Here is a 56,601-nt window from a genome sequence, read left to right as displayed (position 1 = left end):
CACGGCACGCTGCTAAATGCCTGCCATAACAAAATTGGCAGTGAAAACTTGCTGCCAACCGCGTAAAATTCAAAAAAACTTATCTTACTTAGCGGCAAACAACCCATTACCCCAATTTTAAACCCAACGATTCAACTATGCTACTCTTGCAGGCAGATACTTTAGCCAACGGCGGCTACGACGTTCAGGATGAGATTTCACTAATTAGCCTTTTAATGAAAGGCGGACTCATTATGATTCCGCTGGCACTGCTTGGCGCCGCCGCTATCTTTATTTTTATTGAACGCTATCTGAATATCACACGGGCTTCTCAAAACCCCGAAGAACTGTTTGAAAAAGTCAAAAAAGCAGTGCTGGAAGGCAATGTGCAAAAAGCCCGCGCCATTTGTGCAAAGGAAGACAACCCCATTTCGCGAATGTTAGACCGCGGTATCGGCAAACTTGGTTTTGATATGAAGAGCATAGAAGCTACCGTAGAAAACGCTGCCAAATTGGAAATTTACCGATTGGAAAAAAATTTAGGCATTTTGGCGACTATCTCAGGAGCTGCCCCCATGATTGGCTTCTTCGGCACAGTAACCGGTATGATTTCGGCTTTTATCGCCATTGCGCAACAGGAAGGCTCCGTAAGCCCAAAACTGCTTTCCTCCGGCATCTACGAGGCTATGATTACAACCGCAGTGGGCTTGTTTGTAGGCATTATTGCCTATGTAGGCTATAACTACTTGGTAACGCAAATTCAGAAGGTAATCTACAACATGGAGCTTACCACCATCGAGTTCATGGAATTGCTGGAACGCCCTCATGCCTAATCAGGGTTGATACAATTAATTGACAGCTTGTTACATTTATCCTGAAAACTTATGGCACTTGGTTCAAAAAATAAAATCAGTCCCGACTTCAACATGTCGTCTATGACGGACATGGTTTTTCTGCTGCTCATCTTCTTTTTGCTGACCTCCAACTTTGTTACACCCTCAGGGCTTAACATCAACCTGCCTACCAGCAAAGCGGGCGGCAAGGTGATTCCTAAAATCAGTGTCAGTGTAAAAAAAGGCAGAGGAGGAGAAATGATGTATTTTGTCAATGAGATAGGCGTTAATTACAACCGTTTGGAACGCGAACTGCGCGCACAACTGCGCGACCGCGAAGACGGGGTGGTTGTTTTGCAAATAGATAAAGACGTTCCCGTACAGTACTTAGTGGATGTAGCGGGTATAGCTGCCAAACTAAAAGCAAAGGTCTCCATTGCTACCAAACCCGATTAGCCATGAACAGCCTACAACGCGAAGCCAAAGACCGCCGGATAGCAGGCATTCTCACCCTGATAATCTATGCTATCCTGTTGGCTATTTTCATTTTTACAGTCGTATGGACACGTCCTGACCCGCCTCCGTTTGTTCCAACCTTGGAGATTGAGGGAGGGGTTAATTTTGGCAAAGACAACGCAGGCAGCGGTAAAGTTCAAAGCCAGTCAAAAGCTAACAACAACAAAAACTTAGAAGATGCACGCCCTTCGGTTACTCGCCCTGCTGCAACCAACGAGACTAAACCCGTTACGCAGTCGGTTGAGCGCACGCCCGAAAGAGTGGAGCAACCTACGGCACGGCCTGTAACTACCGAAGACCGCAACAGTCCAGATGTACGCGAGGAAAAAAAAACCTCTACGCAGCCCGTAACTACCCGCCCTTCGGAGCAACCGCAAAAATCGGAGCAACCGAGCAACACAGACAGCGGCAAGGGTACAGGCGATAAAAACACGGCCAATAATAACGGCAATGTATCGGGGGCAACAGGCGACCAAGGAAAACCGGACGGCAGCCTCAATAACGATGCGCTGTTAGGAAGCGGCGGCGGCACCTCATTAGACCTCGCCGGCTGGACGTGGGATACTAAACCCGTGGTCAATGACCGCACTGGAGAAACGGGAAGGTTGGAGTTTGAAATCCGCGTGGACAGAAACGGAGAAGTAGTCGGCGTTCGGCTGCTCTACCGCTCGGTAAGCCCTTCAATCGCACGGTTGTATGAGGAAGCCTTGAAAGAAGTATCTTTCCGCCCTACGTCGGGAGGAAGCAGACCCTCCATTACAGTGGGCAAAGTTGTATTCAATATCACCGCGCGCTGAAATCAACTCGTCAATCAACTCAAAGAGTCATTCTGAAAAATCACAGAATGACTCTTTGAGTATTCAAATTAAGCGATTTGTTAAACGCCCTGTGATAATTGCAACCGCTTGGCGGCCTCTGCAAAACCTTCTTCTACACTTTTTACCACCACATACGGTGCCGGCAAGGGCGTAATGAGCAATACAGCATCCAGAATAAAGCGCACCATCATATTGGGAATGACAAAAACCAAACATTTTTGCACTTCCCCTATCAGTGCCTTGTGTTGTTTGAGCCAGTTTCCTTGCTTAATTCGGAACTCAGACCCTAAGTATTTCACCTTAGTTGCATCAAAAACAAAACTTACAGGCTGTCGCCGTGCATAGATTTTGTACATAGCATCGAGGTACGCGTCAAACTCCTCACGCGTGGGTTCTTTTTCGCTAAAAGTAATCAGTACAATAGGCAGATTGCTTTCATCAATGGTTGCATAAGCCATAGTTAGTGTTCTTGGCGGTATAGCATAAACACTACAAATTTCATGCAAAAACTTACACGATTATTGCTTGAAACGGCGCATCAATTTGTTGGAGAAGATAAACTCGTTCAATTCTTTCACGTCCGAATCAAAGATGGTTTCATTATTGCCCTCCCAGAGTTTTGCCCCGCGATACATGAAAATAATATGCTCGCCTATTTCCATAACAGAGTTCATATCGTGCGAAACAATCACTGTGGTAATGTTATACTCTGTCGTAATTTCATGAATCAGGTTGTCAATCATAATGGAGGTCAGCGGGTCAAGGCCTGAGTTGGGCTCATCGCAAAACAAATACTTGGTTTGCAAGGCAATAGCACGGGCTATGCCTACCCGCTTTTTCATGCCCCCGCTGAGTTCGGAAGGCATTTTTTTATTCACATTTTCAAGCCCCACACGCTTCAGGCAGAAATTGACCCTGTCCATTTTTTCATCCATGGGCATGTTGGAGAGCATGTCCAAAGGGAAACGGACATTTTCTTCTACATTTTTGGAGTCAAACAGCGCCGCACTTTGAAAAAGCATGCCTATTTCCTGCCGCAATGCTTTTTTCTCTTCGCGCGAGCCGTTGTGGAAGTCGCGCCCATCGAACAGCACGCTGCCCGTATCGGGTACTACAAGCCCCACAATATTTTTGAGTAATACGCTTTTGCCCGTACCACTGCCGCCGATAATCATGTTAGTGATACCGGGCTTAAATACGGCACTCACGTCAAACAATACCTGTTTGTCGCCAAATGACTTGTTGATATTTTTAACTTCAATCACTTTACAGCCGATTAAACCAGAAGTTCGGCCAGCAGGTAGTCTGCCAGCAAAAGCGCGATACAACTGTTAGTTACCGCTTTGGTACTCGAAATACCTACTTCCAAAGCGCCTCCTTGCGTATAATAGCCCTGAAAAGCGGAGATGCTTGTAATCAGGAAAGCAAATACAAAGGATTTGATAAGCGCAAAGGTTACGTTGAACTCAATGAAATCGGCACGGATGCCGTAAATATATTCGTCGGGAGTGATTAAGCCGCCCAACGTTCCGGCAACATATCCGCCCAAGATGGCCAAAAAACCCGCCAAAATTACCAGCAAAGGATACATGGTAATTCCTGCAAAAATTTTGGGCAATACCAAGAACGAAGTAGAGTTGATACCCATTACTTCCAGCGCATCAATCTGTTCGGTAATACGCATAGTGCCTAATTGGCCGGCGATATTAGAACCTACCTTGCCGGCAAATACAATAGCGGTAACGGTGGGTGCAAGCTCCAAAATGGTCATATCGCGCACGATAACACCGATGATATAAACCGGAATTAGCGGACTGACCAAGTTGTAAGCGGTTTGCACAGCCGTTACTGCACCTATAAAGGTGGAGGTGATGGCAACAATCGTTAAAGAATCTATACCAATGAGCAGACACTCATCAATATAGAGTTTCCAGTAAATGCGAATCGGTTCGCGGTTGGTGAAAGCACGCCAGAGGAATATTAGGTATTCCCCGAAACTTTTAAAGGGATTAGGCTTCGGCATGGAGCCACGCTTTTTTGGCAAGTAATTCTTCTTCTGTTTCTACTGCATCGGGGTCGGGTACGCAGCAATCTACCGGACAAACGGCCGCACATTGAGGTTCTTCATGGAAACCGACACACTCTGTGCACTTATCGGTAACGATGTAATAGAATTCGTCTGAAAGAGGCGGCTGAGGCTCGTTGCCATCTACCACAACTCCACCTTCCATTTCCACCATTTTCAGTTCGGTTCCGCCTGCCCAAGTCCATTCTACACCGCCTTCGTAAATAGCGGTATTGGGGCACTCAGGCTCACATGCACCACAGTTGATGCACTCATCGGTTATCATTATTGCCATAGCAGGAAGAAAATATTAATTCAATTAATCCTATGCAAAGTTAATACGGGATGCCAAGGTATGCAAATTTGGCCTATTTCATGGCCGCCAGCACCACTACTACTCCTTTGATACCGTACCTGCTTTCCAATACTTCACCGTAGGTAAGGGCAGCACGCTGTGAATTAAAAGGCCCCAGAATCAGATGATATACCGTTTTGCCGTTGATTTCGTTGATATGCACCAGAATATTGCGATGGTGTTTGGCTTGCAATTTCTCCATTTCCTTAAAAATGGCTTCATAATTTTCATATACGCCCAGTTGCAGTCCGTAACCGTCGGAATCTTGCTTTTCTATATGGACGCGATAAAGCCCTTTACCGGTGGGCGTTATATTGGCAGCCATTGGCGGGTCATCGTTGCGGTAGATGTACTCTCCCGTAGGTTCGCCTTTCAGGTTTACGTTGCGTTTGAGCAGTGCCGTTAGTTCTTCGGGCTTCAAATAGCCGTCCATGCGTTCTACTACTTTTCCTTGCGGCGTAAAAACCAGAATCATCGGGTAAAAATACACGTTGTAGAAATTGGCCAGTTTTTTACCTTCCGTTACCAAAGATTCGCCATCTACGCTGTATGCAAGGTAGTTTTTTTCTGCATAACTAATAAAATTTTTGTCATAAAACCCTTCCTTCATGATTTTACGACAAGGCATACACCAGTTGGTATAAAAAAACACAAAATACGGTTTGTTTTGTTTGCGGGCTTCTGCCTGCAAGTCGGTATATGTTCCCTGAAACTGTTGCAGCGGCTGCGAACAAGCCCAGCCGGCTATCAAGAGAAACATCAATAAAAGGAATATGATTTTTTTAGGCTTGTTCATGATACAAGGCGGCTTATAAAAAGCAACAAAATTGACACCAAAACCAACAGATTAGGTGCTTACAGCGGAATAAATATCGGCATATACTTTTTCTGCGATATGAAAACCTCTGTATTCTTGGGCAATACGGCGAATTTTGGCTCGCAAAGCCACTCGGTCGCCTTGCAGCAATCGGTCTATTTCACGCACCGCACGTTCATATGCCTGCAATGACAATTCGGGGAGTACTGCACCAATGCCGTAACGGGCAATGATATCCGCATCATCGCCAATGTTTTGAGGGATGATGACGGGCAACCCCAATGCCCAGTATTCGCCGTCTTTTACGGGCGAGCAGTACCGCTTAGTTGGCACAGGCTTAACGGGTGTAATGCCGAAGTCTGCAAGCCCCATCAAATCGGGCACTTGATTGTGCGGAGCAAACAACGAGGTAATAATACGGCTGTCTAAGTTGCTTTCTTCGGCCATCTGCTCAATTTCTTCCCGCGTGTGTGCCGTAAGTAACAATATGCGGAATTTATCGCCCCAATAGTCATAAGCTACCTTAAAAAGGTCAAAAACTTCTTTTTTCAGATAAATGCCGCCCAGTTTACCTGCATAAACACATACAATTTTATCGGTAAAGCCATATTGTGCAAGTAAATCGGGCTTTTTGACATGGTCTTCGGAAAACTGCGCAAGGTTGGTGCAGTTGGGTCTAACGCAAAAATGAGTAAATTCCGCATTGTATTTCTCTTTTGCGTAGTCTCTCATACCCGCCGTATTGGACAAAACATAGCGCGCCCTTTTAGATTGCAATTTTTCTAACCAGAACAACAGGCGAAAACGCAGGCTGTTGCGCTCCCAATCGTTGTTTTCTACGGAGGCCTCGGCATGTGGTTCGTAGCAATCCATCACCAGCGTAGCGCCGGTCAGCAGCGACAGCAAGTAGGCAGACATGCCGGCAGTTGTACAAAACGTATGCACGTATCTGACATTGTTCCGCAGCATTGTCCACCAAAGCACACCCACGATGCGCATCCAGTTCAAATAGGACTTCCAACCGTAGGAATAGTACGGGAAACTGCAATGTACAATATTCCACTGGCTCAGGTAGTCATTGATATGCCGGCGCTCTTGGGGTGCAATGGCAAAACGCTCCTGCTCAATTGTGAGCAGGAATATTTTGCTGCCTTCGGGCAAGTTTTTATGAATAATTTTCAGATAGGGCAGCGTACAGTTTTGCACCAGCGCATCCTTGTACGACCAAAAAGTAGTTACAAGAATATTTTGGGGTTTTGACATGAACAAAGCGCTTAACCGATTTTGCCTTTGATTCGTTCGCCCAAAGCCTTTATCCCTGACAAGAAATTCTTCACTATGCCTTGCGTACCTTCGGTATTGACGTAAATGGTATTGTGGTCTGCTGCAATTTCTTCTTCGGGGCGTGTGGCTGTGTAGTAATAAGCTGCAATTGACTTCCGACTCAAATGGGGTGGCGTATTCAGCGGCTTGGGATGCCCATGAAATGATATTTCGTTGGTTTCAAAAATCACGCAGCGATTGAATTTGGGTTCTATGTATTCAATCTGTTCTTTTTTGTCCATATCCCACAATTCCAGATAGCCGTTGTACTCCGGCTTCCAGTCCTTGTTCATATACACTAAAATATTCATCCGACGGTGGTAGTGCGTGTCGGGGTGATAGTTGAAATCTACGTGTACATCCAAAAACGCTCCTTTTGTGGACTGATGTAAACCGCCGCCAAATAGCTTGGGGTCGGCTACCAAATCCTCTATGCCTGTGATGTATTCTACGATTTGCAGCAATTTCTTTCCGTTCAACTCGTCAAAAGTTTGTTGCAGCAGGCTTCCCTGCTCAAACTCCGTCATCACAAACTTGTTTTTCTGGTTGATATAGGTCGTATTTCCCCAGCCCTGCTGCGTAACATCGGGGTAATGCTGCAATATCATTTCCGCCGCTTCGGGCTTGAAAAAATCTTCAAAAACAATATAGCGAAAAGGCTTGGCAGACATCCACTGTTCTCTGAGTGTGTTTTTTCTGCTTTCAAGCGATTGATAATCAATTAGTTCCATGATAATCCCTAAAAATAAAGTCTGTTAGTTAATCAACCGCAAACTTAATGCTACGATTTTTTTTCGCGCGGCTGTAACCTTTCGTGTAAGGCCTGCATTATGCTTTCAAAATTAAACAAAACGCACATGGAAACAATCAACCGCACCCCAAAATGGCACGATGGCTACAGTTTTCGCCTGAGCGCAATGAGGAAGTGATGTACATCATTGCCAACAGCCCACGCTGGACGCCGGCCAAACAACGCGGACGACCTGTCAGACAGTGCATGGTGCTACCTTTTGTTTTCCAAATGCAATAAAAAACCAACAAATTCCATAAAAATCTTCTACAAACCACCTGCCCTGAATTTCGGTGCTGCCAATATTTGGCCTTCTGAGGCACACCGATTCGGGGCGGTGGTTTTTTATTGGGGGGGCAGTTTACTTCACCACAAGGCTACAAGAAGACAATATTTTTGTGTGTTTGTGCCCTTGTGGTAAGTATTGGACTTCAATTTGACTAACTGCTTATTTTACAAATCAAGGAATCATCGCCAATAAAAAATCCTGAGTTTTGCCCTACCTTTGCTTTGGCTTTTTGCCCCCTCTTTTTCGCATTTTTATGGAAGCACTCCCAACAGTAGAAACCGCCCGCAAACTGGGCTTGTTACCCGAAGAATTTGAACAGATTTGCCAAATCTTAGGCCGCACTCCCAACTTTACCGAACTGAGTATCTATTCGGTGATGTGGTCGGAACACTGTTCGTACAAAAACTCCATCGTCTGGCTCAAAACGCTGCCCAAAGATTCGCCTAAAATGCTGGCTAAGGCAGGCGAAGAAAACGCGGGCATCGTGGACTTGGGCGACGGGCTGGCGTGCGCCTTCAAAATTGAAAGCCACAACCACCCTTCGGCAGTAGAGCCCTATCAGGGTGCGGCAACGGGCGTGGGCGGCATCAACCGCGATATTTTCACCATGGGAGCGCGTCCGATTGCACAGCTCAACTCCCTGCGCTTCGGCAACCTGAACACCGACCGCACCAAGTGGTTAGTCAAAGGCGTGGTAAAAGGCATCGGCGACTACGGCAATGCCTTCGGCGTGCCTACGGTTGGCGGCGAAGTTTACTTTGACGACTGCTACGAAATCAATCCCTTAGTGAATGCCTTCTCGGCAGGTATCCTGAAAGCCGATAAAATTGCACGGGCTATCTCCTACGGTGCGGGCAACCCCGTATTTATTGTTGGCTCTGCGACGGGCAAAGACGGTATCCACGGCGCAACCTTCGCCTCGGAAGATATCAGCGAAAAATCTACCGAAAAGCTGCCTGCCGTACAGGTTGGCGACCCTTTTCAGGAAAAACTGTTGCTGGAAGCCACTTTGGAAATTATTGAAACAGGCTGCGTAGTCGGCATTCAGGACATGGGTGCGGCGGGCATCATCTGCTCCACCTCAGAAATGAGCGCCAAAGGCAAGCACGGCATGAATGTATGGTTAGACCGTGTACCGACACGTCAGCCCAACATGAAACCCTTTGAAATATTGCTCTCCGAATCGCAGGAGCGCATGCTCGTGGTTGTAGAAAAAGGCAAGGAAGACATCATCCAACGCATTTTTGACAAGTGGGATTTGCATTGCGTACAAATCGGTGAAGTGATTGAAGGAGAGCGCCTGTACTTCTACATGCACGGCGAATTGGTTGCCGATGTGCCTGCCGACAGTTTGGTACTGGGCGGGGGTGCTCCGCAATACCACCGAGAATACCGCGAACCTGCCTACTACCAAGAGTACAAAAAATTTGACATTAACAGTGTGCCCGATATTACAGCCGAACAAATCGGCGAAGTCGGCAGATTCTTGATTGCACACCCGAACATCTGCTCGCGCCGCTGGATTTATCAGCAATACGACAGCATGGTAGGCACGGCAAACGTCAATAGCGTTACACCTTCCGATGCGGCAGTCGTAAACGTAAAAGGCACGGATAAAAATATCGTCATCACGGTTGATTGCAACGGTCGCTATGTAAAGGCTGACCCCGAAATCGGCTGTGCAATTGCCGTATCGGAAGCTGCCCGCAACGTGGTTTGCAGCGGAGGCGAACCTGTAGCCATTACCAACAACCTCAACTTTGGCAATCCTTACGTGCCGGAAGTCTATTGGCAGTTTGTCGGCAGCATCAAGGGCATGAAAAAAGCCTGCGAACGCTTCGGAACCCCCGTAACAGGCGGCAACGTCAGCTTCTATAACCAAAGCACGCCCAAATCGGGCGATGGCGGCGTAAATTATGCCGTCTTCCCTACCCCAACCATTGGTATGCTGGGCATTTTGGAAGGCTGGCAAAACCGCATGACGTTGCATTTTAAGCAAGCAGGCGACCTGATTTACCTCATTGGAGAAGCTAAAAACGACATTGCAAGCTCCGAATACCTCTATTCATTCCGCGGCGTGAAAGCCTCCCCTGCCCCTGCTTTTGATTTGGAAACCGAATACCACCTGCAACAGGCTGTGGCGGCGGTTATCAAGGCCAAATTGGTGCAGTCGGCACACGACGTTTCCGACGGCGGCTTATGGACGGCACTCACCGAATCGGCGCTGCACGGCAAGTTAGGCTACGACATACAAGTGCCCGTAAACAGTGGCATTCGCTTAGATGCCTACCTGTTCGGCGAAAGTCAGAGCCGCGTAGTAGTGAGCGTCAGCCCCGACAAAGCAGCCGCATTTGAGGCCTTACTGGTACAACACAACACACCGTTTACACAATTAGGCAGCGTCCGCACTGACGGTAAACTGAACGTGAACGGCGCCACCGTACTTACCGTAGGCGAAGCCCGCGAACTGTACGAAGGCACGCTGCCAAAATATTTGAACTGATACTGATTGCTATGTGTAGGGACACAGCCGTACAACAGGCGTGCCGTGTCCCTGCGAAACACAAATAAATCACCTGAAAATCAACTAATTACAACCATGACAATCAAAAATGTAACCGTTATAGGTTCAGGAACGATGGGCAACGGCATTGCACACGTTTTTGCCCAATTCGGCTATGAAGTTTCATTGGTGGATTTGTCTGCCGATGCCCTCAAAAAAGCATTAGATACCATTTCTAAAAACTTTGACCGCCAAGTAGCCAAAGGCGCTGTTACCGAAGCAGATAAAACCGCTGCATTGGCACGCATCAAAACCTTCACAGCCTTAGAAGAAGCCGCCCCCTCGGCAGATTTGGTAGTGGAAGTGGCTACGGAAAATGTGGACGTAAAGCATAAAATTTTTACACAATTAGACCAACTTTGCCCCTCTCATGCCATTTTGGCAAGCAATACCTCCTCTATTTCCATTACCCGCATAGCGGCAGCCACCAAACGCCCCGAACAGGTGATTGGTATGCACTTTATGAACCCTGTTCCGGTAATGAAATTGGTAGAGGTAATCCGCGGCTATGCCACTTCTGATGCCGTTACCAATACCATCATGGAAGTTTCGCGCTCGCTGCACAAAACACCGGTTGAGGTAAACGACTACCCGGGCTTCGTTTCCAACCGCATCCTGATGCCGATGATTAACGAAGCGATTTACACGCTGTTTGAAGGCGTGGCAGGTGTAGAAGAAATTGACACCGTGATGAAGCTCGGGATGGCACATCCCATGGGGCCTCTGCATCTGGCCGATTTCATCGGGTTGGATGTTTGCAAAGCCATTCTGGATGTGATGTATGAAGGTTTTGGCAATCCCAAATACGCACCTTGTCCGCTGCTGGTCAATATGGTTCGCGCAGGGCATTTGGGTGTCAAATCAGGCAAAGGCTTCTACGAATATGAGGGTAAAGATATGAAGGTAGCAGCCCGTTTTGCAAAGTAAACTCCATGTAGGGAGCACCTCTACAAAGTGCTCCCCACAACCAACTCAATCAATCATGCGTATCTTAAAGCAGACACTTTTGTGCACATAATGCCATGTTAGACAAACTACGAAAACTGCTGATTAGCGGTAAAGAAAATCCGCAGGAATCAACTCGGGCAGCCCATGCCTCGTGGGAGATTATTCAAGATAAAACATGCCTCGTGATTACTTTCAATGGCATTTTTACTGAAACAGATGCCAACAAGTTAAGCACTTATCTGAATCGGCAAATAGCCGAACTTGAAGAAACGAACACCTTCCCTCTGATATGCCGATGCTTGTATATGACTGATTATGAAGCACATGCGCGACTTGTTTTCCAAAATTTTCTGCAAGCACATGCGAATCGTTTAGAGTCTATCTGGGTTGTTACAGAATCACGTGCCATCAAATACGGGAGCAAACTGATGAATATGTTTGTTTCTATACCCATCCAAGTAGTTGAAAATGAAAGTCAAATCAAACTTGCATGAAAAAGTTAGTAGTCGGTATCATATTATGCGTTGCAGGCATATTAACGGCACAAGCACAGACGTCTGTAATGGATTACTACCGCGCCCGCATGAAAGAGCATCGGGAAGAAATGAAAAAAGCGGGTATGGATTTGACAGGCGCGAAGGACATTATTCGAACACAAGATATTAAAAACGGCTTTATTGCCTACAACTTGCTTGGCGTGGAAGGCTATGAAGAAATGGCTTACTACATCCCTGCCAATGCACCCAAGTTTGTTGCCATTGCGGGTTTTGGTTGCGGCCCCCTGTGCGAATCGGGCTTGCCTTCCTTCTACGAACTGCAAAACGGCAAACTGATAGACAAAACGGAGCGTTTTATGCCTGCTGCCATGCGCAAGCAAATAGAAAAAGGCATGGAAAGTACTTCAAAGAAAATCCGCATCACTGACAAAGAGGCAGACCTGAGCCAGTGGGTAAAAGTACCGCAAAAAGGAACAACTATCCAAATCGGATTTATGGAACAAGGCGGAGAAAACGATACACAAGTCTTTCACCTTGTTTATGAAATGGTTTACAACAAAAACGGCGGCACTTTTACGCTCGCGGAAAAATTCAAATAGACTCTCAATCAAGCAATTAGCTTTGGGCTAACTTACTATGGCGGTAGCTGTACCCAAAGTATATGATGATACCGGCAAAAGTCCACATCAGGAATCGCGTCCAGTTGGTTAGCCCAAGCTCGGTCATCAGGTAGAGATTACACAGCAGCCCCAGCATCGGAATCAACGAAGGTTGCATTACAACGCTGTAAATTGCAGCAACTACGCATACCAAAATAAAGCCCCACATCGGTATTTTATGCTTGAAAGTATCCCAGTCGCCGTAGGTAAAAAAGTTGGCGACATTTTCGGGCATTTGGATATACAAAAGCACAACCACACCAAGTAAAACAGGCGGAATAATCCAACGGCTGCTGATGTACGGTATTTTGAAGCGCGCGTTTTTATTCAAGCCGTGCTGCTCCATGTACAACACACCACCGCACACAATCACAAAGGCGAACAGCGTACCGATGCTGGTCAGGTCTGTAACCTCCGTCAGGTTCATAAACAATGCCGGGATGGCCACTACAAGCCCTGTTATGATGGTGGAAAAATAAGGTGTCTTATATTTTGGGTGAATTTTGGCAAACTGCGGCGGCATCAGCCCGTCGCGGCTCATCACCATCCAAATGCGGGGCTGCCCCATTTGAAATACCAGCAATACGCCTGCAATGGCAATAATTGCACTCAGGGCAACCAAACCCGACATAAAATTAAGCCCGATGACGCTGAAAATATGTGCCAGCGGGTCGCCGACAGCTAACTCCTTGTATGGTACAACGCCTGTAAGAATCAACGCAATCACTACGTACAGAATTGTGCAGATGAGCAGCGACAAAAACATGGAGCGAGGCAAATCTTTCTGCGGATTTTTGCACTCTTCGGCGGTTGTAGAAATGGCATCAAAACCAATGTAGGCAAAAAAAACGGCCGATACACCTTTGAGCACCCCCCCTACTCCATTAGGCGCAAACGGCGACCAGTTATCGGTCTGCACGTAAAATGCACCTACGGCAATTACGGCCAGAATCACCGCCAGTTTAAAAACAACCATCATATTGGCAGTATTCTTCGTCTCCCGCATCCCGATATACACCAAATAGGTGATAACAAAAACAATGACCAATGCGGGAATATCGGCAATCAGGCGGAAGTTGCCGATGCTTGGCGCACTTTCCCATGCAGCATATGCCTCGCGGGATGACAGCGGAAAATCGTTCAGTGTTTTACCGGCAGCCAGCGCCTCGGTTATTTCGGCATGTACTCTTGCAGCGGTAAGATAGTCCATCGAGAAATAATGCGGAATCTCCCACCCGAAACCGGCCATTAGCCCCGTGAAATAATCGCTCCACGAAATAGCCACTGCAATATTTCCGATAGCGTATTCCATCAACAGATTCCACCCGATAATCCACGCCACTAACTCACCGAAAGATGTATAGGCATAGGTATAGGCGCTGCCCGAAACGGGGATAGTACTGGCAAATTCGGCATAACACATGGCGGAAAAACCGCAGGCGATAGCGGTAAAAATGAACAAAAATACTACCGCAGGGCCTCCGGCAGCACTTGCATTACCAATAGTGCTAAAAATACCTGCACCTACGATAGCCGCAATGCCAAAAGCTGTTAAGTCTATCAGACTGAGATTTTTATGGAGCTCGCCATGTGCAGAACCTTCATGGTCGGCAATGATATCCTGTATTTTCTTGCGCCGAAAAAGTGAGTTAAAGTTCATTTTCTGTTTTTTAGAAAGGACAAAAAAAGCAAAGTTTCGCCTAAATACAAGTTTTGGAAGGCAAAGTAAAACAGAAAACCTTAACCTTGTACGATTTCAGCCGGGTCTGTAATCGCGCTTTTCCATGCAGGAATAAGCGTGGCAATCATGTAGGGCACAACAGACAGCATCATAATAAACAGCAAACTGCTGCCCTCTAAGTGCGGAGAAAGATGAAAAGAAGGGTACAACACCGACCAACCCGCAAGCAGTGGTTTAATCAGGTAAGCATCAGCAAAAAAAATATGCAACCATGCTAAAATAATACCCAGAGCGGTTGCGGTAAAAGATATCAGCAATCCTTCCAGCATTTTGAGGCGCAGCACTTCATCAATTTGCCAACCACATGCCTTCAAAATGCCGAGCTCGAGGCGGTCTTCGCGGCTGTAACCGGAAGCGCGCTCCCATGCAAGCACCAAAAAAGCAAGCAAGGCAAATAAGCCGCCGTACATGACCAAACCTCCGCGCCAGCCAAACAGCGCCTCATAGGTTGCCACCAATTGATGCTTAGCCACCACGCGCAAATCGGGAAACAGCAAGTCAATTTTTTTGCCAATGTTGGCAGCTTCTGCCGGATTGTTTACGCGAACTGCCAAATCGGTCAGTTCGTTGCCTGCATATTGCAGCACACGCCGCGCATCTTTGGGGTGCATCACAATCAAATCGCGTGAAAGCAAGGCAGTTTCGGGAGGCAACTGTCCGACAACTTCAAACTGAAACGTTTCGGCGCCTACATCGGTAATGGACAAAAAATCGCCGGCGGTCAGGTTGCGCAATTCGGCCAATCCGCTGCCTATCAGTATTTTGCCTGTATCTAACCGTTGCAGTTGGCTACGGCTCATCAGCGGGAGGCCGCCAAGTGTGCTGTCTGCGGCCACAATGCTGAAAACCGCACCGGTTGCCCCATCAAACCAGTAGCCCCAGATGCGTCCATGGATACTCCGAATACCGCGTATATTTTTCAGTGAATCGGCAACCGCTGCCTTCAGGGGCACTAATCTGCCGCCTGCCAGTTGTTGTACCCAAAGCTCGGGCAGGTCGGCCAGTATGATTTTTGATTCGCTGCGAATGGCATCGCCGAAAAAAACGGCAGAACTAAAAAGCGCTACTGTCATTGCATAAATCAGGATAAGCGAAACAAACTTTCGCCACCTTCTTGCCAATGATAATAGCGCGTAGGTAAACAATTTTTACGTGGTTATCTCTTTATTGAAAATATTCCCTCATTCGGTCAAAAAAGCTCCTGTCGGCTTTGTCGGGATTGGGTTTGAAATTAGGCGAATCGCGGAGTTTTTCCAACAGTGCACGTTCTTCTTTGGTCAAATTTTTAGGAGTCCAGATATTGACATGCACCAATTGGTCGCCTGTGCCGTATCCGTTCAACTCCTTGATGCCTTTTCCTTTCAGGCGCAATACTTTGCCGCTTTGCGTACCTGCCGCAATGTCAATTTTTGCTTTACCGTCAATTGTAGGAACTTCTACGGAAGTACCCAGAACAGCATCAATAAAACTCAAATGCAGGTCAAAATGTACGTTGGTACCTTCGCGCTTCAAGAGTGCATCTTCCTCTTCTTCAATAACCACCAACAAGTCGCCGGGCACACCGCCGCGCGGAGGGAAGTTGCCTTTGCCGTTCATTTGCAATTGCATACCCTCTTCTACGCCTGCGGGTATTTTAATTGGGATTACTTCCTCTTCCAGAGTAGTTCCGTCGCCGCCGCAACTGCCGCAACGTTCGCTGATGATTTTACCTTCGCCGCCACAGGCAGGGCAAGTGCTGGCGGAAACCATCTGCCCCAGCATGGTATTGACCACCTGTTTAATTTGTCCTGAACCATTGCACGTAGTACAGTTGGTAAATGAGGTTCCGTTTTTAGCACCTGTTCCTTCACAACTTTTGCAAGCTACCTGACGGCGTACTTTAATTTTCTTTTCAACGCCGTTGGCAATTTCCTGAAGGGTAAGTTTGAGTTTGATGCGCAGGTTGGTTCCTTTCCGACGGGTGGAACGTCTGCCGCTGCCAAAAATATCGCCAAAAGGGCTGCCCCCGAAGATATCGCCAAACTGAGAGAAGATATCTTCCATATTGACACCGCCGCTGCCAAAGCCGCCATTGTTTACGCCTTGATGACCAAAGCGGTCGTAGCGCGCCCTCTTGTCGGGGTTGCTAAGCACTTCGTAGGCTTCGGCTGCTTCTTTGAATTTCTCCTCTGCCTCTTTATCGCCCGGATTTTTGTCGGGGTGATATTTAATGGCGGTTCTTCTGTATGCCTTTTTGATTTCCTCGGCTGAGGCATTTTTCTCTACGCCTAAAATATCGTAATAGTCTCTTTTGGCTGCCATCACTTCAAACTTGTTTTTTATTATTATGCTCCCACTACAACCTTCGCAAAACGGATTACTTTTTCGCCCAACATGTAACCTTTTTCTACCTCATCAATTACTTTCCCTTTCATGTCGTCAGAAGGCGCAGGGAATTGGGTAATAGCTTCATGCAAATCAGGATTAAAGTTTTCGCCTTTGGCAGTCATTGCCTTTAATCCTTTGCTTTCCAGTACTTTAACAAATTTGGCATAAATCAACTCAAAACCCTGACGGGCAACTTCGCTTGTGTGCTCATCGGCCGACATTGACTTTTGTGCACGCTCAAAATCGTCCAGAATAGGCAACAACTTTATGATGAGTTCTTCGTTGGCCGTTGTCAGAAAATCTATTTTTTCCTTAGCCACACGCTTGCGATAATTCTCAAAATCGGCATAGAGGCGCAGGTACTTATCCTTCGCTTCGTTCAGGTCATCGCGCAGTTTTTCTATCGGTTCAGGCTCGGGCACGTGCGCTGCAATGCCTTCATGATGTTCCTGAGAAGTTTCGGCCGATGTATTGTTGTCGTTATGTTCGTTGTGAATATCGTTTGTATTTTCTTCCATGATTACAGTCAGATTTTAGCATTATTAGCGCATCAATTCGCTTGCCACAAAGCCCAAGGCTGACAAAATGACATAGCCAATCGGCCTGCAAAAATAATGTCTTTCATTTTCAGGCAATTAGTGTCTTGTCATTATTTTTCATTGCGAAATTGCTTGCAAAATTCTGCGAAGCATATAGTTTTGTGGCATCAAACGCTGTTTTCGTAGCTTAATTGGATAGAGCATCTGACTACGGATCAGAAGGTTGCAGGTTCGAGTCCTGCCGAGAACACGCTAAACCGTCTCAAGTGCTGAGGCGGTTTTTTTGTTTTATCCGATTTTTTATCCCAACTCGGATTGAAAGCCGCTGTTTTTCTGCCGAAAATAGTAACTTCAAGTCCTGAATCAGGTAAACGATACGTTATGACAATCAGAGTAGGCAGATGGGACTGCCCGGTATGTGGCTTGAAAGGCAATTTAGGGCCTGATACCCATTGCGTGGGTTGCGGCTCGCCTCGAGGCAAAGATGTTGCATTCTATCTGCCCGAAGATGCGGACGAAGTAACCGATGCGGACAAGGTACGGCAGGCAAAAGCAGGTGCTGACTGGCGCTGCGATTACTGCGGCGCTGACAACAAAGCAACGGATACCGCGTGCAAAGCCTGTGGTAACGAGCGCAACCACGAAGACATCGCCCGCACCGAAAAAGTGATATATGATGATGAGCCTCAGCGTCAGGAGACCGCGCCTACTCCACCGCCAAAGTTCAATCCGGCCGATAATAAAGCCCGCTACCGCCGCAAGTACCGCATCGTGGTCTGGTCGTTTGTGCTGCTGGCTGTTTTTTTCTTGTGGTACATGTTCAAGCCGCGCGGCTTTGAAGTGGAAGTGGTAGGGCACGAATGGGAACGCACCGTGGCCATTGAACAAAATCGCCCGTTTATTGAAGAAGACTGGCAGTTGCCTTCGGGTGCAAAACTGATTTCGCAGCGGCAGGATGTGCACCACTACAATCAGGTGCTGACCGGCTATCAAACCAAGACCCGCACCGTGCGCGTACAGACAGGCACCAAACGCGTCCGCTGTGGCAAAAAAGACTTAGGCAACGGTTACTTTGAAGATGTGTACTGCGACAAACCCGTTTACGAAAATCGCAAAGAAACTTACGAAGAACCTGTTTACAAGCAAGTGCCCGTTTTCCAGACCAAGTATAAGTATGAAATTTATCGGTGGACGGTAGACCACACTGCCAAGGCCACAGGAGCAGATAAGCAACCCCAATTCCCCAAAGAACCCTTGCCCGGCAACGACTGGCGGGAAGGCAACCGCACCGAAACTTATCAATTGCTACTGCGCGACAAAGAAGGCAAACAATACAAGGAAAAGGTGGGGCTGGAATTTTGGCAGCGCAAAAATGTAGGCGAGTGGCTCAAAGCCAAACGCAACGCTATTGGCAGTTTCTACGGACTGGCAGAAGAAGAAAAGTAATAACCCATGAAGGCGGATATCCACATGGCACTGAAAGCGGTTTATACGTTGCCGCCCACCGTACATGCACATGTGGTGGAAAGTTTTTTGCCTTGCAGTTTCAAAAAAGGGGAATGTTTGGTTAAAGAAGGGCAAATCTGCCGCCATATTTTCTTTCTTGAACAAGGGGCTGTCAGAGACTGGATGCAGCAACCGGACGGCAAGGAAAAAACACTTTGGTTTTCCTTTGAAGGTGATATGGTGGTTGATTTGCGCAGTTTCATTACCCAACAACCTGCCCGACAATCTATTCAGGCATTGGAAGATTGCTCCTGCTTGGCTATTCATTACCAAACGTGGCAGGAATTGCTGAACAATTATCCCGAAGTGGAACGACTGTACCGCCTGTTTTTGGAACAACATATTTTTCAGGCCGAAGAACGCACCCATCGCCTGCAATTTCTTTCCGCAAGAGAACACTACGAAGCACTGCTCGCTGTTTATCCCAACATCACCAACCGAGTGAATCTGGGATATATTGCCTCATTCCTGAACATCACGCAAGAGGCACTAAGCCGCATTCGGGCAGCATTGGCGCGCGAATGTCATTGATTTTTAGGTTTTTGCGGCAATTTTTTGCAAATTGAAAGCCGATAAACAAACCTCGCACATGAGTACCGACGCTAAAATATTCCGCATTTTGTCCATTGACGGAGGCGGCATACGGGGCATTATTCCGGCCATATTACTGACAGAACTTGAACAACAAATCGGCAAACCGATAGCCGAACAGTTTGACCTCATTGCCGGAACATCTACAGGCGGCATTTTGGCGCTCGGGCTTGCACTCCGCGACAAGGCAGGCAAACCCAAATTTGCAGCCAAAGACCTCGCAGCCCTTTATGAGCAGCACGGGCAAACAATCTTCAAAAAATCAATGCTGCCCTTTGCCAACAGTGGATTATTTGAGGAGATGTACGCTGCCGAGGGTATAGAGTCGGTACTGAAACAATATTTTGGCAACAGTCGCCTGAAAGATTGTTCGCCCAATGTCATTATATCAGCCTATGAGATAGAACGCCGCCGCCCGTTTTTTTTCAAGAGCACAAAGGCAAAAGAAAACGCTGCCGACGATTACCTGCTGTGGCAAATTGCCCGCTCCACATCGGCTGCCCCTACCTACTTTGAACCTTCAAAAATAAACAAAGGGGTAAATGACTTTTTGGCGTTGATAGATGGCGGCGTAATAGCCAACAATCCGTCTATTTGTGCGTATGTGGAGGCCATGAAAGCCAAACCTAAAAATATCTTGCTGGTTTCCATTGGCACGGGCACATTAGAAAAGCCCATCCGCTACGACGATGCCAAAAACTGGGGCGCAGTCAGTTGGATAAAGCCTTTGATTGACATTCTGATGGGTGGCGGCAGCGAACTTGCCGACTATCAGGCAGATTATCTGTTTCAAGACAGAAAAGGCAGCCGATACATACGCTTTCAGACAACGCTGCACCCCGACAATACTGCTATGGATGATGCCTCACCCGAAAATTTGCGCATGTTGAAAATTGCAGCCGAAAATATGCTGATAGACAAGCGCGAAGAAATCAGGGAATTGGTGAAACTATTACAGAAAAGTGCTCATACGCCCCCCCAAAGAGTAGGCAATTGAAAGCAAGCAGTCATTCGCCGCAAGCACATAAAAGTAAGCGAGCAATTTAAAACGTTCTTTCAAATTTACCGCAAAGCCCGCTGAGTATTACGCGAAGAGCTGCTGAGTGTTTTTATGATGAATTTTTTCTTTGTGTACACTGCGGTTAAACCTTTGCGCACTCTGCGGTAAAAAAGAACACGTTAATTTCTCACCTAATTAAAAGCCTTGCGTATTTGTGTGCTATCAATGTGGCTGTTTATCCGCTGTGGCAGATGCTGCCCCAATGATGAATCTTGAATTTTACAGATTCTTCTTTGGCGGCGTAATCCCCCTTACTCTACGCCTTACAAACGCCGAAAGTACCATAAAACCGGCCAGAAAAGCTGCCAGCCGATAGAGTGCATCACCTATACGGGCGTATAAGGTCATGCCGCTGTTGGCATGGATGGACATAGTGGCTGCCCCCATTTCGTTGTATGGAATGCGCGAAATAATATCGCCGCGTTGGTTGATAAAACCCGAAATACCCGTATTGGCAGCGCGGGCAATGCTGCGGCGCGTTTCTATGGCACGCAGGCTTGCAAGCGCCAGATGCTGTACATGGCCGGGGGTATTGCCCCACCAACCGTCGTTGGTTATAATTCCCAGAATATTGGCTTTCTTCTGCACGTATTCCGTAACAAAATCACCGTACACGGATTCGTAGCAGATAATCGGAGCAATGCCGATGCTGTCGCGGTTGAAAAAAACGGTTCGTTGTTCTTGACTGCCTAAGTTGCCAACTACGCCCCCCAGATTCAACATCAGGCTGTTATCAATCCATTTAAACACACTTGCAAGCGGGTTAGATTCAACCCCTACCACCAGTTTAGACTTGTGGTAATATTGCACCGTTGTATCCTCGCCTATAAAAACAGCCGTATTGAAAATCTCATACCCCATACCGCTGCCTTTGCGCACCGTAGGGCGGTCGGGCAGGCTGTCGGGGTGGAACGCGATGTACGTATCGGCACCTGTCATCAGGCTGAGTTGCGGATACTGCCTCTTAAACTTTCCGACTTCCGACATCGGATAGGGAGCTGTCAGTATCGTAAAATTGCTTTCTTCCACAAAAGTTTGATGGAGTGAGGTTTCCGGCCAGAGAACAAAGGCTGTTTGTGGTGTTATCTTGCTCTTACTCAGGTTAATAAATCGTGCTACCTGCTCCTCGTAAGGCACATAAGTTAATCCTGTATTGACTTGCCCCGTTTTAGCGTTATAGTCAAACTTTTCAGCATAGCAGTCAAGGTTGGGCTGAACAACTGTTACCTCCACTGCCGGCCCGCGTTCTTTGTGATTGTAATAAACCACGAGCGATGCAGCCACCGGCACGGCAATCATCAATATTGCAAGTACTGCGTTGAGTTTCCAGAGGCGAGGGGCTTTCCAAAAGGTTTCAAACACCATCAAATTAACGGCAATTACCCAAAGCGTGCCCCCGGGCGTACCGGTGTATTCATACCACTGCACCCATGAGGGCATAAAGCCAAAAACATTTCCCAGCGTCAGCCAAGGCCACGAAAAGCCCCAATGGTGGTGAAAATATTCAAACGACATCCAAAGAACGACAAACAGCAAATAGCCAAACTTATCCGAAGATGCCCTCACTGCTGCATGAAACAGCGTTAAAGTACCTGCCATGAGCGCTGCATTGGCCGTAAAAGCAAATATGGAGGCGGCAGGAGAAGCATTCCACAGCCACCACGTGGCTATTATATTCCAAATCAGAAAGGCGAGATAGCTGTAACCAAAGCAAAGTAATAGATAACGCTTCGCCTCGCTGCGGCGAATGATGTACTCTATGGCAAACAAAGGGGCAAATCCGATGAAAATCAGCCATGCGGTAGGTGCATACCACGCAAGGCCGAGCAAGAGGCCGGCCACCAACGAAAGGAGCAGCAAATAGCGATGTGAAAGTTGCAGTGGCAACATAACAGATAGGGTTCAGAATGGCTCCTGCAAATTTAGCGGCTTAAAATCGGTAAAATATCAGATGATGCGGTACTTATCGGTGAATTGTTTTAACTTAGCTTTGCATAGACAAACTACACACGAAAATCGTATGATACACTCATTGAAACGCTGCCTGTTTTACCTGTTGGCGGCAGGCTGTTTTTGGAACGTGCAGGCGGCTATAGCCCAACCCAAAAAGGGAACGACAACAACATCTACGACTTCAACAACGGCTAAAAAACCTGCCGATTCGGAGGTTAAAAAACTTACCATCAGCTTTGTGGAAAATTACGGGAAATTTACCCAAACCAAAGACAAGTCGTCAGTGTTGAAGTTTATGCATGAAAAAGTATCTGCCTCTTTGTTCAACTCCAACGTTAGTGGCAAGTATCGCAGTTTCACCGGCGACTATCAGAGTTTTGATGAATACCTTACCAAGCTCGCCAATGCAGAAAACCTCAATCTGAACTATAAACTGACAGGTATTGCCGCCGAACACTCCACCGATGATATCGGCTCGGTAGTTTACACGGCCGAATATCAGATTGAACGCGACGGCAGCGTATGGGAAAAAGGAAGGGAACAAGTAGCATTGGTTTTCAAGAAATTCGGCAACGACTGGAAAATCGTGTATTACAACAGCATCAACATTGAAGATGAAAAACTGCGTGGCGATTGTTTCTGCGAACTTTTCGAGTCTAAGCCCGGTAACTTTGTAACCAAAACCACCGTACCCGGCGGCAGAGGATACACCGAAGACCTCCAAAATTTTGAATTTGTACAAAAGGCAGACGGCAGAATCATTCGCTCGGGGAATACGGTTTATCAGTGGGCAGACTCAGGCGAAATCTCCTACACCCCGCAACGCGATGCCAAAGCATCCAGCATAGCCCCCGCTGCCGTAACACTTCCCGGGGTGGCTGCTGAAAAAGAACAGGCAATTATGCTTATTTTGCGTGAGGTGAATTACAAAGAAGGTTGCGCCAATATCAAAATGCGCAAAAAGTAACATTAATTACCTGCTTAATTTATGAAGGCAATGGCACGACATAGCATCCTGCAAAGTCTGCTGTTGCCTCTTTTATTTGGCATTTGCTCGGCACTTTCGGCACAGAAGCCCGTTGTGGGAGAGGCCGAGCGCATGTTGCAGCTTTTTGCCCGAAGCTATACTTCGCAAGGGGCAAAAACAGAGGAGCAACTGAAAACCATAATGGCCGTTACTGACCCCGGTCTTACGTTTGAAGTCAATACCGTGGCACTCAGCGGCAACAAAAAAAGCCGCAGCGGCGATGTTACCGACTGGCTGCAATTTCTGCGGCGAATGCACGTAGAGGGCTCTTCCGATGTTGTGCGCACCTTCAAAAAAATGGAAACCATTCATCAGCGCTCCCACACCATCTATGCCAATATTCACATAGAGTTTACTTGGCAGGTAAAAGGCAAAGACCTCGTCAGAGGCGACGAACACCTCAGCGTGCTGTTGCGCAAAGTGGACGAAACCCAGTGGCGCATTGTAGACATCCGTTCGCTGATGATTGAAACAGAGAAATTCCGAGGGACTTGTTTGTGCGAAATCTTTGCTTCCAAGGCCTCCTCCAATGTTTCGGCCAAAATAACCATGCCTGCCGGAAGCAACTACCGCGCCTCAACCGTAGTTTTTGAAATTCAGGAATGCGACCCGCGCCAAAAAACCTACCTGATACGCATCAGCAATTATGAGTTCAAATGGATGGCCACCGGACAGCTCTATTTGTTAAAAGATGACAAACAATGCGGAAAAAGTGTCATAGAACCCGAACTGATTGGGGCTGCCTTAGAACAAAAAGAGGCACTCGGCATCATTATCCGCAAGTATCTGTTCGAGTTTGAGTGCGCCCAAATCACTTTCAAGTAAAGTTGGCATGTTATTTTTGTTGTTGCAACGAAAAAACAAACAAATCACGTGGCAAAGAAACTTTTTTTAGGGTTACTGTTTACCGTTTGGGCAGTGGCCGCGCAGGCACAATTAGGCTTGCTGAAACATGCCCCCATCAATTTGGTAATGGATTTGGGCATTTCAGGTTTGCAGGATGCACCTGTTTCAATGGAATTGACTCCCCTGAACTCTCGCACGGTCAATATCTATTACATGAAAAACATTCGCATCAGCAACCATTTTTCGTTCAATTTGGGCGCCGGTGCAGGTATGGAAAAATATGCGTTCAGCAAGGAAGTCCTGCTGGAAAGTGGCTTTCAAAGTGCCATTATGAGCAACATTGCCTCCTTTGATGTGCGCAAAACTCTTGTGGCAATCAACTATGCCGACCTTCCGATAGAGTTCCGATTTACTGCCAAAAGCGGCAGAAAAGCCTTCCGAGTGGCCGCAGGCGGTAAAATAGGCGTTCGCGTAAGCTCGCACACCAAAGTAAAATTTGAAGACGGCGACAAGAGCAAATACAAAGACGACTTTTACCTCAATCCCATCCGTTACGGCATCTACGGGCGCATGGGCTACAGTTCATTCAACGTATTTGCCTACTATGGGCTTTCAGAACTCTTCCGCGCAGGCAAAGCCCCCGACGGTGCGCCTGTTACGCCTTTCACCTTCGGCATCTCGCTGACGACTTTTTAGGTCAGATGCGGCTATACAGCCCCTTTGTCTATCTTTGTAAAAACACACTCAACCATGCACAGTCTGCAACTGCTCCCCATCGGCCAACAAGATTTTAGTGAATTGCGCCGAACCAATCGCTTATATGTGGATAAAACCAATTATATCTACAATATGCTGCACCACGGGAGTGTGTTTTTTTTTCTTGCCCGTCCGCGCCGATTTGGCAAGTCGCTGTTGGTGAGCACGCTCAAATGCATTTTTGAAGGTAAAAAAGAGCTATTCGAGGGGTTGTATATCTATGACAAAATAAGTTGGGATGCACACCCCATTATTCACTTGGATTTCAGCAACTTAGATTTCAAAGGTAAAGGCTTGCGTACTGCTTTGAGCGACCGGTTAGACGAAATTGCGGCAGCTTATAGTACCGCCTTTAAAGCGGCTACGATTGGCAGTAAGTTTAAGGAGCTGATGGAAAACCTGTATAAGCAAACGGGCAAACAAGCAGTAATTCTGATAGACGAATATGACAAACCCATAACCGATGTATTGGAAGTGGGTAAAAATGAGCGCGCGCATGAGCATCGCGATATCATGCGTGAGTTTTACAGTGTCGTAAAAGGCAGTTCGCAGTATATCCGCTTGTTTTTCATGACAGGAATTGCCCGATTCTCCAAAGTTTCCCTGTTTTCGGATTTAAACAATCTGACAGATTTGAGTTATTCCGATTATTTCCATAACATGCTGGGCTACACACAGCAAGAGTTGGAAGATTATTTTAAACCCTACCTTGACATAACAGCCCTAAAACATAATATTTCGGCCTCAGAACTTGCCGAACGAGTTAAGGAATGGTACAATGGCTTTTCGTGGAATGGTGTAGAAAAGTTGTATAATCCGTACTCTATCCTCCGGTTTTTCGGGGAGCAAAAATTCATGAATTTTTGGTTTGACAGCGGTACACCCAAGTTTTTGGTGGAATGGCTGAAAAAGCAAATGATTTATGATATTTCGCGTAAGGCGGTTTCGCCATTGATGATTGAAAATTTTGACATTGATAATATTAACCTCTACACACTGCTTTTCCAGACAGGATACTTAACAATAGCGGAATGCGATGAACTGGGAATTTACTTGTTGGACTATCCGAACAAAGAAGTAAGGCAGGCACTATTGGAGTACATTATGGTGGCTTTTGCAAACAGCGCGGAAAGTAGTGTGTGGGCACGTAACATCATCCGAGCAGTGCGCAGCCACGATATGCCACAACTAATACAAGCCATCAACACCCTTTTTGCATCCATTCCTTATCAGATATTTGACCAACATCAGGAAAAATATTTTCATGCAGTCATTTTTCTTGCCTTTCAGCTTTGCGGCTTCCATATCAAGTCGGAGGTTAGCGTTTCCGCAGGGCGTATAGATGCGGTTATGGAGCACGACAACCGCATTTACATTTTTGAATTTAAACTGAATGACAGCGCAGCAAATGCGTTGAGGCAAATCAAAGAGCGGGCTTATTATAAAGCATATGAAGGCGCGCACAGAGAAATTTATTTGGTTGGCATCAATTTTTCGGGGCAAACCAAAGAGGTAGCCGAATGGTTAATTGAAAAAATATAACTGCCGTTCTTACTTCCGCATCTTGCGGCGCAACATCGCACGGCGAACATCTTCCAACGTTCCTTTCGGAATGGATTGAATGAGTTTGCGCGTGTAATCGTTTTTAGGGTGTTCGTAAATATCTTCAGCAAAACCGCACTCCACGAGTTTTCCTTCCTTCATTACCAAAATGCGGTCAGAAATAAATTTCACAACCGACAAATCGTGGGAAATGAAGATGTAGGTTAGCTTAAACTTGTCTTTCAACTGGTTGAGCAGATTGAGCACCTGCGCCTGAACCGATACATCAAGTGCCGATACCGACTCGTCGCAAATAATAAATCTGGGTTGCAGCGCCAATGTGCGGGCAATGGAAATGCGCTGGCGCTGCCCGCCCGAAAACTCATGCGGGAATCGGTTAAAGTGTACGCTACTCAAATTAACCGTTTCCAACAGGTCAATGGCAACTTCTTTGCGCTTCTTGTCGTTCTCGTGCAAATTGTGGAAGCGCATAGGCTCCATAATGGCCTCACCGATGGTCATTCGCGGATTCAACGAGGAATAGGGGTCTTGGAAAATAATCTGAATTTCGCGGCGCAATTCCTGCAATTCGCGCTTAGGCATTTTGAGAATATTGCGGTGCTTGTAGTAAACCTCCCCCGATACGTGCTCAACCAAATTAAGAATGGCACGTCCCAGTGTTGTTTTGCCGCAACCGCTGGCACCCACCAAGCCCAAAGTTTCGCCCGGATAGATTTCAAAACTTACCCCATCAACGGCTTTTTGCACGCGAGTTACTTTGCCCAACCAATTTTTTTCCAAAGGAAAATGCACTTGCAAATTGCGCACTTTAATAAGCGGTTCTTGTGCAAGTAAGGCTTCCTGACGCGCGATGATTTCGTCTTTGCTCTGAAAGTTCAGCAAGAGCGCCTGACCTACCGACTTAAACTTGTTTTCCTGACGGTCAGTAACATTTCCGTTAGCATCCGTGTCCATAAAGTCGGAGATAACAGGCAGTACTTTCAGTTTGATATCCAAACGGGGGCGGCAGGCAAGCAGACCTTTCGTGTAAGGATGTTGCGGCGATGAAAATATATCCCACGTAGCGCCTTGCTCTACAATTTTGCCGTTGTACATCACTAACAGGCGGTCGGCAACTTCGCCAATAACCCCCAAATCGTGGCTGACAAAAAGAATGGACGTGTCTATTTGGTCGCGCAGTTCCTGAAAAAGTTCCAGAATACGATGCTGCACCGTTACATCCAGTGCGGTTGTCGGCTCATCGGCAATCAGCAGCGAAGGGTTGCATGAAAGCGCCATTGCAATCATCACGCGCTGTTTCTGCCCACCGGAAATTTCGTGCGGATATGCCCGGAAAATATTTTCAGGATGCGGCAGTTTGACTTTGTCAAACATTTCAAGCGTCCGCTTCCGTGCTTCGCTAAACGAAAGTTCAGGATTGTGCAGCAGCAGCGCCTCCATCACCTGATTTCCACAAGAAAAAACGGGGTTGAGGGAGGTCATCGGCTCCTGAAAAATCATCGCAATTTCGCCGCCGCGAAGCATCCGCATCTCTTCGCGGCTAAGTCTGGTGATATCTACGCGCCCGAGCGAAGGCGAATTGAACAAGATTTTCCCCTGTTCTATACGCCCGGGCGGCGGTATGAGCCGCATCGTAGCCAGCGCCGTAACGGACTTCCCCGAACCTGATTCGCCGACAATACCAATGGTCTCACGCTTTTTGACCTGAAAACTGATGTTTTCAACGGCAGTAACCTGCCCGTGCTTGGTTTCAAAACAAACTTTCAGGTCTTCAACAGATAGCAGTGGTGTTTCTTCTTTGTCGGTAGCCATATGAGGGTATTAAATCAGAGCCGGCGCAAAAAGGCTTTCAAAATTAAGCAGTAATTTAGTGGAAATAAACAAACCCGCGCCAAATGTCCGACTATCAGCCCGTTGCCTGCTCATTCTATGACTTTATCACCGAACAAGCCTCCCGCAAGGCGTACTGTCGCATCCGATACTACACCGAGTTGCGCGAGTTTATGACGGTGAATGCAGTCATAACCGATGTTTTTACACGCAACAAAGAAGAATTTATTGCACTTGCAAGCGGTGAAACGGTGCGCTTGGATAATATTATCAGCATTGACGATACCTTTTCACCCATCTACGCATCTTATCGCGATACAAGTTGCGATTGCTAATCAGGGCTTTTCCAACACGGGTTGCAAGGTTTTCCAAACCGTTTCGGTTACAATCAGATGGCCTTCGGCTGTCGGGTGGATGCCGTCGGGCAGGTTGAGCGAAGGTTCGCCGCCTACTTTGTCCAACAGAAAAGGAATCAACTCCACCTTATTGGATTTGGCAAGTTCGGGATAAATTTTGCGGAAAGCTGCCGCATAGTCCGGCCCCATATTGGGCGGGACTTCCATACCGGCCAAAATAATTTTAATGGCAGGATATTTCGCTTTGGCTTTGCTGATAATGGATTGCAGGTTTTTGCGGGTCTCTTCGGGGCTGATGCCACGCAGGCCGTCGTTGCCGCCCAGTTCAATTACCAGAATATCAATGGGTTGCTCCAGCATCCAGTCTATGCGCGTATTACCGCTGGCGGTGGTTTCGCCGCTCAAGCCTGCATTGATGCAGCGGTAGGGCAGCCCCAGCGAATCTATTCGGCGCTGAATCAGTGCGGGGAACGCCTGCTCTATTTCCAGCCCGAAACCTGCCGTCAGGCTATTGCCGAAAAATAAAATTACTTTGCGGGTATCTGTTGCAGCCGATGTTTGTGCGCGGACAGTGTCGGCAACATTTTGCATAGTTTGCTCCTGCTGTTGCTGTGGCGAATTACAGGCCAATGTACCCAAAACGAATATCAACGGTATAAAAAATTTACGGTTCATCTAACGGCAAATAAGTTTATGAGAATTTTTGTTTACGGAACACTTCGCTCAGGAGGCAGTAACCATCATTTGCTGCGCGATTCCGTTTGCACGGAACAAAATGTGCAACTTGGCGGCTACATCATGTATGACTTCGGTTTATACCCTTTTGTACAACCTTGTGCCGATGCCAATCGCATCATTTGGGGCGAAATTTATAAAATTTCAGCCGATACCTTGCAACGCTTAGATAAGTTGGAAGGAACGGATGTGGGCTTATATGAGCGGATATTTGACGACCGCATTGGTGCATGGCTCTATATCAGCGGAAGAAATGCGCCACGCAACCTGCCGGAAATCAAAAGCGGCGATTGGTTTCGCCGCTCCTGATTAATTTTCTATTGTTACTTTCTCCAAATTGAACAAATCGTTCAGCACGTCTGCCAGCGTTTCGGCTTCGCCGCGTTTGCAAGCTGCTTTGAGTTGCAAAACAGGCATTTTGATGACTTTTTGCATCATGTTTTTGGTAATTTGCTCAATTCGTTCGGCTTCTTCGGCGTTTAGGTGTTTCATGTAGCGGGCTATTTCCTCCTTGCGGATTTGCTCGAGCATGTTTTTGAGTTTGTTGATAACCGGCGAAACAACCATTTCTTTTGTCCAGTTGCCAAAGTCGCTCATGGCTTCGCCGATGATGCGTTCCACGTCGGGGATAGCTGCCAATCGGCGTTGCAAAGCCTCATTGGCATGGTTGTTAATGTCGTCCACGTTGTAAACAATACAACCCGGCATTTGCTCCACTTCGGGGGCAATGCTGCGCGGCACGGAAAGGTCAAAGAAGTAGCGGAATTTGCCTGTTTGATAATAGCGGGCAACCTGCGCAGCCTCAATCAGCGGTGTTTCTTTAGCTACCGAACTGACAACTACGTCTGCCTGCTCCATATAGCGTTCCCAATCAGCAAAGTCAATCACCTCAAAATCAGAATCTTGTGCAATTGCTTCCGCTTTGGCGCGTGTGCGGTTGGCCAACCATACTTTGGCAAATCGGGAGTCTTTCAGGTTGCGCACAACGTCTGCACCTATTTCACCTAAGCCAATGACCAAAACGGTGGGCGCGTTGTTGGAAACTGTCAGTTTTTCCATCATTTCAACAGCAGCATAGGATACCGACGCTGCCCCGTCGCGGAAGGCTGTCTCCTGAAATACGCGCTTGTTGGTAAAGAAAATGGTGTGCATCAGGCGGTGCAAAAACGGCCCTGCCATGCCTTCATCTGCCGACCACTGATAGGCAAGTTTCATCTGGTGGCTGATTTGCAAATCGCCGACCACCTGCGATTCAAGCCCGATACCTACGCGGAACAGATGCTCAACGGCTGCTTCATGCGTATCTTCAATGTGGAAGTAGGGTAAAATTTCATGAACCGGCAGTTGATTTTTTTCCAGACAAAGTTGTGCGATAATTTCTTTGCCCATAGACCGGTCGGCGCTGTAATAAACTTCTGTACGATTACATGTAGAAACCGCCAGCGCCTCGGATAAGCCTAAAGCATCTTTGAGGCGTTGCAACAGCCTGCGGGCTTGCTGCTCGTCTAAGGATACTTTTTCACGTACTTCAATGGGCGCTGTTTTGTAAGTGAGTATTACGGCTTTAAAGTTCTCAAACATTTTGTTCTCACGGGTTCTGTGGTGCAAAATTACACTCGGAAGCGTTAAAAAAGATGACATAAGTCACTCGCGCTAAAAACTCTTATTGCTTCCTTACTAATAACGCTTACAGCCGTTATTTGGTGCTATTCCAGCCAAATTTTCCTGTCAGTGGCACAAAGGCAAACATGTCAAAGGTTTCGGTAATGGGTTGTCCGTTTTTTTTGGTGATGCGCAACATCTGTTGCTGTTCCAAATTGCCTACCGGAATCACTAATCGGCCGCCTTCGTCTAACTGATCAATGAGTGCCTGAGGTACTGCCGGAGCAGCCGCTGTTACAAGAATGGCCTGAAAAGGCGCTTGTGAAGGCAAGCCCACGCTGCCATCGCCAAAAAGGATGGTAGGTTTCATGTGCAGGTGCGACAATACCTTTTTGGCCTGTAAAAAAAGTTTGCGTTTACACTCAACGCTGAAAACTTTAGCACCCAAATAGCAGAGAATAGCTGCCTGATAACCTGAACCCGTGCCGATTTCCAACACCTTGTCGCCGGGCTGAATTTGAAGCAGCTGCGTTTGAAAAGCCACTGTGTAGGGCTGTGAGATGGTTTGCCCTTCACCTATAGCAAAGGCTTTGTCTTGATAGGCATGTTCGGCAAAGGCGCTGTCCAGAAAAAAGTGGCGCGGTACCGCACCAATGGCAGCCAGCACCCTTTCATCACTGATGCCTTTTTTGCGCAGCTGCTCTACCAACGCCATCCGCAGGCCAATATGTTTGAAAGTATCTTGCATACTTGTTTGATAAAAAATGTTGTTATACCTTTGCACCACCTTAAACGAAAGGTCACGTGGCCGAGTGGCTAGGCAGAGGTCTGCAAAACCTTTTACAGCGGTTCGAATCCGCTCGTGACCTCCTTTTCTTCTGCAAAAGTAAATAATAATTGATTTTTTCCGACATCTTCCTTAGTTTTGCATGAAAACAAATGTGAATCATGCAAACGAAAAGCGTTATAGCCGTCATTATTGTTGCCTTGTTTGTGATTTTAGGCAAATGTAAGGGAGTGGAAGTTTCATCCCCCGAGCCTAATCAAACAACTACCAAGCCCCCTGCTACGCAACCTGCACCCGGAGGAAACACAACCGATGCTTCACAACCTACCCGCGACCCGCACTTGGCGTTGGGGAATCCAAGCAATGCAACAAAGGATGAGCGCAATTACGACAACTTTTTGATAGAACATCCGCAATTTGTTGTTTCTTATAATCGCTCGCGCGGCACCGCTAACTGGGTAGCATGGCATTTAAGCAAAGCATGGCGCGGCACTGCCCGACGACAAAACAACTTCCGCTTTGACCCTTCTTTGCCTGCATCGTGGTTTCGTGCAACCACCAACCACTATACGGGCTCCGGTTTTGACCGCGGCCACATGTGCCCTTCCGATGACCGCGATGGCAGCGAAGAAGATAATTCCGCCACTTTCCTGATGACCAATATCGTCCCTCAGGCACCTAAAAACAACCAAGAAACTTGGCGTTTGCTGGAAGAATACTGTCGTCGTTTGGCAGATGAAGGCAATGAAATGTACATTTACTCCGGCGTTTACGGTAGAGGAGGCACAGGCAGCAACGGTACGACCACCAATATTGCCAATGGTCAAATTACCGTTCCTTCAAGAATTTGGAAAGTGATTGTCGTACTGCCCGTTGGCACTAACGATATCACCCGCATCAATGCCAATACACGCATCATTGCCGTTGATACGCCCAATACGCAGTCCGTTGAGGAAAAACCATGGGGCGACTATCGAGTAAGTGTGCGTGCCATTGAGCAGGCTACGGGGTTGAACTTCTTTGCAAGTTTGCCGCAATCATTGCAAAACACGCTGGAAACCAAGGTAGATAACGGCCCTACACGCTAAATTTTGTTTTGCTTCTATTTTATTCATAACTTCCAAGCGGCTTTGCGGCCGCTTTTTTCTTGTTAATAACAGATATTCTTATGATACATACCGTTCAGGCCGGTGATACGCTTTTTGCCATCGCGCGTCGCTATGGTGTTTCCGTTGACAGTATTCGGATGTGGAATGCTCTTCGCAGCGATTCGCTCTCGATAGGTCAGCAACTGCGCGTGGCACCTCCGGCGGGCTCCGGCGTAACTGCCGCCCCCCATCCGGTACAACCTTCTACAGGATTTTATCAGCCGCCCGTGGCAACCGTTTCCGGTGGAAGTTCAATGAACATGCAAAGCATTAGGGCTGCCCGCAATGTATTTCAGGTGCAGGTGTTGCCACAAGCCGGATTTAATCAATACAGGGTAACTTATCCGCTGCCTACCGGCGGCACAGATACGGCTACCTTTCGAGATAACATCAACAGTGCGCATCGGGTATATGCAGACGGCATCATGTATGTGGGCAAATCCAGCCCGCGCAATATTCCGGTAGAGGCCTATACGCAGGTAGGGCTTTCGCTGCCACTGGCGCGCGCCCTGAAAGTCGTATCGGAAAATGAGGGCAATTTTGATGCGATTAACAGCTATGACAAAGCTATTTTTTCTTATGGCTTTATCCAGTTTGCAGGTGGTGCAGGCGGTGGCTTAGGCGCTATGCTGATGATTGTTAAGAGTAAACAGCCGCAGGTATTCCAGCAGATGTTCGGCCAATATGGTATTGACGTGGTCAATGCAACTCCGCGACCGATTATTACTTGTGCCTCCCCCGAAACCGGCACCATACTCAGCGGAGATGAGGCTTGTGCCTACATCAAAACCAATAAGCAACTGACAACTGCTTTTATTGCGGCAGGGTTTCACCCCAGCGTAATTTTAGCACAAATAGAAAGCGCAACGCGCGGCTACGTATCGCCTGCTTTGGGCATGAGAACAGACCTTGTGCTTGGCGGACAACTTTACAGCGGTATTCCGTTAGCTTCTATCATACGCTCGGAAGCGGGTATTGCCACCATGATTGATTTAACGGTCAATCAGTGGATTACGCGCACCGCAAGTTTTTTCAGACAGGCATTGGAACAAATTGCGGCAGCAGACGGCATACGCACACCCGAGCAACTGGCTGCGGTAGATGAGCGCCGAGTATTGCAAACCATTGTGGCACAAGCAACCGATGCCCGCGTAAGAGACCGCACGCAAAAAATGTTAAACAGCGGATTAGGGCTTAGTAAAATATAGCGGCTAATCCATCGCACGCTTCAAATCGCGTTCTTTAATGGTTTCGCGCTTGTCATAGAGTTTTTTACCTTTGGCAAGTGCGATTTCTATTTTCAGCAGCCCCCGGTCATTGATAAAAATGTGTGTGGGAACAATCGTCAGGCCAACGTCTTTTAGCCCGTTTTGTAACTTTTTCAGCTCGCGCTTAGTCAGTAACAGTTTGCGGTCGGCTTTGGGCTCGTGGTTGTGTATGTTGCCCATCTCATACTCAGGAATGTGCAAATTGCGAATAATCAGTTCCCCCGCTTCATTAAACAGGCAATAAGCATCTTCCATATTGAATTTACCCAAACGCATGGCTTTGATTTCCGTGCCGCGCAGCACTATGCCTGCCGTGTATTTATCTAGAAAAAAATATTCAAATGCCGCGCGCTTATTGCGCACGCTGAGATTTTTTACGTATTTATCTTTCTGTTTTGCCATACTTTGTTTTTTTTGATTCAAGCACACTTGCAAACGGCGGTAAAACATCTGTCGCCACTGAAAATCCCGCTGTCGGGGGCTTTGCCTAACGGCAGGGATTCCGCAAAAGCCCGTTAGCAGTTGCACACCGCAGCCCCTAACAACAAGAGTGCTTCATTTTGCTCAGATAAGCAATTTAAAACAACCTTCCAACTTTTATACTGCAAAGTGCGCGAAGCGTTTGTCCCAATGATTATTTCCTTGAAATGCTCCGCGATTTAACCTTTGTGAGCTCCGCAGTAAAAAAGAACCTCTTAATCTGCACAATTACGCAGTAAAAATTTATTTGACCACTATCTCATTGCCTTCAAGTACGGGTACTGCATCAAAGCGGTCTATTTCTAAGCAAAAGCGAATGTCTTCTTTAATGCCCAGCTTTGCAAGCCGTTGATAATGAGATGAGCGGCTGATGTGTGCGTGCAAATCCATTTGCATATTGGCATACAGCTCGCTTGCAGCAAGTATAGCATCGTCTTCCCACGTAAAAAAGCCTTCCAGCTTGCGTGCCAGCGCACCTGCAAACAGAGTGTCTTCCAAATTAACCTTGCCTTTCCATCCAGCACAAACAATAACGACATCCCTGCCGGCTGCTTTTACATGCGCAGCCACGGCGGAGAGATTCAAAAACGCCCCGATGACGATTTGCGCTGCCGCCCGCGATTTTTGGATGGCCTGAGTGCCGTTAGTAGTAGTGGTTACTACTTTTTTACCTTTCAGGTAAGGTTCCATATAACTGAAAGGAGAGTTGCCCATGTGGAATCCTTCAACCTGTTTACCGTCGCGCTCGCCTGCACCGATATAGCCCTGTGCCATCAGTGCTCGGCCTTCTTCCAAAGAAGCGACGGGCGTAATGCTTGCAATGCCCGTTGCCAGTCCGGCCACCATGCAGGAGGTAGCCCGCAAAATATCGGCAACAACAACCGTGCGGCCGCTTAGTTCATGCAAATGCAGCAGTTCGGGCGAGAGACAAATTTCAACAAGGGGGTTACTCATTTTCTTTCATTAGTTGTTCTAATTGTGCTTCGGTAGCACGGAGGCGTTCTTTGCAAAAATGGAGCAATTCGTAGGCTCGCTCCACCTTTGCAGAGAGTTCATCAATACTTATTTCATCGTTTTCCAAGGCGTTGTGAATCGCTTGCAGTTCTTCCAACGCTTTTTCGTATGTCAGTTTTTCAGCTTTGGCCATTGACTTGGAAATAAATTTTCATCTGGTTAGCGATAATCTTGGTAAATCCTTTTACGTCGTCGCCTGTCCATGCGTTGTTCATTTCGCCGTATTGGCCAAATTTAGATGCCATAAGGTCATGCGGGGAGCTGATGCCCTGAATTTCAAAGCGATACGGCATCAGTTTGATATAAACTTCGCCGCTTACGTTGTGTTGGGTGTCTTGCAGGAAGGTTTCAATGTTTCGCATCAGCGGCTCGAGGTACTGCCCTTCGTGCAGCATCATGCCGTACCAATTGCCTAACTGCTCCTTCCAGTAGGCCTGCCATTTGGTAAGTACGTGTTTTTCAAGGGCATGATGCGCTTTAATGGTCATCAGCGCAGCAGGTGCTTCAAAACCTACGCGACCTTTGATACCGATAATGGTATCGCCAATGTGGATATCGCGGCCAATGGCATAGCGGCTGCCGAGTGCGTTCAATGCCTGAATCACCCCAACGCTGCCCCCGTGTTTTTCACCATTGAGTGCCACAGGTTCGCCTTTCTCAAAGGTCAGAGTAATTGTCTGCGGCTCAGTGGTTTGCAATTGGCTTGGATAGGCTTCTTCGGGCAGAGAGAGGTGCGAAGTCAGCGTTTCCTTACCGCCTACGCTTGTGCCCCAAATGCCCTGATTGATAGAATATTTTGCTTTCTCCCAGTTGCCACCGACACCATGTTTTTTCAGATACTCAATCTCTTCTTCACGCGAAAGGCGTAAGTCGCGGATGGGGGTAATAATGCCAATTTCGGGAGCTGCTATCTGAAATACCAAGTCAAAGCGCACTTGGTCGTTGCCGGCTCCCGTACTGCCGTGTGCGATATACTGTGCGCCGATTTTTTTGGCATAGTTTACAATAGCCAATGCCTGAAATACGCGTTCGGCGCTTACCGAAAGCGGATAGGTATTGTTGCGCAGCACGTTGCCGTAAATCATGTAGCGAATGCACTGCCGATAAAAATTATCTACCTCGTTCAGGCAGGTAAAACTTGCTACGCCAAGTTCATGGGCACGTGCTTCTATGCGCCGCATGTCTTCGGTGCTGAACCCGCCTGTATCTACTATGGCAGCATGTACTTCCAGCCCTTTTTCTTCGCTCAGGTATTTGGCACAAAACGATGTATCTAATCCGCCGCTGAAGGCAAGTATTACTTTTTCTTTCATATCAGGCATTGATGGTTTGGGGTTCAGGCTTGGTAGCGTTTGTATGATTGTTTTTTCCGTTGTTCTTGTCTTTGTCTTTTAAAAGGACGAAAGCCTTGAATCGCAGCCAGCGCTCGTAGATTTTTTCTTTGAGTTTGAAGGTTTTTTTGGCTTCCGGTTCAATGGTTTTCTTTTTGTCCTCCTCCCATTTGGGGTCGTAAAGCATACCCGTGCAAAGGCAGTGCTTGCGGTTGGTACGCGTCAAAATATCATAGTTCACGCAACTTTGGCAGCCCTTCCAAAACGATTCGTCGTTGGTGAGTTCGGAAAACGTAACGGGTTTGTAGCCTAAGTCGGAGTTGATTTTCATCACCGGCAAACTGGTAGTTAAGCCGAAAATTTTGGCATCCGGAAATTTTTCGCGTGAGAGGTTAAAGGCTTGTTCCTTAATCTTTTTGGCAAGCCCGTGTTGGCGAAATTCCGGATTGACAATCAGACCGGAGTTGGCTACGTAGTTGCCGTGACTCCATGTTTCAATGTAGCAAAAGCCGGCAAAAACGCCTGTATCGGTTAAAGCGATAATGGCTTTGCCTTCGCGAATTTTTTGTTTGATATACTCCGGGTCGCGCTTGGCAATGCCTGTGCCGCGTGCTTTGGCTGATTCCTCAATTTGGCGACAGATTTCCTGCGCGTATTCCAAGTGCTGTTCTCCGGCAACTTGAACAATAATTTCCATTGTTTTTGACAGTTGAAAGTAAGAAAAGTCAGGTAAAATAAATTGCGTGTCTGAAAGTTCTGCTGAATATGTTACGCAGCAAATACAGATTTATAGACACAATGCTTCGGAGATGTGCCGCAACGGATGCAGCAATAGAAAATATGCCCTTTTCAGGGCCTACGGACAGGGAGAATACGCAAATGAGTAGCCTGTACTGCTACGAGCACGAAATGGGAAAGGGTAATGTAAGGCGTATCACTTTGCATTTGACGGCAAAGTAAGCACATTATTGCCATAATTGCAATCAAATATGCTTTTTATTCATTTTCCGCCTGTTCCTGTGCAGGTTTGGCAGGCATATGATGGCGCAGATTGTGCAGGGCAAAATCTATGAGTTCGTACATTTTATCCTTGGCGAGGCTGACTAAAAAAAATGCAAGTTGTTCTTTCAGAAAATTGGTAAACGAAAAACCCGCCTCGTGCTGTGCCGGCGGCTGCGGCTGATAAATCGGCATTTGTACCGGCGGTTGTTCGGACGGCTGACGTGCTTCTTCCTTTTTATGGGTCAGTTCGTCCACCACTTTAACTACTAAATAGCCCAGCAGCACTGCCCCCGCTGCAAAGGCAATGGTTTGCAGTTTGCTGCCTATTTCGGCTTTGGTCTCTTCAACCGATGTGGTCAGAGAGTGCTTATATTCCTCTTTGCGGCGATTCAGGAGCTCGCGCTGCTCATCAATGCTCAGATTTTTCATGTTCTTGCGTCAATTCGTTGATAAGCTGTTGATTATCAGGTATATATTTAGAAACAACTCTCTCAAAAACCATACGCAGCTTTTTGCGGGCAACTACGAAAACCGCAGCAGACAACAGGTACAAACCGCCTACAATGCCAAGCCCCTGAATCATGCTGCCGGTTATTTCGCCGAGCCACAAACCCAATGCGATGCTTAAAAAGATGAGTGCCATGCTTGACAAAAAACCAACCACTACCAGCTTAATGACATCCACAATCATCTTGGCGACCATCTCCTTGATGTCCAGCTTGACAAGTTCAATGTTGATTTCCAGATATTTAATAAGACTATCAAACATGTTTGCACGGTTTCAATGTACAAATATAACAGGGCAAACGATATTTCTTGCAGCAGGCAGCAATCGGGCAGCTACGCAAAAGCCGCGCAGCAGAATTTAAAAAAATATGCACCGACAATTTGGATGTGAAATGTTCGCATGATAGCTTTGCTCATTATTTAAAATCAGTCTAAATAAACTTAACTATATGCGTTTACTAACCTACTGCTTGAGCTTACTGCTTTTCATGCTTACCAACAGTTCATTTGCCGTTTTGCCTCCCGACAACGGCGTACCGGATAAAGGTACGGTCAGAGGAATGATTACGGATGCAAACGGTCGTCCGATTGGCGGTGTAAGCATTGTATTAAAAGGCACTCTTCGCGGAACAGTGAGTGCCGAAGACGGCAGTTTTGAAATAACAGGAGTACCCGTGGGTGAATATATCCTCTCGGCAAGTGCGGTTCATCTGAAAATTGCCGAGCAACGCATCAGCGTGCGTGCCAAAGAAGTAACCGATGTAAAATTGGTTGCTGAAGAACAGATTATTCAATTGGGCGAAATTGTGATTGCCGGAGCGCGCGGTGTGCGCCCTGCCGACCAACTTGCCGATGTGGAGGGCACTTCCATTTTTGCAGGTAAAAAAACGGAGGTTGTGCGCATGGACAGGTTAGATGCCAACCTGATTACCAACAATGCCCGACAGGTCTTTGCCAAAGTGCCGGGCATTAGTGTTTGGGAAAATGACGGCTCGGGGGTGCAGGTGGGGGTTGCCTCTCGCGGTCTCAGCCCGAACCGCTCATGGGAGTTCAACGTTCGCCAAAACGGCTATGACATCAGTTCCGATATTTTCGGCTACCCCGAGGCCTATTATAACCCGCCTATGGAAGCCGTGGAACGCATCCAGATTGTGCGCGGTGCTTCTTCACTGCAATACGGACCGCAGTTTGGCGGTTTGCTGAACTACGTGCTGAAACGCGGCGATGCCAACCGCAAAATCTCTGTGGAAACGCAGCAAAGTACAGGCAGCTTTGGCATGTTCAGCACATTTAATGCGGTAGGCGGCACCGTTGGCAAGTTGAATTACTACGGCTACGTACACCACCGTCAGGCGGACGGCTGGCGCGAAAACAGTGCGTATAACATTACAAACCTGCATTTGAACTTGAACTATGCCGTTACCGAAAAACTGAACATAGGTTTTGAAATATCCAGATTGTTCTACAAAAACCAACAGCCGGGCGGTTTGACCGATGCGCAGTTTGCGCAAGATGCCCGCCAAAGCAGCCGCGCCCGCAACTGGTTCAGTACGCCTTGGACTGTGCCTGCACTCACCGTTGATTATCAAGTTACGGAGCAATGGAAGTCAAGCCTGAAAGTGTTCGGGCTGATAGCCGAGCGCAACAGTATCGGTTATGTGCGGGCTATTAACATCCCCGACACATTGAACGCACAAACCGGCACGTTTAACCCGCGCCAGTTAGACCGCGATTCTTACCGCAACTTTGGTGCAGAATGGCGTAACGTCATCAACTATAAACTCCTGAATCGGGAAAGCACCATTGCCGCAGGTTTGCGCTACTATTCAGGCGCTACGCGCCGCAGACAAAACGGCAGAGGCGACACCGGCAGCGACTTCAATCTGAATTTGCAGGAAGCCGAGTATCCTCGCAATCTGGAATTTATGACCCATAACACTTCGGTTTATGTGGAAAATATATTCCGCCTGACAAAGAACTGGACAGTTACGCCGGGTATTCGCTATGAAATGGTGAAAAATACAGGCGAAGGGCAATTCGGACGTGCTGCAAACGGCTCGGCCATTTTGATGCCGCGCACTGAAAAACAGCGCAATTTTATGCTGGCAGGTATCGGAACGGAGCTCAACCTTGCACCGGAGGCCAATATTTACGCTAATATTTCACAGTCTTATCGCCCTGTATTGTTTTCGGAGATTACGCCCCCTGCCACTACCGATGTTATTGATGAAAATCTGCGCGATGCTTCGGGCTTCAATGCCGACTTGGGTATTCGCGGCAGTTATAAAAATATTGTTACCTACGATGTGAGCGCATTCTACTTACAATATGACAATCGCATTGGCACGCTCAACCAGATTCGGCCTGACGGCAGCCGCTTCCAACTACGCACCAACGTAGGCGGCAGCCGCACCCAAGGCATAGAAAGCTACGTAGAGTTTGCCCCGATTGCAGCCATTACCGACCGCTCAAAACTTGGCTATATCAATCTGTTTGCTTCGCTTTCGTGGATAAATGCCGAATATGCAGACCTGAGAGTGGTAAGTATTGTAAACAACGTACCCGTAGAAACCAATCTGAAAGGCAACAAGGTAGAGAATGCCCCATCCTACATACACCGCATAGGTGCAACTTATACCAACAAAGGTTTTTCGGCAACTTGGCAAATGAGTGCTGTGGGCGAGGCTTTTTCTGATGCCAACAACACTCGCATTGCACCTGCCACTGCCGTAACGGGCATGGTACCGGCCTATCGGGTAATGGATATTTCGGCTACTTGGCGATTTCTGCAACGTTACAATGTGCGTGCAGGCGTAAACAACCTAACCGATGAACGCTACTTTACTCGCCGTGCAGGCGGCTATCCCGGCCCCGGTATTATGCCCGGCGAAGGCCGCAACTGGTACCTCTCCGTTGGAGCAAGGTTCTAAGCCGTTGGGCAAAGAAGAATTTCGGCCTAATGCGAACTACACGATAGAATCTTGGAAAAGTTTAATTTAATTGGTGTTTCACCCGTACGGACAGGGCATATCCTGTCCGTACAAATTTACCCGCATCAGAAAAATACAATTCAAAGACTTACATTTTTGCGCTCATGTTTCATTTTGATCTTTTCGCACATAACGTGATGATTATCAAATGAATAGCAAAAAATTTGCGTCAAATCTCTCACTTGCTTACTCCGAAATCAACCCGATGCGGTGCGTAAATGACTTACCTGCACTGTTGCTGTGATGTTTTTATGCCTCAACCCGCATATCCTGCGGATATACCAAACCAATCAGGCAGCGAATTTCATCCAGTGTTTGCGCTATCTGCAAGCTGGTTGCGTGCGGCAGCAGCGGCTCCTCTGCCTTACCGGAGCGGATTGCTTCACCTGCGGCAACTGTTTCTAACCAAAGACCGATACCCCGTTTTTCGGGGATAAACAAAACGGGTTCTTTATCGGGCAGATGCAGCGTTACCGTTCCCCAATTGTGCCACGGTTTTGCCATGTGAATGCTGCCGTTTTCACCCGTAATAACAGCCTCCGAAACCGTGTCTTCCAAAATGCTGCACGATAGCATTGCTTTGCAATTTTTTTGCGGGTAGTCAAATGTGATTTGACAGGAGGTATCTATACCCGAATGGTTGAAAGTAGCAGTGGCAGCTATTTTTTCAGGTTTCCCGAGCAGTTGCAATGCTAAAAAAACAGGATAAATGCCGATATCAAGCAGCGAGCCACCGCCCTTGTTTTTATCCATCAGCCGATGCTCGTCGGGGAAATGGGCTGCAAAGCCGAAGTCGGCGCGAATCTCTCTGATTGCACCTATCTGTGGCAACCATTCCAGCATTTTCAGAAAAGAAGGCATGTAGCGCGTCCAGAGGGCTTCCATCAGAAACAAGCCTTTTTCGGTGGCCAACTTTTGCATGGCAGCCACTTCGGCAGCGTTGATGCCCATTGGCTTTTCGCAAAGTACATGCTTGCCGTTTTGCAGTGCCGCTATGGTCAGCGTATAGTGGTCGGCATGAGGTGCAGCCACATAAACTGCATCTATCTCAGGGCAGCCAACCAACAGCCGAAAATCATCAAACCAATAGTCGGCGTTGTATCGTTGGGCAAACTGTCGCGCATTTTCGGCACTGCGAGAGGCAACGGCAACCAACCGATGGTCGTGCAGCAATTTTAAATCTTCGGCAAAGCGGCCGGCAATTTTACCAAGGCCTGCAATGCCCCATCGGATGGTTTGCATCAGCCAAAAGTTTTAAGGTTCAACCGCTAATTTACGATTCATCTCTTTGCCGTCCGCATTCATATGCAACAGGTAAAAGCCTTTATGAACGGGCAAATCAAATGCATATTGGCCGACATTGAGCGATAACATGCGCCACTCGCCAATGACTTTACCGGAAAGGTCTATCAATGCAATATGCAGGAAATCAATTGGTTGCTGTACTTGTATGAGCAACTGATTGTTGGCCACTGCGGCCGAATATTTGTCCGACAGCAGCGGAGCAACCGTTATTACCTTTGAATAGTCATATGCTCCGTCAAAATCTACTTGCCTGATTCGGTAATACGCAATGCCCCTCTGCGGCTCATTATCAATGAATCGATAAACCTGTAAATTACGGCTGTTACCTGCGCCCGCTATCGTTCCGATGGTGATAAATTCCACGCCGTTGCTGCTGCGCTGTATTTCAAAGTGGCTGTTGTTAAATTCATAGGCCGTAGTCCATTCCAATACGATGCTGTTTTCTGTGGCTTTTCCGATAAACGACACCCATGTTACGGGTAAAATCTGGTTGCACAGGTTGTCATTGTTGCAATTGAGTACTTGTGTGGCTGCGCCAAAACCATTGTTCGTACCAGCTGCACCGCCTGTTGAAGGTGCCATGCCTGTCGGAATGCACATGGTCAGGCTGCTTGTGTTAGTCAGGCTACTGTTTAACTGATTAGCGCCTGTTCCCCTAATGCGGAAACAAGCCGTGCCGAACGCTTGCACACTGTTGAGCCTGTCATTGGTGACAATGGTAGATATACTGATGGCAGAGTTTCCGCTCATGCAAATGTTTTGTCCGTCGGTACCATTGTTATTAATCCTCAGAGCATTGGCGGTAACGCCTCCATAGTTTACCAACTTGCCGTTATTGATAGTCAAATCGCCAAAAGTCAAACGTGAGGAGTTGAGTGCATTAAATATGCGAGCATTTGAGTTTTGCAAAGCAATATTTCTGGCAGTAGTGATAGACCCGTAGTTAATCAACCGCGTTGTACCGTTGAAGTCCAAACTACCTGTTCCGGCAATATTGAGTGTTGCTGTCGGATTGACAACGATGGTAACATTTCCCAATGCGCTAACGCCTGTGGAAAGGTTTACAGTACCTCCGTTTTCTACAATAATGGTCACGTTATCCAACGAAGTGCTCAAATTCAACGTTCCGCCACTGCGCACAACAATGGTTGCGTTATTAAAATTGCCTCTGGTGGTGGTTAATGTGCCGCCGTTTTGTATAACAATAATCGCATCACTGCTGTAAGAACCACCGCTGCCAATAGTAGTGTTACCGTTGATATGCAAACGGCTGCCAAAAGCACCCCCGTTCATTGTCAAATTATTGCTGATGGCAGATGTACCGCAAGCTACGGCAACCCCCTGATTGTTAATGGACAAGTCGCTGATGGTGGTATTGTTGAGAAAAGCCGGTGAATTTCCGCTATTAATCGTATTGCCATTGGCAATGGTATTGCTTTGGCAGGTAATAGCGGCAATATTACTCGGCGTGGCTACGCTTGGTACCGATTCGCACTGAGCCAGTAGCACTTGACTCGCCATGCTCAGCAAAAAAAATAAGGTAACTATTTTATGCACAGCAATCGAATAATTTTGTAGGGTTTGTTTGCTTATTTATGCAAGTTACATCAATTTTTCAAACTCCTGTCTTTTCTATGTCATTGAATTTTTGCTTCAATCAACAGCAGTGGACAGCAGATATAACCCAACCTTTGGATATATCTATGCCACTGAATATCAATCAATTAAACCCCAACTGTTATTATGCCGAAGAACCGACGGCCGAAACTATCAGTTTTGGAGATACTTTTATTGGCAGTGTGGCGGCAGGCGGCAGTTGCAACTACCAACGCCTGCACATAACGCCACACGGGAACGGCACACATACCGAGTGCTACGGGCACATTTCCGCTGATGGCGCCACTATTCACGAATGTCTGCGCCAATTCCTTTTTTTTGCCCGTCTGATAAGCATACAACCTGCGCAACTGTCCAACGGCGACCTTTGTATTTTGCCGGAACAATTAGAAAAGGCAATCCTTACAAACATCCCTGAAGCATTGATTATCAGGACATTACCCAATGCTGACAATAAACGGGTGCGGCAGTATTCCGGTACTAATCCACCCTATTTTCATGCAGAATGTGGACGGTTACTGGCAAGCAAAGGCATTAAGCACCTGCTCTGCGATTTGCCTTCGGTGGACAGGGAAGAGGACGGCGGCCGATTGCTTATGCACCGCAATTTCTGGCAGTATCCGCAGGCAACCCGCCGCGAAAGCACCATTACCGAACTGATTTATGTGCCTGATACTATCGCAGACGGCGATTATCTGCTGCAACTCGGTATCATCAGCCTGATGATGGATGCCTCGCCAAGCAAGCCTGTATTATATGCTTTACATCAGTGAAGACTTTTTTGTTATAGAAAAGCGCAAGAGGTTTGCGATTAATGTAAATTTTTGAAAATCAACTATTTAAACCTGACAGGTCTAAAAGACCCGTCAAGTTTTGTTTGTGTATACAAGCAAGAAAACGCCAATCACAAGAATAGAATATCGTGCTTAATCTGCCCGATAATAAAAATCTTAACGCAGCGCCTTGGGCAGCCAAGTAGCCAGTTCGGGATAAAAAGCAACCGCAAGCAACACTAATAACTGAATCACAATGAAGGGAATAATGCCGCGGTAAAGGTGCTGTGTGGTAATTTGCGGAGGAGCAACCCCTTTCAGATAGAACAATGAAAAGCCGAACGGCGGTGTCAGGAAAGAGGTTTGCAGGTTCATACATACCAACATGCCCACCCAAAGCAAATCAATCTGATAGCGGACAAAAACAGGTACAATTACCGGCATGAAAATGAAAATAATTTCAATAAAATCAATAAAAAAGCCGGCAATAAAAATACCCAACATCACAAAAGCCAGAAAAGCATAAGGGCTTAGGTTCGAGCTTTCAATCAATTGCACCAAGTCGTGGTCGCCGCCTACGCCCCTAAAAACCAAGCCGAAAGCCGTTGCGCCAATCAGGATGATGAATACCATCACCGTCAGGTGCGTAGTTTCTGCCATTACTTCGCGAAGTACTTTCAGGTTGAGTTTGCGCTCATAAGCAGTCAGCAAAGTTGCCATAAATGCCCCTACGCCTGCCGCTTCGGTTGGGGAGGCAATGCCTGCAAAGATGGCTCCCAACACCGATACGACCAAAATCATGGGCAACACAAATGCTCTGAACATGCGCCCGTAAAAACCATCTCCCTTAAATGCGGCGCGCTCTTCGGCAGGAATAGCCGGTGCAGCCTCAGGTCTGATGATGGAAAAAACAATGATGTAAACTATATAAGCAAAAACAAGCAATAAACTTGGCACAACCGCACTTACAAACAAATCACCCACCGAAATATTCATCACACTGCCCAACAGCACCAAAATCACACTTGGCGGAATCACCTGCCCCAGCGTCCCCGAAGCAGCAATTGTTCCCGTAGCAAGGTAGGGGCTGTAACCGCGTGCCAGCATAGCCGGAAGGCTCAGCAAGCCCATTGTTACCACAGTTGCGCCTACCACGCCCGTAGAAGCCGCCAGCAGCGTACCGACAATAACTACGGACAGCGCCAATCCGCCGCGGAGGCCGCCAAAAAACATCGTCATTGCGTTAAGCAGGCGCTCGGCAATACCCGATTTTTCCAGCATAACGCCCATGTAAACAAACAAGGGTACAGAAATCAGCACGTAGTTGTTCATCGTGCCGTAAATCCGAAGCGGCAGCAGGTTAAAAAGTTCCAGCCCGAAAGTAAACAGCCCGAATATGATAGAAACACCCGCCAGCGTAAACGCCACCGGAAAGCCGAGCAACAGCAAAATAAACAAGGTCAGAAAAAGCAGCAGCGCAATCATTCGTTTTCAGAAGATTTTTGAATACCCAGAATCACCAATAAACTATCCAGCAACAGCGCAATGCCTTGGAGCAGCAGCAGCGCAAAACCAATCATCATCGTACTTTTAATCAGATAGCGATAAGGCAGCCCGCCCGCATCGGCAGAGCCTTCGTTGATGCGATAAGACAAGGCCACATAGGGAATGGAAGCCTTAATAACCAAGACCGCAAAAGGCAATAAAAACAGCAGTACGCCAAAAAAATTGACCCAAGCCTTTGTTTGGGGACTGAAGCGCGAGTAGAAAACATCTACCCGCACGTGGCGGTCGTGCCGCAGCGAATAGCCCGCACCTATCAGGAAAATAATAGAAAAAATGTGCCACTCGGCTTCGTAGAAAGCTACGCTGCTGCTTTTAAAAACATAGCGAATGATGACATCTATGCAGAATACAATTACCAACACGGTAGTGAGCCACGCTACGCCGCGCCCGATGTATTCATTGATCAGATGCGCCATACGGCTGTAAGCACGTAGGGAGCTTATCAGAAGTTCTTTCATTTTCAGCTATCAACTAAGGATGGCGTAAGATAGTGAGATTTTGAGGCTGTCCAAAAAACAAATCATCAGAAGCCAACATCTATAATGAACAAAAAAATCAACAGCCTCATTTTAGATATATAAATTAACAGTAATTATCACTCAAATTTTCGTTATAAACAAAAATATTGCTACATTTGCCTAATTACAACCTAAATCAATCAATCCATGCAAAAACAGCTAATTAAACTATCCATATGCTTCTTAGCAGTAATGCTTTTGAGTATTGGCATGTATGAAGTACGCGCATAGCACGATTCTACTAAGTACGGGGATTTCAGGAGAGATATTTCTATTGATCTTTTCCCACTTATCACGGGTATGGTAGGGCAACATACCGATATGGCAGACTACAATATCCTATTCAGGCTTCACCGAAGCAAACAAAGGGCTAATAAAAGTACGATACACTATGCCTACCGCTTTCGGGTAGGCTATAACCTATCACAAACCGAAGCTGACTCCGGGCAATTAGTATTTCCGCGAAATGAGCGCGAACTCATTATACAAGGAGGTATAGAATGGCAGAAGCGATTTGGAAATCTGCACGGCATCTTGGCAACAGAAGTAGGAATAGATGCTAATACAGTTCAAGATGTCAGCGGTAATAGGTTTCTTTCCTTGCATTCGTTTCCTTTTCGCTTCATTGCAGGTGTGCGTTATTTCCCCACACAGCGAATTGCAATATCCGGCGAAACACTACTTTGGATGCTCAAGTACATACCGCCCAGTGGGTTTCATATGTACAGTCGTCCGATTCACTCTGTTAATTTTCATTTCTTTTTTTAGGCTTCACAATGAAAAATATTCAACAAATAATACTGTCACTGCTATTTTGTGTACTTGCTATTTACGCATACGCCAATAGCAACAGCGATTCACTGAAAACAACGCGCACAGACTACGGCGGCTACAAGTGGGATATGGGTGTCATGATTAATGCTTTCGGTCTAATAGACTATCCAAGCAGGCAGCTCTTACCTACTTACCAGACACTGATCCGACTTAACAGGCAGAAATATAAAGATTTGAATACAGTCAGGCATTATGCCTTCCGATTGAGATTTGAGTATTTTTCAAGTTTTACAATACGAAATATCCGATCCAACAACGTGTATGAGTATTCTGTCATGCCAGGTATTGAATGGCAGCAGCACTGGAAGCGTTTTCAATTGCACTATGGTGCAGAGGTGGGAGTATTCAGATTTGGATCAAGTTTTTTTGATGGTTCCGGCTTGTTTCATTTAGGTGCGACAGCTTTTATTGGTGCCAAATATTTTTTACTTCCGCGCCTATCCATTTCGGGTGAAACAGCACTAATGGACTACCGCTATCGCAATGATCTGCGAAATGGACGGCAGGCATATTTCCTAACGGTTCGCCCGGTACACTCTGTCGGTATTCATTTTCATTTTGATTAGCCCGAATATCTGCTGCATGGATTGTGATTAGGCTGCCATTAGCGCAACATGGCTTCAGTTGAAAGTGCAGTGCAGCCGCATAAGCAAGACACCCGATGGATTTCAAAATCCGTCGGGTGTCTTGTTTGTATAATACCAATGCTTAATAAACGCATCAGCGGTTACGCACCAACATATTTTCCAGTGTAACTAATTCTTGTTTACGGATTTCTACATACTGTCGCTGTTTGTCGTCTAATGCTTGCCCCATTGGTGTAGTAGCAGGTTTTTTGTGTTGTTGTTGGGTTACAGAAGCCTCCCGCGCAGCTGTGATGGCTTTGCCACGCAATAAAAATTCCTGCGCCATTCCATGCCATGTGCCGGATGCGATTCTGTCTTTCAGGTAGTCTAAAATTCTGACAGTCAGCATAGGATCACCGTACTGATTTTCGTAAAACAGGTTGGCATAGTAGTTCACCCGTTCAGTTTTTTCTGCACTTGCGGGCTGTTCCAGCCAGTATTGATCCAGTACTTTAACTGCAAAGAACAGGCGGGCAGTGAGTTCCTGACCGGAACCCGCTTCAAAATTGGCTAAATACTCTTTTTCCAACTGACCGACCTGCTCAGGTGTAAGGTCTTCTTTCAAGCGATTGTTCAAGGGCGCCATCTTTTTGGCAGCCTCCCATGCTTCTTGTTTGTTGCGTCCCGTCAGTAAAATAGGTGCTTCTTCACCTAAAGCAAAGCGTGGTTTGCTATCTTTTTCATCAAGTTTAATGTAATTTAAATTCTTTTTAGAATTTAATTCAGCCATAGAATCTTCTTTAGGATGAATATTCTGCTGACAAGAAGAGAATAACGCTACTGCCAGTAACGCCATGCTCAAGGTTTCATTAAGGAGAGTTTTCATGAATAATGTGATTTAAATGGTTGAACTAAAAACTATAAGCATAGACTAGGATCAGCCCAACTAGCTGTAATCATTTCTGACTCCGGCTCATTGAGATTCTGAGCATAACCTGTCCCACTTTCCCATATGATATTATCTGTGCAATTATCACTATTAGTTTGATAGGTAATATGAAAAGCCCAGCCATCAGCATAAGCCTCACAAGAACATTGCGCAGCATCAGAGATAAAGGGAACTGACAATAAAATAAGTAGACAGAGAATCTTTTTCATTTTCTAATTTGTTTAAGTGAATAAAAAATTACTAAGGCAATATATGCACAAAAAAATTACTAAACAAATTTATGATGTCCTTTTTTGATGAAGTATTGTAAAATATTAGACCTTTTGTGTATTGATTATCAGCTAATTGCTTAATTTTGTGTAGCAATCTTATCAAATAGAGATACAATATGGCAAGCATCTTTTTTAATCTCAACAGCGATAAAAAATGCAAAGCCGCTACGGGCTTAACTCTTGAACAATTTGAAAAATTAGCCGAAGTTTTTAGCCAATACTACAAGCCCAAATCAGGCAATCCTTACATCAAAAAACAACCTGTTTTTACCAATCCCAAAGAGGCGCTTTTCTTTGTCTTGCACTACCTAAAGTCTTATCCAACGCTGGAAAATATGGCGCTGTATTTTAACGTGGATATCCGTACGGTTTGCGATTATTTAAAAATTACCAAAAAATGCCTCAAAGCGGCTTTACAAGCCCAAGACGTATTTATTGCCGTCGTTGGTGTCTGCACCAGCGACGCCTGTCGCTTGTGAAGACGCAAGCAACGGCAAGAGGTTTAAGTTTTTGATTTTCAACACTAAACAATATTTTCCCTTGCAAATACTTGTGATTTTGCCTAACAAGCGATTGCCTCATTAGCAATCCTTAACAGGACAGGGAATCGGTTTGCCTCTTTTTAATTTTCTGCCGCCTTTGCCCGAAGCACAGCCCGAAGAGAACGCTGCAAGCAACAGCAAATAAACTATCCATCGGGTTTTATTAACGTGGGTAAACATCGGGTTTAGCTCTTTTGGGTTTTACGGGTGTCCATGCTGTGCGCGGTGCATGATAGCAACTTGCCATACCTAACAGGCAGATAAATAACAGCGCCTTACCTGCTGAGAATTTTTGCAATAAACTCCTCTTTTTCATTACCACATTCGGATACGTTTATTCACTTTTGTATATTCAACCGGCTTTCCGGTGCGGATAGGTTTCGACTTGCGTGGTGTCCAACCCGTATTAGGCGCGTGCACGCACGAACCAAAGCCCAGAGTCAGTACACAGAACAGCACAAAATAAATTGCTTTTTTCATATCAAAAAGGGTTATGAATCATCTTATTAGCATACGTGCAAATGTAGTAAATATTGCAGCGCGCCAAATTTTTCCTGCCGAAGTGCAAATCAGCCACGGTAAAATTGCCGACATTCAACCTACCGATGCACCCTGCAAATATTTTCTGATGCCCGGATTTATTGATGCACACGTCCACATTGAAAGTTCTATGCTTGTGCCTGCACAGTTTGCGCGGCTGGCCACCCTGCACGGCACGGTTGCTACCGTTTCCGACCCTCACGAAATTGCCAATGTAACAGGCGTAGAAGGCATTCGCTACATGGTGCGCAACGGCAACAGTGTGCCTTTTAAATTCTGCTTTGGCATACCTTCTTGCGTGCCTGCTACCGCCTTTGAAACAGCGGGCGCAGCCATCAGCCCCGAACAAGTCAGAGAACTTTTCCAAACAGACAAGCTCAAATATCTTGCCGAGATGATGAACTGGCCGGGCGTTCTGTACGGCAACGAAGACGTAGCGGCAAAAATTAAAATCGCGCAGGAATTGGGCAAACCCATTGACGGGCACGCACCCGGTTTGCGCGGTGAGCAGGCAAGACAATACGCAGCGGCAGGCATGAGCACCGACCACGAATGTTTTACGGCCGCAGAGGCGCTCGACAAACTGGCTGCCGGCATGAAAATTATTATCCGCGAAGGAAGCGCTGCCAAAAACTTCAATGCACTTGCCCCCTTGCTCCACGAACATTGGCAACAAATAATGTTCTGCTCCGATGACAAACACCCCGACAGTTTGCTGGAAGGGCACATTAACCAATTGGCAGCCCGCGCCGTAGCCTTAGGCGTAGATGTTTTTAAAGTATTAACGGTTGCCTGCCTCAACCCGATTTATCATTACGGGTTAGACGTTGGTCAATTGCGCATCGGCGACCCGGCAGATTGCATTTTGGTAGAAGACCTGACGCATTTTAAAGTGCTGCAAACGTGGATTAACGGCGAACTGGTAGCAGAAAACGGGCATTCGTTTATTAAAGCGCCTGTGGCAGAAAAGCAAAATTATTTCCATGCACAACCTATTAGTGCCGATTCGCTGCAAGTTCGTGCGGCCTCCGATACGGTGCGCGCCATTGTAGCACTGGACGGCGAACTTATTACACAAGAAGAGTTTGTTAAAGCCACCATTGTCAATGGTTTCGCCATTGCAGACCCCGGTAAAGATTTACTCAAAATAGTGGTTATAAATCGTTACAAAAATGCGCCGCCTGCCGTGGGCTTCATTCGCGGGTTCGGATTGCGGCAGGGAGCCATTGCCTCATCAGTAGCGCACGACTCGCACAACATTGTAGCCGTAGGCACGGATGATGAACTGCTGGCCAAAGCTGTTAATGCCATTATTGAAGCCCAAGGCGGCATTTCGGCTTGCAACAATGAAGAAACCAAACTACTGTCTCTGCCCGTAGCGGGATTAATGTCGGCAGATGATGCCTACTATGTAGCACAGGCCTATCAGGACATAGACACATTTGCCAAGCAACTTTGTGCACCCGTGCAGGCACAACCCTTGCAAGCCCCTTTTATGACGCTGAGCTTCATGGCATTACTTGTAATACCCTCACTGAAAATGAGCGACTTAGGTCTGTTTGATGGTAATAAATTTGAATTTGCGCAGGTTTTCTGCTAACAGTTTTGTTAATTGGGTGGCTAATAACGTAATTTGTGCTGCTTTTTATCCCTATTGATAGCCGATGGATCAGACATTAGTGCCCCATGCATCCGAAAATGGCTCTGCGCTCGAACTGAAAAATGAGGGCGGATATGTATACATGTTTTTCGAGCCTGATACTGCGAAAAAACAATTGTATTACAAGTGGCGAGGCTTCCTGTTGATGGATGAACTGAGTACCGGATATGGTAAAATAGCTGAAATAGTGCGTGAATACAACATCACATCACTGATAGCGGATCATTCCAGCATTGTTGGCCCGTGGAATGAGATTGTAGATTGGTTAGTTTCCGAATGGACGCCTCAAATGAATATGGCAGGATTACAAAAAATGGCAATCATCAGTTCTACAGATTTATTCTCCAATATTTCACTTGAACTGTTCCTGATGGATAATAACCATGCAAAATATGAAGTCAAAGTATTTGACACGCTGCAAGAAGCCAAAAAATGGGCTTCCCAATAGCTAATATCTTGCAGGGATTGAAAGGCTCACCATTTTTTAAGTAAATTTGCGCCGCTTTTCATAAGTGTTAAGCGGTTTAATATTTTTCTATGCTCAATCGGCGATTACTTCGTGCTAAGGCTGTACAAAGCCTCTATGCTTTTCAACAATGTCAGCAATCGGACTATGAACTTGCATTAGATAAAATTGCATCCGACTTTCTGCCGGATTTAAACTCTATGGAAGTGCAAGACCCCGTTAAACTGGCAGAAGGAAGAGAACAGGCACAAAAATTATTCAAAGAACAATATCTCAATAAAACACTCACGTTAGACCGTCCGGTAAGCGCTAAGGTTGAAAAATCTGCGGCCGAAGCCATTCGCTTTTACCATCAGGCACTCAAAAAAGATTACGAAAACCTGAGCCGCTCCTTGGTGCGCGAAACCGAAAAAATATTTGACAACTACCTGCGTTTTCTTTTGTTGCTGGTAGAGCTGGGCGCACAAGCCAAAAAAGAACATCAGGACAGCCTCAACCGCAAGTTTACTCAGGTGAGCGTTGCCGAATACACCTTTAAGCTGGCCAAAAATCCCATTATTGCTAAATTGGCTGCACACAGTGCGCTCAAAGACGAAGCCCTGCGCCGCAACATTGTGTGGGACAACGAACTTGTGCGCGAGTGGTACAAGCTCATGCTCAAAGAAGACTTCTACAAACAGTATCGCAGCCTGCCCGAAACAACCGATGAAGATGAACTGAATATCGTACTGAGCATTGCCAAACAGTTCATCCTTTCCAACGATGCCGTTTTAGCCTATTTTGAAGAAAACGACATCGGCTGGACAGACAATATGCCCGTTATTAAAAGCATGGCGGTAAAAACCATCAAACGCATTGCAGAAGCACCTGCAGGCGAGCAGATACCGTTGCAAGAGCTTTCCCCAAACTGGCAAGACGATAAAGAATACCTGATTGAACTGTTTGCCAAAGGCGTACAAGAGTCGGCTATGGCACAGCAAATGATAGCAGACCGCACCCAAAACTGGGATATTGACCGCATAACCGTATTGGACAAGGTGATTCTCAACCTCGCCATCAGCGAAATGATACACTTCCCAAGTATTCCGGTGAAAGTAACCATCAATGAGTTTATTGAAATCTCCAAAATGTACAGTACTCCCAAAAGTTACTTCTTCGTGAATGGCCTGCTCAACACAATTGCTACCGACCTGCAACAGGCCGGCAAAGTAAAGAAAAGCGGTCGCGGCCTGATAGACAACAAATAATTTTAAATTTTCGTATATTTGAATAACAACACTTCAATCATTATGAGCAAAGCAGGAAGAACTCTCTTAGGTTTTATCGCCGGTGCAGCAACAGGGATCGTGGCGGGTATGCTTTTCGCACCGGACAAAGGAATTAACACTCGCGACAGATTAAGCTATCGTTTAGATAAGTATTTGGATGCTTTGAAAGAGCTAATGGAAACGCTCAAAGAAAAAAAAGATGAGCCCATTAACAGCGCTAAAGCAGACGGACAGCGCGTAGTTGGTGATATTTTAAAAGAAGCTGAAAAAATTTACAGCGACATGCACGATTTGGAATTCCGAATCAAGCAAAAGTAGAACCCTTGCAACTAATCTATGCTCCGCATTGTTTTGGCAATAAAGGTTTTAAGTTGTTTTAATAGGTTTATGTTCCAAACACCTCTCTGCATTTTGCGGAGGGGTGTTTTTTTTGAGTTGATTTTGTTTCTTTGAGTATATGAAAAGCAACCGCGAACAAATTATCAGTGCCATTCGCCGCAACCCCCCCCCGGCCGAGGCCAACTTGCCAACCGTTCCTTTATATGCCACCCATACAACCGAGAAGGAATTACAATCGGCATTTGTGGAAATACTCGGGCGCATTGGCGCTACGGTTATACACACCCCCACCGAAGAAGCCATCCGACAAGCTATTCGCACCTCCTACCCGGAGGCTGTTCATATTTGCAGCGCACACCCTGCCATACAGGGCAATATAGACCCAAACACCATTGGCCACCCTGCAGAACTGGCCACGGTAGATGTTGCCATTGTGCAAGGTTTACTCGGCGTAGCAGAAAACGGTGCTATCTGGCTTACCGAAACACAGATGATACATCGTGCGCTACCCTTTATTACGCAACATTTAGTAATTGTACTGTCCGATAAACATCTGGTAGAAAATATGCACGCCGCCTATCAGCAAATAGCACAAATAAGCGAAGGTTTTGGTGTGTTTATTTCAGGCCCTTCGCGCACGGCGGACATTGAGCAATCGCTCGTGATAGGCGCACACGGCGCACGCAGTCTGTTGGTTTGCCTGACAAGCGATTAAAAAATGTATTTTTTTACAAAAGATGACTTAGCGCATTGTTTGTCAGGCATCTGTCTGTTATATTGCTTTCAGATTGCATAACCTTACAATCAACAAACAGATTTTATGAAAACCATCCTCGTTCCCACCGACTTTTCTGACAATGCACTGAAAGCAATGCAATACGCCATTCGCTTTGCCAATACAACCGGCAGCCATTTGGTATTTTTCAGAGCTACAGATACGATTGTACCGGAAACAGCCCCTGTTCATTTGTACCACGAACTGGTAAAAAGTGACATAGAGGAAAATATGGAAGAGCTGCGGAAGCAGGTTGCACAGGCATATACTGCTTCGGGCATTACCCCTGCTACAGACAGCTACTCTTTGGCTGTTGAATACGGCGCTTTCAAGAACATGATTCACGTAGTTATTGAAAAGCATCAGGCCGATATGATTATTATGGGTACACAAGGTGCAAGCGGGCTGAAAAAAGTATTTTTCGGCAGCAATACGGCAGGGTTGTTTGCACAAGTGAGCATCCCTGTACTGGCAGTACCGGCCGACACTCCGGCAGACAGCATTACTAAAATCGGTTATGCTTCAGACCTGACCGACTTTGGCGATGAACTTGCAAAAATTGTAGCCTTTGCCAAACCGTTCCATGCAACCATAGACCTTTTCCACGTATATCCGGTGTACCCTCAATTGGTGGACGTAACCAAATTTGACAAGGAAAAAACCTTGCATATGCTCACCTCAAAATTTGACTATGACAAACTGCATATCACGTTTGTACATACCGAATATGACAACGATATTGTAGCCGGCATTCAACAGTATGTAGCCGAAGAAAAGCCCTCATTACTTGTAATGTTTACCCACGAACGCTCGTGGTTTGACAAGCTATTTAATCCAAGCATCAGCCAATCGGTTGCTTTCGGCACACGGACTCCGCTGCTGGTGTTTAAAAAGTAGCTACTCCAAAAAAACCATGTGAAGACATAGCCATTATGCAGTTTGCACAATGGCTGTTCTTCATAAAATGAGAAAACGAATCAATCTACTTTTCCATGAAAAAAACCCGCTTAGAAGCATCTCTAAGCGGGTTTTTTGTGCAAAAGTGCCCAGAAGAGGACTAACCAATAAAGACTTATGTAATTGACAGTCAAACACATGCCGACAAAACTACTTTGTTGTAGCCCTTTTTTGCTTCCTTTACAGCCTTTACAATAGTGCCT

Annotated in this window: 60 protein-coding genes and 2 tRNA genes; 32 read left to right on the top strand and 30 right to left on the bottom strand. The window is 46.6% G+C overall.

Translation table 11 applies throughout. The annotated features are described in order from the left end of the window. Positions 1 to 137 precede the first annotated feature (137 nt). The 3 genes from NDK19_RS10425 to NDK19_RS10415 are packed head-to-tail and all read left to right on the top strand — an operon-like array spanning position 138 to position 2,125. Positions 138 to 812 carry a MotA/TolQ/ExbB proton channel family protein gene (locus NDK19_RS10425; protein WP_250631818.1) on the top strand — a complete coding sequence of 225 codons (675 nt, stop codon included), beginning with the start codon at positions 138 to 140 and terminating at the stop codon, positions 810 to 812. 51 nt (positions 813 to 863) lie between these two features. Then, positions 864 to 1,268, top strand: a complete 405-nt coding sequence (locus tag NDK19_RS10420; protein WP_250631817.1) for an ExbD/TolR family protein — start codon at positions 864 to 866, stop codon at positions 1,266 to 1,268. A 2-nt stretch (positions 1,269 to 1,270) separates the two neighbouring features. Beyond that, complete coding sequence (locus NDK19_RS10415; protein ID WP_250631816.1) at positions 1,271 to 2,125, top strand: hypothetical protein; 855 nt, start codon at positions 1,271 to 1,273, stop codon at positions 2,123 to 2,125. An 80-nt stretch (positions 2,126 to 2,205) separates the two neighbouring features. On the opposite strand, the gene NDK19_RS10410 is transcribed toward NDK19_RS10415, so the two are convergent. From NDK19_RS10410 to NDK19_RS10380, 7 genes are all read right to left on the bottom strand, one after another. Then, on the bottom strand, positions 2,206 to 2,604 hold the full coding sequence (locus NDK19_RS10410; RefSeq protein ID WP_250631815.1) for a hypothetical protein: 399 nt from the start codon (positions 2,602 to 2,604) through the stop codon (positions 2,206 to 2,208). A gap of 60 nt (positions 2,605 to 2,664) precedes the next feature. Then, the gene (locus NDK19_RS10405) at positions 2,665 to 3,411 is read right to left on the bottom strand and encodes an ABC transporter ATP-binding protein (protein WP_250631814.1); all 747 of its coding nucleotides are present in this window, start codon (positions 3,409 to 3,411) and stop codon (positions 2,665 to 2,667) included. 11 nt (positions 3,412 to 3,422) lie between these two features. Next, positions 3,423 to 4,169 (bottom strand): MlaE family ABC transporter permease, encoded by a 747-nt coding sequence (locus NDK19_RS10400; protein ID WP_250631813.1) that lies wholly within the window; start codon positions 4,167 to 4,169, stop codon positions 3,423 to 3,425. Next, a complete protein-coding gene (locus NDK19_RS10395; RefSeq protein ID WP_250631812.1) occupies positions 4,156 to 4,506 on the bottom strand; it encodes a 4Fe-4S dicluster domain-containing protein in 351 nt (116 codons plus the stop codon). The genes NDK19_RS10400 and NDK19_RS10395 overlap by 14 nt, the downstream gene beginning before the upstream one ends. Before the next feature lie 73 nt (positions 4,507 to 4,579). Continuing rightward, positions 4,580 to 5,326, bottom strand: coding sequence for a thioredoxin fold domain-containing protein (locus NDK19_RS10390; protein WP_250631811.1), 747 nt, complete (start codon positions 5,324 to 5,326; stop codon positions 4,580 to 4,582). A gap of 87 nt (positions 5,327 to 5,413) precedes the next feature. Further along, positions 5,414 to 6,646, bottom strand: coding sequence for a glycosyltransferase (locus NDK19_RS10385; protein WP_250631810.1), 1,233 nt, complete (start codon positions 6,644 to 6,646; stop codon positions 5,414 to 5,416). 11 nt (positions 6,647 to 6,657) lie between these two features. Beyond that, positions 6,658 to 7,437, bottom strand: a complete 780-nt coding sequence (locus NDK19_RS10380) for a 2OG-Fe(II) oxygenase (protein ID WP_250631809.1) — start codon at positions 7,435 to 7,437, stop codon at positions 6,658 to 6,660. 152 nt (positions 7,438 to 7,589) lie between these two features. Between NDK19_RS10380 and NDK19_RS10375 the strand changes: the two genes are divergently transcribed. The 5 genes from NDK19_RS10375 (at position 7,590) to NDK19_RS10355 (ending at position 12,392) form a co-directional block, all read left to right on the top strand. Next, positions 7,590 to 7,736, top strand: coding sequence for a hypothetical protein (locus NDK19_RS10375; RefSeq protein WP_250631808.1), 147 nt, complete (start codon positions 7,590 to 7,592; stop codon positions 7,734 to 7,736). A gap of 302 nt (positions 7,737 to 8,038) precedes the next feature. After that, on the top strand, positions 8,039 to 10,288 hold the full coding sequence (gene purL, locus NDK19_RS10370) for a phosphoribosylformylglycinamidine synthase subunit PurL (protein WP_250631807.1): 2,250 nt from the start codon (positions 8,039 to 8,041) through the stop codon (positions 10,286 to 10,288). A 102-nt stretch (positions 10,289 to 10,390) separates the two neighbouring features. Further along, positions 10,391 to 11,275, top strand: coding sequence for a 3-hydroxybutyryl-CoA dehydrogenase (locus NDK19_RS10365; RefSeq protein ID WP_250631890.1), 885 nt, complete (start codon positions 10,391 to 10,393; stop codon positions 11,273 to 11,275). 95 nt (positions 11,276 to 11,370) lie between these two features. Further along, positions 11,371 to 11,790, top strand: coding sequence for a hypothetical protein (locus NDK19_RS10360; protein WP_250631806.1), 420 nt, complete (start codon positions 11,371 to 11,373; stop codon positions 11,788 to 11,790). After that, positions 11,787 to 12,392: a hypothetical protein gene (locus NDK19_RS10355; RefSeq protein WP_250631805.1), complete on the top strand. Its 606-nt coding sequence runs from the start codon at positions 11,787 to 11,789 to the stop codon at positions 12,390 to 12,392. Before NDK19_RS10360 ends, NDK19_RS10355 begins: the two co-directional genes overlap by 4 nt. A 16-nt stretch (positions 12,393 to 12,408) precedes the next feature. On the opposite strand, the gene NDK19_RS10350 is transcribed toward NDK19_RS10355, so the two are convergent. The 4 genes from NDK19_RS10350 to NDK19_RS10335 all read right to left on the bottom strand — a co-directional run bounded on the left by NDK19_RS10350 (position 12,409) and on the right by NDK19_RS10335 (position 17,078). Further along, a complete protein-coding gene (locus NDK19_RS10350) occupies positions 12,409 to 14,112 on the bottom strand; it encodes an amino acid permease (protein WP_250631804.1) in 1,704 nt (567 codons plus the stop codon). A gap of 80 nt (positions 14,113 to 14,192) precedes the next feature. Further along, positions 14,193 to 15,266 (bottom strand): ABC transporter permease, encoded by a 1,074-nt coding sequence (locus NDK19_RS10345; RefSeq protein WP_250631803.1) that lies wholly within the window; start codon positions 15,264 to 15,266, stop codon positions 14,193 to 14,195. 91 nt (positions 15,267 to 15,357) lie between these two features. Then, entirely contained in the window at positions 15,358 to 16,494 is a 1,137-nt protein-coding gene (gene dnaJ, locus NDK19_RS10340; protein ID WP_250631802.1) for a molecular chaperone DnaJ, read from the bottom strand. Positions 16,495 to 16,517: 23 nt separating this feature from the next. Beyond that, positions 16,518 to 17,078 carry a nucleotide exchange factor GrpE gene (locus tag NDK19_RS10335; RefSeq protein ID WP_250631801.1) on the bottom strand — a complete coding sequence of 187 codons (561 nt, stop codon included), beginning with the start codon at positions 17,076 to 17,078 and terminating at the stop codon, positions 16,518 to 16,520. A gap of 197 nt (positions 17,079 to 17,275) precedes the next feature. On the opposite strand from NDK19_RS10335, the gene NDK19_RS10330 reads away from it, so the two are divergent. From NDK19_RS10330 to NDK19_RS10315, 4 genes are all read left to right on the top strand, one after another. Next, positions 17,276 to 17,349, top strand: a tRNA-Arg gene (locus NDK19_RS10330). A gap of 131 nt (positions 17,350 to 17,480) precedes the next feature. Next, a complete protein-coding gene (locus tag NDK19_RS10325) occupies positions 17,481 to 18,545 on the top strand; it encodes a zinc finger Ran-binding domain-containing protein (protein WP_250631800.1) in 1,065 nt (354 codons plus the stop codon). Between the two features lie 6 nt (positions 18,546 to 18,551). Continuing rightward, entirely contained in the window at positions 18,552 to 19,136 is a 585-nt protein-coding gene (locus tag NDK19_RS10320) for a Crp/Fnr family transcriptional regulator (protein ID WP_250631799.1), read from the top strand. A 58-nt stretch (positions 19,137 to 19,194) separates the two neighbouring features. Then, positions 19,195 to 20,193, top strand: coding sequence for a CBASS cGAMP-activated phospholipase (locus NDK19_RS10315; protein WP_250631798.1), 999 nt, complete (start codon positions 19,195 to 19,197; stop codon positions 20,191 to 20,193). A 282-nt stretch (positions 20,194 to 20,475) separates the two neighbouring features. Here the strand turns inward: NDK19_RS10315 and lnt are convergent, their stop codons facing one another. Further along, a complete protein-coding gene (gene lnt, locus NDK19_RS10310) occupies positions 20,476 to 22,146 on the bottom strand; it encodes an apolipoprotein N-acyltransferase (RefSeq protein WP_250631797.1) in 1,671 nt (556 codons plus the stop codon). A 130-nt stretch (positions 22,147 to 22,276) separates the two neighbouring features. Here lnt and NDK19_RS10305 point away from each other — a divergent pair, with 130 nt between their 5' ends. The 4 genes from NDK19_RS10305 to NDK19_RS10290 are packed head-to-tail and all read left to right on the top strand — an operon-like array spanning position 22,277 to position 26,380. Then, the gene (locus NDK19_RS10305; protein ID WP_250631796.1) at positions 22,277 to 23,176 is read left to right on the top strand and encodes a hypothetical protein; all 900 of its coding nucleotides are present in this window, start codon (positions 22,277 to 22,279) and stop codon (positions 23,174 to 23,176) included. 30 nt (positions 23,177 to 23,206) lie between these two features. Further along, positions 23,207 to 24,061 carry a hypothetical protein gene (locus NDK19_RS10300; protein WP_250631795.1) on the top strand — a complete coding sequence of 285 codons (855 nt, stop codon included), beginning with the start codon at positions 23,207 to 23,209 and terminating at the stop codon, positions 24,059 to 24,061. Between the two features lie 48 nt (positions 24,062 to 24,109). Then, on the top strand, positions 24,110 to 24,778 hold the full coding sequence (locus NDK19_RS10295; RefSeq protein WP_250631794.1) for a porin family protein: 669 nt from the start codon (positions 24,110 to 24,112) through the stop codon (positions 24,776 to 24,778). A 54-nt stretch (positions 24,779 to 24,832) separates the two neighbouring features. Beyond that, a complete protein-coding gene (locus NDK19_RS10290; protein WP_250631793.1) occupies positions 24,833 to 26,380 on the top strand; it encodes an ATP-binding protein in 1,548 nt (515 codons plus the stop codon). A 9-nt stretch (positions 26,381 to 26,389) separates the two neighbouring features. On the opposite strand, the gene NDK19_RS10285 is transcribed toward NDK19_RS10290, so the two are convergent. Continuing rightward, positions 26,390 to 28,213 carry an ABC transporter ATP-binding protein gene (locus tag NDK19_RS10285; RefSeq protein ID WP_250631792.1) on the bottom strand — a complete coding sequence of 608 codons (1,824 nt, stop codon included), beginning with the start codon at positions 28,211 to 28,213 and terminating at the stop codon, positions 26,390 to 26,392. Positions 28,214 to 28,296: 83 nt separating this feature from the next. On the opposite strand from NDK19_RS10285, the gene NDK19_RS10280 reads away from it, so the two are divergent. Further along, a complete protein-coding gene (locus NDK19_RS10280) occupies positions 28,297 to 28,566 on the top strand; it encodes a hypothetical protein (RefSeq protein ID WP_250631791.1) in 270 nt (89 codons plus the stop codon). Here NDK19_RS10280 and NDK19_RS10275 read toward each other — a convergent pair whose 3' ends face one another. Next, the gene (locus NDK19_RS10275) at positions 28,567 to 29,262 is read right to left on the bottom strand and encodes an arylesterase (RefSeq protein ID WP_394801681.1); all 696 of its coding nucleotides are present in this window, start codon (positions 29,260 to 29,262) and stop codon (positions 28,567 to 28,569) included. Positions 29,263 to 29,280: 18 nt separating this feature from the next. On the opposite strand from NDK19_RS10275, the gene NDK19_RS10270 reads away from it, so the two are divergent. Then, positions 29,281 to 29,631: a gamma-glutamylcyclotransferase family protein gene (locus NDK19_RS10270; RefSeq protein WP_250631790.1), complete on the top strand. Its 351-nt coding sequence runs from the start codon at positions 29,281 to 29,283 to the stop codon at positions 29,629 to 29,631. Here NDK19_RS10270 and hemA read toward each other — a convergent pair whose 3' ends face one another. Next, positions 29,632 to 30,903, bottom strand: coding sequence for a glutamyl-tRNA reductase (gene hemA, locus NDK19_RS10265; RefSeq protein WP_250631789.1), 1,272 nt, complete (start codon positions 30,901 to 30,903; stop codon positions 29,632 to 29,634). It abuts the gene before it with no gap. Between the two features lie 115 nt (positions 30,904 to 31,018). Continuing rightward, positions 31,019 to 31,672: a protein-L-isoaspartate(D-aspartate) O-methyltransferase gene (locus tag NDK19_RS10260; RefSeq protein WP_250631788.1), complete on the bottom strand. Its 654-nt coding sequence runs from the start codon at positions 31,670 to 31,672 to the stop codon at positions 31,019 to 31,021. A gap of 50 nt (positions 31,673 to 31,722) precedes the next feature. Here NDK19_RS10260 and NDK19_RS10255 point away from each other — a divergent pair. The 3 genes from NDK19_RS10255 to NDK19_RS10245 all read left to right on the top strand — a co-directional run bounded on the left by NDK19_RS10255 (position 31,723) and on the right by NDK19_RS10245 (position 34,067). Further along, positions 31,723 to 31,793, top strand: a tRNA-Cys gene (locus NDK19_RS10255). 79 nt (positions 31,794 to 31,872) lie between these two features. After that, on the top strand, positions 31,873 to 32,799 hold the full coding sequence (locus NDK19_RS10250) for a DNA/RNA non-specific endonuclease (protein WP_250631787.1): 927 nt from the start codon (positions 31,873 to 31,875) through the stop codon (positions 32,797 to 32,799). An 80-nt stretch (positions 32,800 to 32,879) separates the two neighbouring features. Further along, entirely contained in the window at positions 32,880 to 34,067 is a 1,188-nt protein-coding gene (locus tag NDK19_RS10245; RefSeq protein ID WP_250631786.1) for a LysM peptidoglycan-binding domain-containing protein, read from the top strand. Positions 34,068 to 34,070: 3 nt separating this feature from the next. Here the strand turns inward: NDK19_RS10245 and smpB are convergent, their stop codons facing one another. The 7 genes from smpB to NDK19_RS10210 form a co-directional block, all read right to left on the bottom strand. Next, the gene (gene smpB / locus NDK19_RS10240) at positions 34,071 to 34,529 is read right to left on the bottom strand and encodes an SsrA-binding protein SmpB (RefSeq protein ID WP_250631785.1); all 459 of its coding nucleotides are present in this window, start codon (positions 34,527 to 34,529) and stop codon (positions 34,071 to 34,073) included. Between the two features lie 321 nt (positions 34,530 to 34,850). Then, positions 34,851 to 35,561, bottom strand: coding sequence for a 2-phosphosulfolactate phosphatase (locus NDK19_RS10235; protein WP_250631784.1), 711 nt, complete (start codon positions 35,559 to 35,561; stop codon positions 34,851 to 34,853). Further along, the gene (gene xseB / locus NDK19_RS10230) at positions 35,554 to 35,754 is read right to left on the bottom strand and encodes an exodeoxyribonuclease VII small subunit (protein WP_250631783.1); all 201 of its coding nucleotides are present in this window, start codon (positions 35,752 to 35,754) and stop codon (positions 35,554 to 35,556) included. Before xseB ends, NDK19_RS10235 begins: the two co-directional genes overlap by 8 nt. Next, positions 35,741 to 36,934: an argininosuccinate synthase gene (gene argG, locus NDK19_RS10225; RefSeq protein WP_250631782.1), complete on the bottom strand. Its 1,194-nt coding sequence runs from the start codon at positions 36,932 to 36,934 to the stop codon at positions 35,741 to 35,743. Before argG ends, xseB begins: the two co-directional genes overlap by 14 nt. Position 36,935: 1 nt before the next feature. Further along, positions 36,936 to 37,649 carry a GNAT family N-acetyltransferase gene (locus tag NDK19_RS10220; RefSeq protein ID WP_250631781.1) on the bottom strand — a complete coding sequence of 238 codons (714 nt, stop codon included), beginning with the start codon at positions 37,647 to 37,649 and terminating at the stop codon, positions 36,936 to 36,938. Positions 37,650 to 37,948: 299 nt separating this feature from the next. Next, on the bottom strand, positions 37,949 to 38,383 hold the full coding sequence (locus NDK19_RS10215; RefSeq protein ID WP_250631780.1) for a hypothetical protein: 435 nt from the start codon (positions 38,381 to 38,383) through the stop codon (positions 37,949 to 37,951). After that, positions 38,364 to 38,723, bottom strand: a complete 360-nt coding sequence (locus NDK19_RS10210; RefSeq protein WP_250631779.1) for a phage holin family protein — start codon at positions 38,721 to 38,723, stop codon at positions 38,364 to 38,366. Before NDK19_RS10210 ends, NDK19_RS10215 begins: the two co-directional genes overlap by 20 nt. A 208-nt stretch (positions 38,724 to 38,931) precedes the next feature. Here NDK19_RS10210 and NDK19_RS10205 point away from each other — a divergent pair, with 208 nt between their 5' ends. After that, the gene (locus tag NDK19_RS10205) at positions 38,932 to 41,391 is read left to right on the top strand and encodes a TonB-dependent receptor (protein ID WP_250631778.1); all 2,460 of its coding nucleotides are present in this window, start codon (positions 38,932 to 38,934) and stop codon (positions 41,389 to 41,391) included. Between the two features lie 309 nt (positions 41,392 to 41,700). Here NDK19_RS10205 and NDK19_RS10200 read toward each other — a convergent pair whose 3' ends face one another. Together NDK19_RS10200 and NDK19_RS10195 are read right to left on the bottom strand one after the other, a co-directional pair. Next, entirely contained in the window at positions 41,701 to 42,693 is a 993-nt protein-coding gene (locus tag NDK19_RS10200) for a Gfo/Idh/MocA family protein (protein WP_250631777.1), read from the bottom strand. 12 nt (positions 42,694 to 42,705) lie between these two features. Continuing rightward, positions 42,706 to 44,277, bottom strand: a complete 1,572-nt coding sequence (locus NDK19_RS10195) for an autotransporter outer membrane beta-barrel domain-containing protein (protein WP_250631776.1) — start codon at positions 44,275 to 44,277, stop codon at positions 42,706 to 42,708. Positions 44,278 to 44,390: 113 nt separating this feature from the next. Between NDK19_RS10195 and NDK19_RS10190 the strand changes: the two genes are divergently transcribed. Next, entirely contained in the window at positions 44,391 to 45,146 is a 756-nt protein-coding gene (locus NDK19_RS10190; protein ID WP_250631775.1) for a cyclase family protein, read from the top strand. 177 nt (positions 45,147 to 45,323) lie between these two features. On the opposite strand, the gene NDK19_RS10185 is transcribed toward NDK19_RS10190, so the two are convergent. Together NDK19_RS10185 and NDK19_RS10180 are read right to left on the bottom strand one after the other, a co-directional pair. Beyond that, positions 45,324 to 46,631, bottom strand: coding sequence for a TRAP transporter large permease (locus NDK19_RS10185; RefSeq protein ID WP_250631774.1), 1,308 nt, complete (start codon positions 46,629 to 46,631; stop codon positions 45,324 to 45,326). Beyond that, a complete protein-coding gene (locus tag NDK19_RS10180; RefSeq protein ID WP_250631773.1) occupies positions 46,628 to 47,128 on the bottom strand; it encodes a TRAP transporter small permease subunit in 501 nt (166 codons plus the stop codon). The genes NDK19_RS10185 and NDK19_RS10180 overlap by 4 nt, the downstream gene beginning before the upstream one ends. Positions 47,129 to 47,530: 402 nt before the next feature. On the opposite strand from NDK19_RS10180, the gene NDK19_RS10175 reads away from it, so the two are divergent. Then, positions 47,531 to 47,998: a hypothetical protein gene (locus NDK19_RS10175; RefSeq protein ID WP_250631772.1), complete on the top strand. Its 468-nt coding sequence runs from the start codon at positions 47,531 to 47,533 to the stop codon at positions 47,996 to 47,998. Positions 47,999 to 48,006: 8 nt separating this feature from the next. After that, positions 48,007 to 48,630 carry a hypothetical protein gene (locus tag NDK19_RS10170; protein ID WP_250631771.1) on the top strand — a complete coding sequence of 208 codons (624 nt, stop codon included), beginning with the start codon at positions 48,007 to 48,009 and terminating at the stop codon, positions 48,628 to 48,630. A gap of 154 nt (positions 48,631 to 48,784) precedes the next feature. Here NDK19_RS10170 and NDK19_RS10165 read toward each other — a convergent pair whose 3' ends face one another. After that, entirely contained in the window at positions 48,785 to 49,516 is a 732-nt protein-coding gene (locus NDK19_RS10165; protein WP_250631770.1) for a hypothetical protein, read from the bottom strand. Between the two features lie 32 nt (positions 49,517 to 49,548). Continuing rightward, complete coding sequence (locus tag NDK19_RS10160; RefSeq protein ID WP_250631769.1) at positions 49,549 to 49,788, bottom strand: hypothetical protein; 240 nt, start codon at positions 49,786 to 49,788, stop codon at positions 49,549 to 49,551. Positions 49,789 to 49,967: 179 nt separating this feature from the next. Here NDK19_RS10160 and NDK19_RS10155 point away from each other — a divergent pair, with 179 nt between their 5' ends. Next, positions 49,968 to 50,330 (top strand): transposase family protein, encoded by a 363-nt coding sequence (locus NDK19_RS10155; RefSeq protein WP_250631768.1) that lies wholly within the window; start codon positions 49,968 to 49,970, stop codon positions 50,328 to 50,330. Positions 50,331 to 50,432: 102 nt separating this feature from the next. Here the strand turns inward: NDK19_RS10155 and NDK19_RS10150 are convergent, their stop codons facing one another. Next, positions 50,433 to 50,573, bottom strand: a complete 141-nt coding sequence (locus NDK19_RS10150; protein WP_250631767.1) for a hypothetical protein — start codon at positions 50,571 to 50,573, stop codon at positions 50,433 to 50,435. 313 nt (positions 50,574 to 50,886) lie between these two features. Here NDK19_RS10150 and ade point away from each other — a divergent pair, with 313 nt between their 5' ends. From ade to NDK19_RS10120, 6 genes are all read left to right on the top strand, one after another. After that, positions 50,887 to 52,533 (top strand): adenine deaminase, encoded by a 1,647-nt coding sequence (ade, locus tag NDK19_RS10145; RefSeq protein ID WP_250631766.1) that lies wholly within the window; start codon positions 50,887 to 50,889, stop codon positions 52,531 to 52,533. A 64-nt stretch (positions 52,534 to 52,597) separates the two neighbouring features. Continuing rightward, entirely contained in the window at positions 52,598 to 53,041 is a 444-nt protein-coding gene (locus tag NDK19_RS10140; protein ID WP_250631765.1) for a hypothetical protein, read from the top strand. 89 nt (positions 53,042 to 53,130) lie between these two features. Continuing rightward, entirely contained in the window at positions 53,131 to 54,306 is a 1,176-nt protein-coding gene (locus tag NDK19_RS10135) for a transcription antitermination protein NusB (protein ID WP_250631764.1), read from the top strand. A 42-nt stretch (positions 54,307 to 54,348) separates the two neighbouring features. Continuing rightward, the gene (locus NDK19_RS10130; protein WP_250631763.1) at positions 54,349 to 54,645 is read left to right on the top strand and encodes a YtxH domain-containing protein; all 297 of its coding nucleotides are present in this window, start codon (positions 54,349 to 54,351) and stop codon (positions 54,643 to 54,645) included. A 139-nt stretch (positions 54,646 to 54,784) separates the two neighbouring features. Then, on the top strand, positions 54,785 to 55,381 hold the full coding sequence (locus tag NDK19_RS10125) for a LutC/YkgG family protein (protein ID WP_250631762.1): 597 nt from the start codon (positions 54,785 to 54,787) through the stop codon (positions 55,379 to 55,381). Between the two features lie 105 nt (positions 55,382 to 55,486). Next, positions 55,487 to 56,338, top strand: coding sequence for a universal stress protein (locus NDK19_RS10120; RefSeq protein WP_250631761.1), 852 nt, complete (start codon positions 55,487 to 55,489; stop codon positions 56,336 to 56,338). The last annotated feature ends 263 nt before the right edge of the window (positions 56,339 to 56,601 follow it).

It is taken from the genome of Rhodoflexus caldus (assembly GCF_021206925.1).
Classification (GTDB): domain Bacteria; phylum Bacteroidota; class Bacteroidia; order Cytophagales; family Thermoflexibacteraceae; genus Rhodoflexus; species Rhodoflexus caldus.
This window is presented reverse-complemented; position numbering and strand designations above follow the sequence as displayed.

Coding starts and splice junctions, on each gene's coding strand:
- NDK19_RS10235 (WP_250631784.1), bottom strand. CDS start 35,561: ATGAGTAACCCCCTTGTTGAAATTTGTCTCTCGCCCGAACTGCTGCAT.
- lnt (WP_250631797.1), bottom strand. CDS start 22,146: ATGTTGCCACTGCAACTTTCACATCGCTATTTGCTGCTCCTTTCGTTG.
- NDK19_RS10395 (WP_250631812.1), bottom strand. CDS start 4,506: ATGGCAATAATGATAACCGATGAGTGCATCAACTGTGGTGCATGTGAG.
- NDK19_RS10410 (WP_250631815.1), bottom strand. CDS start 2,604: ATGGCTTATGCAACCATTGATGAAAGCAATCTGCCTATTGTACTGATT.
- NDK19_RS10290 (WP_250631793.1), top strand. CDS start 24,833: ATGCACAGTCTGCAACTGCTCCCCATCGGCCAACAAGATTTTAGTGAA.
- smpB (WP_250631785.1), bottom strand. CDS start 34,529: ATGGCAAAACAGAAAGATAAATACGTAAAAAATCTCAGCGTGCGCAAT.
- dnaJ (WP_250631802.1), bottom strand. CDS start 16,494: ATGGCAGCCAAAAGAGACTATTACGATATTTTAGGCGTAGAGAAAAAT.
- NDK19_RS10170 (WP_250631771.1), top strand. CDS start 48,007: ATGAAAAATATTCAACAAATAATACTGTCACTGCTATTTTGTGTACTT.
- ade (WP_250631766.1), top strand. CDS start 50,887: ATGAATCATCTTATTAGCATACGTGCAAATGTAGTAAATATTGCAGCG.
- NDK19_RS10125 (WP_250631762.1), top strand. CDS start 54,785: ATGAAAAGCAACCGCGAACAAATTATCAGTGCCATTCGCCGCAACCCC.
- NDK19_RS10375 (WP_250631808.1), top strand. CDS start 7,590: ATGGCACGATGGCTACAGTTTTCGCCTGAGCGCAATGAGGAAGTGATG.
- NDK19_RS10190 (WP_250631775.1), top strand. CDS start 44,391: ATGTCATTGAATTTTTGCTTCAATCAACAGCAGTGGACAGCAGATATA.
- NDK19_RS10120 (WP_250631761.1), top strand. CDS start 55,487: ATGAAAACCATCCTCGTTCCCACCGACTTTTCTGACAATGCACTGAAA.
- NDK19_RS10130 (WP_250631763.1), top strand. CDS start 54,349: ATGAGCAAAGCAGGAAGAACTCTCTTAGGTTTTATCGCCGGTGCAGCA.
- NDK19_RS10390 (WP_250631811.1), bottom strand. CDS start 5,326: ATGTTTCTCTTGATAGCCGGCTGGGCTTGTTCGCAGCCGCTGCAACAG.
- NDK19_RS10200 (WP_250631777.1), bottom strand. CDS start 42,693: ATGCAAACCATCCGATGGGGCATTGCAGGCCTTGGTAAAATTGCCGGC.
- NDK19_RS10415 (WP_250631816.1), top strand. CDS start 1,271: ATGAACAGCCTACAACGCGAAGCCAAAGACCGCCGGATAGCAGGCATT.
- NDK19_RS10280 (WP_250631791.1), top strand. CDS start 28,297: ATGTCCGACTATCAGCCCGTTGCCTGCTCATTCTATGACTTTATCACC.
- NDK19_RS10315 (WP_250631798.1), top strand. CDS start 19,195: ATGAGTACCGACGCTAAAATATTCCGCATTTTGTCCATTGACGGAGGC.
- NDK19_RS10220 (WP_250631781.1), bottom strand. CDS start 37,649: ATGGAAATTATTGTTCAAGTTGCCGGAGAACAGCACTTGGAATACGCG.
- NDK19_RS10150 (WP_250631767.1), bottom strand. CDS start 50,573: ATGTTTACCCACGTTAATAAAACCCGATGGATAGTTTATTTGCTGTTG.
- NDK19_RS10195 (WP_250631776.1), bottom strand. CDS start 44,277: ATGGCGAGTCAAGTGCTACTGGCTCAGTGCGAATCGGTACCAAGCGTA.
- NDK19_RS10175 (WP_250631772.1), top strand. CDS start 47,531: ATGGTAGGGCAACATACCGATATGGCAGACTACAATATCCTATTCAGG.
- NDK19_RS10270 (WP_250631790.1), top strand. CDS start 29,281: ATGAGAATTTTTGTTTACGGAACACTTCGCTCAGGAGGCAGTAACCAT.
- argG (WP_250631782.1), bottom strand. CDS start 36,934: ATGAAAGAAAAAGTAATACTTGCCTTCAGCGGCGGATTAGATACATCG.
- NDK19_RS10325 (WP_250631800.1), top strand. CDS start 17,481: ATGACAATCAGAGTAGGCAGATGGGACTGCCCGGTATGTGGCTTGAAA.
- NDK19_RS10305 (WP_250631796.1), top strand. CDS start 22,277: ATGATACACTCATTGAAACGCTGCCTGTTTTACCTGTTGGCGGCAGGC.
- purL (WP_250631807.1), top strand. CDS start 8,039: ATGGAAGCACTCCCAACAGTAGAAACCGCCCGCAAACTGGGCTTGTTA.
- NDK19_RS10335 (WP_250631801.1), bottom strand. CDS start 17,078: ATGGAAGAAAATACAAACGATATTCACAACGAACATAACGACAACAAT.
- NDK19_RS10260 (WP_250631788.1), bottom strand. CDS start 31,672: ATGCAAGATACTTTCAAACATATTGGCCTGCGGATGGCGTTGGTAGAG.
- hemA (WP_250631789.1), bottom strand. CDS start 30,903: ATGTTTGAGAACTTTAAAGCCGTAATACTCACTTACAAAACAGCGCCC.
- NDK19_RS10140 (WP_250631765.1), top strand. CDS start 52,598: ATGGATCAGACATTAGTGCCCCATGCATCCGAAAATGGCTCTGCGCTC.
- NDK19_RS10250 (WP_250631787.1), top strand. CDS start 31,873: ATGCAAACGAAAAGCGTTATAGCCGTCATTATTGTTGCCTTGTTTGTG.
- NDK19_RS10355 (WP_250631805.1), top strand. CDS start 11,787: ATGAAAAAGTTAGTAGTCGGTATCATATTATGCGTTGCAGGCATATTA.
- NDK19_RS10185 (WP_250631774.1), bottom strand. CDS start 46,631: ATGATTGCGCTGCTGCTTTTTCTGACCTTGTTTATTTTGCTGTTGCTC.
- NDK19_RS10210 (WP_250631779.1), bottom strand. CDS start 38,723: ATGTTTGATAGTCTTATTAAATATCTGGAAATCAACATTGAACTTGTC.
- NDK19_RS10360 (WP_250631806.1), top strand. CDS start 11,371: ATGTTAGACAAACTACGAAAACTGCTGATTAGCGGTAAAGAAAATCCG.
- NDK19_RS10275 (WP_394801681.1), bottom strand. CDS start 29,262: ATGAACCGTAAATTTTTTATACCGTTGATATTCGTTTTGGGTACATTG.
- NDK19_RS10425 (WP_250631818.1), top strand. CDS start 138: ATGCTACTCTTGCAGGCAGATACTTTAGCCAACGGCGGCTACGACGTT.
- NDK19_RS10135 (WP_250631764.1), top strand. CDS start 53,131: ATGCTCAATCGGCGATTACTTCGTGCTAAGGCTGTACAAAGCCTCTAT.
- NDK19_RS10285 (WP_250631792.1), bottom strand. CDS start 28,213: ATGGCTACCGACAAAGAAGAAACACCACTGCTATCTGTTGAAGACCTG.
- NDK19_RS10180 (WP_250631773.1), bottom strand. CDS start 47,128: ATGGCGCATCTGATCAATGAATACATCGGGCGCGGCGTAGCGTGGCTC.
- NDK19_RS10420 (WP_250631817.1), top strand. CDS start 864: ATGGCACTTGGTTCAAAAAATAAAATCAGTCCCGACTTCAACATGTCG.
- NDK19_RS10165 (WP_250631770.1), bottom strand. CDS start 49,516: ATGAAAACTCTCCTTAATGAAACCTTGAGCATGGCGTTACTGGCAGTA.
- NDK19_RS10300 (WP_250631795.1), top strand. CDS start 23,207: ATGGCACGACATAGCATCCTGCAAAGTCTGCTGTTGCCTCTTTTATTT.
- NDK19_RS10155 (WP_250631768.1), top strand. CDS start 49,968: ATGGCAAGCATCTTTTTTAATCTCAACAGCGATAAAAAATGCAAAGCC.
- NDK19_RS10320 (WP_250631799.1), top strand. CDS start 18,552: ATGAAGGCGGATATCCACATGGCACTGAAAGCGGTTTATACGTTGCCG.
- NDK19_RS10245 (WP_250631786.1), top strand. CDS start 32,880: ATGATACATACCGTTCAGGCCGGTGATACGCTTTTTGCCATCGCGCGT.
- NDK19_RS10160 (WP_250631769.1), bottom strand. CDS start 49,788: ATGAAAAAGATTCTCTGTCTACTTATTTTATTGTCAGTTCCCTTTATC.
- NDK19_RS10350 (WP_250631804.1), bottom strand. CDS start 14,112: ATGAACTTTAACTCACTTTTTCGGCGCAAGAAAATACAGGATATCATT.
- xseB (WP_250631783.1), bottom strand. CDS start 35,754: ATGGCCAAAGCTGAAAAACTGACATACGAAAAAGCGTTGGAAGAACTG.
- NDK19_RS10380 (WP_250631809.1), bottom strand. CDS start 7,437: ATGGAACTAATTGATTATCAATCGCTTGAAAGCAGAAAAAACACACTC.
- NDK19_RS10400 (WP_250631813.1), bottom strand. CDS start 4,169: ATGCCGAAGCCTAATCCCTTTAAAAGTTTCGGGGAATACCTAATATTC.
- NDK19_RS10215 (WP_250631780.1), bottom strand. CDS start 38,383: ATGAAAAATCTGAGCATTGATGAGCAGCGCGAGCTCCTGAATCGCCGC.
- NDK19_RS10345 (WP_250631803.1), bottom strand. CDS start 15,266: ATGACAGTAGCGCTTTTTAGTTCTGCCGTTTTTTTCGGCGATGCCATT.
- NDK19_RS10385 (WP_250631810.1), bottom strand. CDS start 6,646: ATGTCAAAACCCCAAAATATTCTTGTAACTACTTTTTGGTCGTACAAG.